This window comes from Streptomyces termitum, from assembly GCF_014650175.1.
Lineage (GTDB): Bacteria > Actinomycetota > Actinomycetes > Streptomycetales > Streptomycetaceae > Streptomyces > Streptomyces termitum.
Genome location: NZ_BMUL01000020.1, coordinates 1 through 57,671, shown reverse-complemented (window position 1 = coordinate 57,671; position 57,671 = coordinate 1). Strand labels below are relative to the sequence as shown.

42 protein-coding genes, 6 tRNA genes, 1 pseudogene and 1 riboswitch (1 of these 50 running past the window's edge) are annotated in these 57,671 nt (G+C 74.4%); of the genes and pseudogenes, 33 read left to right on the top strand and 16 right to left on the bottom strand.

Features of this window, described 5'->3' with window-relative positions:
• The 7 genes and pseudogenes from purL to purM form a co-directional block, all read left to right on the top strand.
• Positions 1-1,646: the 3' portion of a phosphoribosylformylglycinamidine synthase subunit PurL gene (gene purL / locus IE219_RS28025; RefSeq protein WP_189982518.1), read on the top strand. It extends 604 nt beyond the left edge of the window; the window shows 1,646 of its 2,250 coding nt (coding positions 605-2,250); its start codon lies beyond the left edge, outside the window; the stop codon is at positions 1,644-1,646.
• A gap of 103 nt (positions 1,647-1,749) precedes the next feature.
• Positions 1,750-2,274, top strand: a complete 525-nt coding sequence (locus IE219_RS28020) for an ArsR/SmtB family transcription factor (protein ID WP_189982516.1) — start codon at positions 1,750-1,752, stop codon at positions 2,272-2,274.
• A gap of 41 nt (positions 2,275-2,315) precedes the next feature.
• A pseudogene (locus IE219_RS28015) lies at positions 2,316-3,134 on the top strand (M23 family metallopeptidase); the annotation flags it as partial.
• A 333-nt stretch (positions 3,135-3,467) separates the two neighbouring features.
• On the top strand, positions 3,468-4,256 hold the full coding sequence (locus tag IE219_RS28010) for a sterol carrier family protein (protein ID WP_189982514.1): 789 nt from the start codon (positions 3,468-3,470) through the stop codon (positions 4,254-4,256).
• Between the two features lie 56 nt (positions 4,257-4,312).
• Complete coding sequence (locus tag IE219_RS28005) at positions 4,313-5,182, top strand: META domain-containing protein (protein WP_189982512.1); 870 nt, start codon at positions 4,313-4,315, stop codon at positions 5,180-5,182.
• 242 nt (positions 5,183-5,424) lie between these two features.
• Positions 5,425-6,951 carry an amidophosphoribosyltransferase gene (purF, locus tag IE219_RS28000; RefSeq protein WP_189982510.1) on the top strand — a complete coding sequence of 509 codons (1,527 nt, stop codon included), beginning with the start codon at positions 5,425-5,427 and terminating at the stop codon, positions 6,949-6,951.
• A 45-nt stretch (positions 6,952-6,996) separates the two neighbouring features.
• On the top strand, positions 6,997-8,064 hold the full coding sequence (gene purM, locus IE219_RS27995) for a phosphoribosylformylglycinamidine cyclo-ligase (protein WP_189982509.1): 1,068 nt from the start codon (positions 6,997-6,999) through the stop codon (positions 8,062-8,064).
• Positions 8,065-8,232: 168 nt separating this feature from the next.
• Here purM and IE219_RS27990 read toward each other — a convergent pair whose 3' ends face one another.
• Both IE219_RS27990 and IE219_RS27985 read right to left on the bottom strand, forming a co-directional pair.
• Entirely contained in the window at positions 8,233-8,490 is a 258-nt protein-coding gene (locus IE219_RS27990) for a DUF3073 domain-containing protein (protein ID WP_189982506.1), read from the bottom strand.
• 288 nt (positions 8,491-8,778) lie between these two features.
• Positions 8,779-9,861: a Leu/Phe/Val dehydrogenase gene (locus IE219_RS27985; protein ID WP_189982504.1), complete on the bottom strand. Its 1,083-nt coding sequence runs from the start codon at positions 9,859-9,861 to the stop codon at positions 8,779-8,781.
• 155 nt (positions 9,862-10,016) lie between these two features.
• Here IE219_RS27985 and IE219_RS27980 point away from each other — a divergent pair, with 155 nt between their 5' ends.
• Both IE219_RS27980 and bldC read left to right on the top strand, forming a co-directional pair.
• Complete coding sequence (locus tag IE219_RS27980; RefSeq protein WP_189982502.1) at positions 10,017-10,871, top strand: DUF8083 family protein; 855 nt, start codon at positions 10,017-10,019, stop codon at positions 10,869-10,871.
• Between the two features lie 549 nt (positions 10,872-11,420).
• Entirely contained in the window at positions 11,421-11,627 is a 207-nt protein-coding gene (bldC, locus tag IE219_RS27975) for a developmental transcriptional regulator BldC (RefSeq protein ID WP_003949541.1), read from the top strand.
• Positions 11,628-12,082: 455 nt separating this feature from the next.
• On the opposite strand, the gene IE219_RS27970 is transcribed toward bldC, so the two are convergent.
• Both IE219_RS27970 and hrpA read right to left on the bottom strand, forming a co-directional pair.
• A tRNA-Asp gene (locus IE219_RS27970) sits at positions 12,083-12,156 on the bottom strand.
• 120 nt (positions 12,157-12,276) lie between these two features.
• Positions 12,277-16,275 carry an ATP-dependent RNA helicase HrpA gene (gene hrpA / locus IE219_RS27965; RefSeq protein WP_189982500.1) on the bottom strand — a complete coding sequence of 1,333 codons (3,999 nt, stop codon included), beginning with the start codon at positions 16,273-16,275 and terminating at the stop codon, positions 12,277-12,279.
• 128 nt (positions 16,276-16,403) lie between these two features.
• On the opposite strand from hrpA, the gene IE219_RS27960 reads away from it, so the two are divergent.
• Positions 16,404-17,162: a DsbA family protein gene (locus IE219_RS27960; RefSeq protein WP_189982498.1), complete on the top strand. Its 759-nt coding sequence runs from the start codon at positions 16,404-16,406 to the stop codon at positions 17,160-17,162.
• Entirely contained in the window at positions 17,159-18,007 is an 849-nt protein-coding gene (locus IE219_RS27955; RefSeq protein ID WP_189982496.1) for a cytochrome c biogenesis CcdA family protein, read from the top strand. Before IE219_RS27960 ends, IE219_RS27955 begins: the two co-directional genes overlap by 4 nt.
• A gap of 40 nt (positions 18,008-18,047) precedes the next feature.
• Here the strand turns inward: IE219_RS27955 and IE219_RS27950 are convergent.
• The 3 genes from IE219_RS27950 to IE219_RS27940 form a co-directional block, all read right to left on the bottom strand.
• A tRNA-Phe gene (locus IE219_RS27950) sits at positions 18,048-18,121 on the bottom strand.
• A gap of 22 nt (positions 18,122-18,143) precedes the next feature.
• Positions 18,144-18,217 (bottom strand) — tRNA-Asp (locus tag IE219_RS27945).
• A gap of 42 nt (positions 18,218-18,259) precedes the next feature.
• Positions 18,260-18,332 (bottom strand) — tRNA-Glu (locus IE219_RS27940).
• A 105-nt stretch (positions 18,333-18,437) separates the two neighbouring features.
• Between IE219_RS27940 and IE219_RS27935 the strand changes: the two genes are divergently transcribed.
• The 4 genes from IE219_RS27935 to IE219_RS27920 all read left to right on the top strand — a co-directional run bounded on the left by IE219_RS27935 (position 18,438) and on the right by IE219_RS27920 (position 22,400).
• Positions 18,438-18,788 (top strand): metallopeptidase family protein, encoded by a 351-nt coding sequence (locus IE219_RS27935; RefSeq protein WP_030496497.1) that lies wholly within the window; start codon positions 18,438-18,440, stop codon positions 18,786-18,788.
• A 268-nt stretch (positions 18,789-19,056) separates the two neighbouring features.
• Positions 19,057-19,728 (top strand): hypothetical protein, encoded by a 672-nt coding sequence (locus tag IE219_RS27930; RefSeq protein ID WP_229850080.1) that lies wholly within the window; start codon positions 19,057-19,059, stop codon positions 19,726-19,728.
• Between the two features lie 230 nt (positions 19,729-19,958).
• Positions 19,959-22,178, top strand: coding sequence for a DEAD/DEAH box helicase (locus IE219_RS27925; protein WP_373298901.1), 2,220 nt, complete (start codon positions 19,959-19,961; stop codon positions 22,176-22,178).
• 149 nt (positions 22,179-22,327) lie between these two features.
• Positions 22,328-22,400 (top strand) — tRNA-Lys (locus IE219_RS27920).
• Between the two features lie 70 nt (positions 22,401-22,470).
• Here the strand turns inward: IE219_RS27920 and IE219_RS27915 are convergent.
• On the bottom strand, positions 22,471-23,067 hold the full coding sequence (locus IE219_RS27915; protein ID WP_229850078.1) for a TetR/AcrR family transcriptional regulator: 597 nt from the start codon (positions 23,065-23,067) through the stop codon (positions 22,471-22,473).
• A gap of 120 nt (positions 23,068-23,187) precedes the next feature.
• Here IE219_RS27915 and IE219_RS27910 point away from each other — a divergent pair, with 120 nt between their 5' ends.
• From IE219_RS27910 to IE219_RS27900, 3 genes are all read left to right on the top strand, one after another.
• Complete coding sequence (locus tag IE219_RS27910; protein ID WP_189982490.1) at positions 23,188-23,997, top strand: SDR family NAD(P)-dependent oxidoreductase; 810 nt, start codon at positions 23,188-23,190, stop codon at positions 23,995-23,997.
• Between the two features lie 111 nt (positions 23,998-24,108).
• The gene (locus tag IE219_RS27905) at positions 24,109-25,518 is read left to right on the top strand and encodes a diacylglycerol/lipid kinase family protein (protein ID WP_189982488.1); all 1,410 of its coding nucleotides are present in this window, start codon (positions 24,109-24,111) and stop codon (positions 25,516-25,518) included.
• Positions 25,515-26,180 carry a phosphatase PAP2 family protein gene (locus IE219_RS27900; RefSeq protein WP_189982486.1) on the top strand — a complete coding sequence of 222 codons (666 nt, stop codon included), beginning with the start codon at positions 25,515-25,517 and terminating at the stop codon, positions 26,178-26,180. The genes IE219_RS27905 and IE219_RS27900 overlap by 4 nt, the downstream gene beginning before the upstream one ends.
• Positions 26,181-26,223: 43 nt before the next feature.
• Here the strand turns inward: IE219_RS27900 and IE219_RS27895 are convergent, their stop codons facing one another.
• Positions 26,224-27,165 carry a sigma-70 family RNA polymerase sigma factor gene (locus IE219_RS27895; RefSeq protein WP_229850076.1) on the bottom strand — a complete coding sequence of 314 codons (942 nt, stop codon included), beginning with the start codon at positions 27,163-27,165 and terminating at the stop codon, positions 26,224-26,226.
• Between the two features lie 268 nt (positions 27,166-27,433).
• Between IE219_RS27895 and IE219_RS27890 the strand changes: the two genes are divergently transcribed.
• The 9 genes from IE219_RS27890 (at position 27,434) to IE219_RS27850 (ending at position 36,171) form a co-directional block, all read left to right on the top strand.
• Positions 27,434-27,916: a rhodanese-like domain-containing protein gene (locus IE219_RS27890; RefSeq protein WP_189982482.1), complete on the top strand. Its 483-nt coding sequence runs from the start codon at positions 27,434-27,436 to the stop codon at positions 27,914-27,916.
• Between the two features lie 106 nt (positions 27,917-28,022).
• Positions 28,023-28,096: transfer RNA gene (locus IE219_RS27885), tRNA-Met, on the top strand.
• Positions 28,097-28,219: 123 nt separating this feature from the next.
• Positions 28,220-28,960 carry a MerR family transcriptional regulator gene (locus IE219_RS27880; RefSeq protein WP_189982480.1) on the top strand — a complete coding sequence of 247 codons (741 nt, stop codon included), beginning with the start codon at positions 28,220-28,222 and terminating at the stop codon, positions 28,958-28,960.
• A 106-nt stretch (positions 28,961-29,066) separates the two neighbouring features.
• Positions 29,067-29,501: a hypothetical protein gene (locus IE219_RS27875; RefSeq protein WP_189982478.1), complete on the top strand. Its 435-nt coding sequence runs from the start codon at positions 29,067-29,069 to the stop codon at positions 29,499-29,501.
• 73 nt (positions 29,502-29,574) lie between these two features.
• The gene (locus IE219_RS27870; RefSeq protein WP_189982476.1) at positions 29,575-30,669 is read left to right on the top strand and encodes a PLP-dependent cysteine synthase family protein; all 1,095 of its coding nucleotides are present in this window, start codon (positions 29,575-29,577) and stop codon (positions 30,667-30,669) included.
• Positions 30,666-31,895: an MFS transporter gene (locus IE219_RS27865; RefSeq protein ID WP_189982474.1), complete on the top strand. Its 1,230-nt coding sequence runs from the start codon at positions 30,666-30,668 to the stop codon at positions 31,893-31,895. Before IE219_RS27870 ends, IE219_RS27865 begins: the two co-directional genes overlap by 4 nt.
• A gap of 500 nt (positions 31,896-32,395) precedes the next feature.
• Complete coding sequence (locus tag IE219_RS27860) at positions 32,396-33,556, top strand: PP2C family protein-serine/threonine phosphatase (RefSeq protein WP_189982618.1); 1,161 nt, start codon at positions 32,396-32,398, stop codon at positions 33,554-33,556.
• 234 nt (positions 33,557-33,790) lie between these two features.
• Positions 33,791-33,939, top strand: a riboswitch (cyclic di-AMP (ydaO/yuaA leader).
• A gap of 11 nt (positions 33,940-33,950) precedes the next feature.
• A complete protein-coding gene (locus IE219_RS27855) occupies positions 33,951-35,141 on the top strand; it encodes a M23 family metallopeptidase (RefSeq protein WP_189982472.1) in 1,191 nt (396 codons plus the stop codon).
• 79 nt (positions 35,142-35,220) lie between these two features.
• Positions 35,221-36,171 (top strand): aldo/keto reductase, encoded by a 951-nt coding sequence (locus IE219_RS27850; RefSeq protein WP_189982470.1) that lies wholly within the window; start codon positions 35,221-35,223, stop codon positions 36,169-36,171.
• 49 nt (positions 36,172-36,220) lie between these two features.
• On the opposite strand, the gene IE219_RS27845 is transcribed toward IE219_RS27850, so the two are convergent.
• The 4 genes from IE219_RS27845 to IE219_RS27830 form a co-directional block, all read right to left on the bottom strand.
• Positions 36,221-37,675 carry a PrsW family intramembrane metalloprotease gene (locus tag IE219_RS27845; RefSeq protein WP_373298900.1) on the bottom strand — a complete coding sequence of 485 codons (1,455 nt, stop codon included), beginning with the start codon at positions 37,673-37,675 and terminating at the stop codon, positions 36,221-36,223.
• Between the two features lie 73 nt (positions 37,676-37,748).
• On the bottom strand, positions 37,749-38,468 hold the full coding sequence (trmB, locus tag IE219_RS27840; protein ID WP_229850107.1) for a tRNA (guanosine(46)-N7)-methyltransferase TrmB: 720 nt from the start codon (positions 38,466-38,468) through the stop codon (positions 37,749-37,751).
• Between the two features lie 155 nt (positions 38,469-38,623).
• On the bottom strand, positions 38,624-39,808 hold the full coding sequence (gene lhgD / locus IE219_RS27835) for an L-2-hydroxyglutarate dehydrogenase (protein ID WP_189982466.1): 1,185 nt from the start codon (positions 39,806-39,808) through the stop codon (positions 38,624-38,626).
• Positions 39,809-39,982: 174 nt separating this feature from the next.
• Positions 39,983-41,431 (bottom strand): NsdA family TPR-like regulatory protein, encoded by a 1,449-nt coding sequence (locus IE219_RS27830; RefSeq protein ID WP_189982464.1) that lies wholly within the window; start codon positions 41,429-41,431, stop codon positions 39,983-39,985.
• Between the two features lie 823 nt (positions 41,432-42,254).
• Here IE219_RS27830 and IE219_RS27825 point away from each other — a divergent pair.
• From IE219_RS27825 to IE219_RS27815, 3 genes are all read left to right on the top strand, one after another.
• Positions 42,255-44,441, top strand: coding sequence for an asparagine synthase-related protein (locus IE219_RS27825; protein WP_189982462.1), 2,187 nt, complete (start codon positions 42,255-42,257; stop codon positions 44,439-44,441).
• Between the two features lie 116 nt (positions 44,442-44,557).
• Positions 44,558-45,154 (top strand): Uma2 family endonuclease, encoded by a 597-nt coding sequence (locus IE219_RS27820; RefSeq protein WP_373298904.1) that lies wholly within the window; start codon positions 44,558-44,560, stop codon positions 45,152-45,154.
• Between the two features lie 235 nt (positions 45,155-45,389).
• Complete coding sequence (locus tag IE219_RS27815; RefSeq protein WP_189982458.1) at positions 45,390-48,854, top strand: AfsR/SARP family transcriptional regulator; 3,465 nt, start codon at positions 45,390-45,392, stop codon at positions 48,852-48,854.
• On the opposite strand, the gene IE219_RS27810 is transcribed toward IE219_RS27815, so the two are convergent.
• A complete protein-coding gene (locus tag IE219_RS27810; protein WP_189982456.1) occupies positions 48,841-50,838 on the bottom strand; it encodes a sigma-70 family RNA polymerase sigma factor in 1,998 nt (665 codons plus the stop codon). The genes IE219_RS27815 and IE219_RS27810 overlap by 14 nt on opposite strands.
• A gap of 293 nt (positions 50,839-51,131) precedes the next feature.
• A complete protein-coding gene (locus tag IE219_RS27805; RefSeq protein WP_229850074.1) occupies positions 51,132-51,947 on the bottom strand; it encodes a TetR/AcrR family transcriptional regulator in 816 nt (271 codons plus the stop codon).
• Positions 51,948-52,291: 344 nt separating this feature from the next.
• On the opposite strand from IE219_RS27805, the gene IE219_RS27800 reads away from it, so the two are divergent.
• Together IE219_RS27800 and IE219_RS27795 are read left to right on the top strand one after the other, a co-directional pair.
• Entirely contained in the window at positions 52,292-53,671 is a 1,380-nt protein-coding gene (locus IE219_RS27800) for an NAD(P)/FAD-dependent oxidoreductase (RefSeq protein WP_189982452.1), read from the top strand.
• 106 nt (positions 53,672-53,777) lie between these two features.
• A complete protein-coding gene (locus IE219_RS27795; protein ID WP_189982450.1) occupies positions 53,778-55,412 on the top strand; it encodes an ATP-binding SpoIIE family protein phosphatase in 1,635 nt (544 codons plus the stop codon).
• 58 nt (positions 55,413-55,470) lie between these two features.
• Here the strand turns inward: IE219_RS27795 and IE219_RS27790 are convergent, their stop codons facing one another.
• Positions 55,471-56,739: an MFS transporter gene (locus IE219_RS27790; protein ID WP_189982448.1), complete on the bottom strand. Its 1,269-nt coding sequence runs from the start codon at positions 56,737-56,739 to the stop codon at positions 55,471-55,473.
• Between the two features lie 155 nt (positions 56,740-56,894).
• On the opposite strand from IE219_RS27790, the gene IE219_RS27785 reads away from it, so the two are divergent.
• Positions 56,895-57,461, top strand: coding sequence for a MarR family winged helix-turn-helix transcriptional regulator (locus IE219_RS27785; protein ID WP_189982446.1), 567 nt, complete (start codon positions 56,895-56,897; stop codon positions 57,459-57,461).
• The last annotated feature ends 210 nt before the right edge of the window (positions 57,462-57,671 follow it).

Here is a 57,671-nt window from a genome sequence, read left to right as displayed (position 1 = left end):
ACATCCACCTCGCCAAGGCGTCCGGCCCCGGCAACAAGGTCATCCTGTACGGCGCCCGCACCGGCGGCGACGGCATCGGCGGCGTCTCGGTCCTCGCGTCCGAGACCTTCGACGACACCAAGCCGGCCAAGCGCCCGGCCGTCCAGGTCGGCGACCCGTTCCAGGAGAAGCTCCTGATCGAGTGCACCCTGGAGATCTTCCAGGAGAAGCTCGTCGCGGGCATCCAGGACCTCGGCGGCGCCGGTCTCTCCTGCGCCACCTCCGAGCTGGCCTCGGCCGGTTCCGGCGGCATGCGGGTCGACCTGGAGAAGGTCCACCTGCGCGACGCGACGCTCTCGCCCGAGGAGATCCTCATGAGCGAGTCGCAGGAGCGCATGTGCGCGATCGTCGAGCCGCAGTACGTCGACCGCTTCCTGGAGATCTGCGAGAAGTGGGACGTCATCGCCGTCGTCATCGGTGAGGTCACCGAGGGCGAGCGCCTGGAGATCTTCTGGCACGGCGAGCAGATCGTGGACGTGCCGCCGCGCACCGTCGCCCACGAGGGCCCGGTCTACGAGCGCCCGTACGCCCGTCCGGAGTGGCAGGACGCGCTCCAGGCCGACGACGCCGCGAAGCTGCCCCGGCCGCAGACCGGCGCCGAGCTGAAGGACCAGGTCCTGAAGCTCGTCTCCTCCCCGAACCAGGCGTCGAAGTCCTGGATCACCGACCAGTACGACCGCTTCGTGCAGGGCAACACCGTCCTCGCGCAGCCCGAGGACGCGGGCATGGTCCGGATCGACGAGGAGTCGAACCTGGGCGTCGCCATGGCGACCGACGGCAACGGCCGCTACGCGAAGCTCGACCCGTACGCGGGCGCGCAGCTCGCGCTGGCGGAGGCGTACCGGAACGTAGCCGCGACCGGTGCCAAGCCGCTCGCCGTCTCCGACTGCCTGAACTTCGGCTCGCCCGAGGACCCGGCCGTCATGTGGCAGTTCGCCGAGGCCACCCGCGGTCTCGCGGACGCCTGCTTCGAGCTCGGCACCCCGGTCACCGGCGGCAACGTGTCGCTGTACAACCAGACCGGCGACGTGGCGATCCACCCGACGCCCGTCGTGGCCGTCCTCGGTGTGATCGACGACGTGAACCGGCGCACGCCGATCGCCTTCGCGGAAGAGGGCCAGCTCCTCTACCTGCTGGGCGACACGCGAGAGGAGTTCGGCGGTTCGGCCTGGTCCGAGGTGGTCCACCAGCACCTCGGCGGCCTCCCGCCGGCCGTGGACCTCGACCGTGAGCGGCTGCTCGGCGAGATCCTGATCTCGGCCTCCCGCGACGGCATGATCGACGCGGCGCACGACCTGTCCGACGGCGGTCTCGTGCAGGCGGTCGTCGAGTCCTGCCTGCGCGGCGGGAACGGCGCGCGCCTGGTCGTCCCCGACGGCCTGGACGCCTTCACCCTCCTCTTCTCCGAGTCGGCGGGCCGCGCGGTCGTCGCCGTCCCGCGCAGCGAGGAGCTCCGCTTCACCGACATGTGCGGTGCGCGGGGTCTGCCGGTGACCCGCGTCGGCGTCGTCGACGGCGACGCGGTCGAGGTGCAGGGCGAGTTCAGCCTCTCCCTGGAGGAGCTGCGCACCGCCCACGAGACGACGATCCCGGGCCTCCTGGCCTGACGGACCGTCCCTCCCGTCCCACGAGAGAACCCCCGTCCCGAGAGGGCGGGGGTTTTCCCGTACCCCGTTGTACGGATCGGCGTAATAGCGTAATCTCGTGATTATGGAAACGCGTACGGAACGGGACGGGACCGGGCTGGCGGAGCGCCTCACCGCGCTGGAAGCCCGTGTCGCGGCCCTGGAATCCCCCGCGCCCCCGCCTCCGGCCGCGGAGTACGAGGGCGACTTCTGGGCCCTCGACGGCTGGAAGGACCGCCTGGCGGCGAGCGGCGGCCCCGACGGCGGGGTCCTCTACACCGGGGCCGTCCGCCTCCCCACCGGGGAGCGGTACGAGTGGCAGACCGGCGCCCTCACCGCCGACCTCCTCGACGAGGAGGGCCCCGCCGAGTCCCTCGCCGCCCTCGGCCATCCGGTACGGCTCCGGCTGCTGCGCGAGATCCTCGGCGGGCGGCGCACGGCGGCCGAGCTGTCCGGACTCGAGGACCTCGGCACCACCGGGCAGATCTACCACCACCTGCGCCAGCTCACCGCCGCGGGCTGGCTCCGCGCGGCCGGCCGCGCCCACCACGAGGTCCCCCCGGAGAGAGTCGTCCCCCTGCTGGTCGTCCTCGCGGCCGCCCGCCGCTGAACGCGCTCCCCGACCGAGTGGTCCCGACAGAGGAGAAGGTCATGGTCACGTCCCCGCGCAAGGTCTGCTCCGTCCTCCACCGCCTCCTCTGGGCCGTCTTCGTCGCCCAGGCGCTCGCCTCCCTCCTGGTCGACCTCCCGTACTCCTACGCCGCGGGCTGGCTGCCCGCCGTCGCCGCCGTCCTGCTCGGCACGGGCCTGTCGCTGACGGCCCGCCGTGCCGAGGCCGCCGCGGTGGCGCGCGGACCGGTCGAGGTGGCGCCGCCGGTCGCCGGGACCTGGTCCGCGCTGAACAGCCCGGCCGACCGGGTCCCCAGCCACGGCACCCGGGCATACGGGCAGGCGTACGCGATCGACATCACCGCCGAGGACCCGGACCGGCCCCGGCCCGCCTTCGCCTGGTTCGGGCCGCCTGCCCGCCGCCCGGAGGCATACCCGGCCTTCGGCGCGCCGCTGTTCGCGGTGGCGGACGGGACCGTCGTGCGCGCCGAGGACCGCCTGCGCGACCACCGGGCGCGCTCCTCGCTCCCCGGTCTGCTGTACCTCCTGGTCGTGGAGTCCCTGGTGCGCGCGGTCGCGGGAGTGAGCCAGGTGACGGGCAACCACCTGGTCCTCGACCTCGGCGACGGGACGTACGCGCTCTACGCCCACCTGCGGCGCGGCTCGCTGCGGGTCCGGCCCGGGGACCGGGTCGCGGCCGGGCAGCTGCTCGCCGCCTGCGGGAACTCGGGCAACTCCAGCGAGCCCCACGTCCACTTCCAGCTGATGGACGCCCCCGACCCGGACACCGCCTCGGGCATCCCGTTCACCTGGCGCGGCGTCGGCGTCCCGCGCGGCGGCGAGGTCTTCACCGCCCCGCCGCCCCCCACCGAAGACCGGCCCCCGGCGCAGGCCCCGACCCCTACCGAAGACCGGGCCCCGGCCCAGACCTCGACCCTTGCTGAAGACCGGGCCCCGGCCCAGGCGCAGGCCCAGACCTCGACCCCCACCGAAGACCGGCCCCCGGCCTCGTCCCCGCCCCGGACCGAGACCCAGTCCCAGCCCCCGGCCGAGACCCAGTCCCCGACCCCGCCCCAGACCCAGGCCGAGGCCCAGTCCCCGACTCCGGCCCCGGAAGACGCCCGTCCCGCCGGCCGGATCGACCGCCCTCGCCGGCGTCCGGGAGGTGTCGTACCGGAGCGCTAGCCTCGGCGCATGCCTCCTGCCAGGAAACGCGCCCGCAGCTACGACCCCGTGAAGATCCGGACCGCCGTGTCCGCCCAGTTCGGGCACGTGCGGGACGCGGTGCTCGCGCTGCCGCCGGAGGCCCTCGACGCCCCGACCCGGCTCGGCGCCTGGACCGTGCGGGACCTGGCCGGGCACCTGGCCGCGGCCCTCGGCGCGGTCGTCCGGGGGCTGGAGGGCCCCGAGCCCGCCCGCCGCGAGCTGCTCCTGCCCGACTGGCCCGCCGCCACCGCGACCGCCGCCGCCCGCATCGACGAGGACACCCGCGCCGCGGGCCCCGCCGACCTCCCGGCCCTGTACGCGCACACCGCCGGGCGGTACGAGGAGCTGGTCGCCGGCGCGGACGGGGACCGCCTCGTGCCGACCCGCTTCGGCGCCATGACCCTCGCCGACTTCCTCGTCACCCGCACCGTCGAGCTCGTCGTCCACACCGACGACCTGGCCGCCGCCACCGGCACCGCCGTCCCCCACGACCGGCAGGCGCTCGCCGCCGCCACCCGGCTTCTCGCCGACGCCCTCGCGGCCAGGGCCCCCGGCGGCGCGGTGGAGGTCCGCGTCCCCCCGTACGCCGTGGTGCAGTGCGTGGAGGGCCCCCGGCACACCCGGGGCACCCCGCCGAACGTCGTCGAGACCGACCCCCTCACCTGGATCCGCCTCGCCACCGGCCGGACGACCTGGGCCGAGGCCCATGACGCCGCCCGGGTCGCCGCCAGTGGAGAGCGCGCCGACCTCACGGCCTTCCTGCCCGTGATGGGCTGAACGGGGGGATCGTCCGGCGGAGGGAACCCCGCCGTCCCCCGCCGCGTCCCACCGGCATGCCGAAGCCGCGCCGCACCCTCGAAGCCTCCGCCCTGCTGGCGGCCCCGCTCGTCCTCCTGCTGGCCGCCTGCGGCCAGGGCGCGGGCGGGGGCGCGGGCGGCGCCCCCGATCCGGACCTCCCGGTCACCGGCACCCGGTGGACCGTCGGGGCCGTCACCGTCGACGGGACCCGCTCGGCGGCCCCGGAAGGGACGCTGGTCGAGTTCACGGCGGACGGCCGGGTGCGCGGGAGCACGGGGTGCAACGACTTCGGGGCGAAGGCCGGGCTGTCCGGACGGCGGCTGACCGTCGGGCCGGTGGAGGTCACGGAGAAGGGCTGCCCGGCGGACCGGCAGCGGTTCGAGGCCGCCTTCCTGGCGGCGCTCGGCGGCGCTCCGGGGGGCGGACTGGACGGCGAGCTGAAGGACGGCGCCCTGACCCTCGCTTCCCTGGACGGGGCGAAGCGGCTGGAGCTGGCGGCCGCGCCCGCCGTGCCGCCGGCCCCGCTGCGCGGCACGGTCTGGCGGATCGACGGCCTGGTCGCGAAGGAGTCGGTCTCCTCGCTCCCGGCGGGCAGCGGGGAGAAGGCCCGGTTCACGGTGGGCGCGGACGGCCGGACGACCGGCAACCTCGGGTGCAACAACTTCTCGGCGGCGGCCGAGGTCGACGAGCGGGCCCGGACCCTCGTGGTCGAGGGCCCGGCCGCGACCACCCGGATGATGTGCGCGAGCCCCCAGATGGGTCTGGAGACGAAGCTCTACGCGCTCCTCGACGGCCGCCCCCTCACGTACCGGATCGAGGGCCGCGTCCTGACGCTCACCGATGCCTCGGGGGAGGGGCTGACGGCCCGCGCCGAGGGTGCGGAACAGGCCGGTCCACGCGCGTAGTCCACGCGCCGGACACCCTCCGGACAGGGCCCGGGACTGCGTTCTGCGTCACATCGCGGGCGGTCCTGGGGGCTGGTACGGGCGGGTGTCCGGGCCGGCTCCCGGGGCCCGGAGCCCTTATCGCGCCTGGCTTGTAGGCCCCTCCAAGTTCGCGACGATCTTTTGGTGCGAACGTACGAGCGGCGCCTACGCTCCGTATCCCCAATTCGGACCAGTGGTCGAGGTCCCCTAGACTCGAAGACGTGCCACGTGGTGACGGTCGACTCAATCACGACCTGCTCCCCGGCGAGAAAGGCCCCCAGGACGCGTGTGGCGTCTTCGGTGTCTGGGCTCCGGGTGAAGAGGTCGCAAAGCTCACGTACTTCGGGCTCTACGCCCTCCAGCATCGGGGTCAGGAATCCGCGGGAATCGCGGTCAGCAACGGCTCCCAGATCCTCGTCTTCAAGGACATGGGCCTCGTGTCCCAGGTCTTCGACGAGACCTCTCTCGGTTCCCTCCAGGGTCATATCGCGGTCGGTCACGCCCGCTACTCGACCACCGGGGCCTCCGTGTGGGAGAACGCCCAGCCGACCTTCCGGGCCACCGCCCACGGGTCCCTGGCGCTCGGCCACAACGGCAACCTGGTGAACACGGCGCGGCTGGCCGAGATGGTCGCCGCCCTTCCCAAGAAGGACGGCCGCGCCACCCAGGTCGCCGCCACCAACGACACCGACCTGGTCACCGCGCTCCTCGCGGGCCAGGCGGACGAGGACGGCAAGCCGCTCACCATCGAGCAGGCGGCCACGAAGGTCCTCCCCGAGGTCCGGGGCGCCTTCTCCCTCGTCTTCATGGACGAGCACACGCTCTACGCCGCCCGCGACCCGCAGGGCATCCGCCCGCTGGTCCTCGGCCGGCTGGAGCGCGGCTGGGTGGTCGCCTCGGAGACCGCCGCCCTCGACATCTGCGGCGCGACCTTCGTCCGCGAGGTCGAGCCGGGCGAGCTCATCGCGATCGACGAGAACGGCATGCGCACCTCGCGATTCGCGGAAGCGAAGCCCAAGGGCTGTGTCTTCGAGTACGTGTACCTGGCCCGCCCGGACACCGACATCGCCGGCCGGAACGTGTACCTCTCCCGCGTGGAGATGGGCCGCCGCCTCGCGAAGGAGGCGCCCGTCGAGGCCGACCTGGTCATAGCGACGCCGGAGTCCGGCACCCCCGCCGCCATCGGCTACGCGGAGGCGTCCGGCATCCCCTTCGGCGCCGGCCTGGTGAAGAACGCCTATGTGGGCCGCACCTTCATCCAGCCCTCGCAGACCATCCGCCAGCTCGGCATCCGGCTCAAGCTGAACCCCCTCAAGGACGTCATCAAGGGCAAGCGCCTGGTGGTCGTCGACGACTCGATCGTCCGCGGCAACACCCAGCGCGCCCTGGTCAAGATGCTCCGCGAGGCCGGCGCGGCCGAGATCCACATCCGGATCTCCTCGCCGCCGGTCAAGTGGCCCTGCTTCTTCGGCATCGACTTCGCCACCCGCGCGGAGCTGATCGCCAACGGCATGTCCATCGAGGAGATCGGCAAGTCGCTGGGCGCGGACTCGCTCTCGTACATCTCCCTCGACGGGATGATCGAGGCGACCACCATCCAGAAGCCGAACCTCTGCCGTGCCTGCTTCGACGGCGAGTACCCGATGGAGCTGCCCGACCCGGAGCTGCTCGGCAAGCAGCTCCTGGAGACCGAGCTGGCCGCCGGTCCGGCGGCCACCGCGGCCTCCGAGGCACTCCGCCGTCCGTGAGCCCCCGCTGCACCCCCGCAGTGACGACACGAAAGCTCTCACACCATGTCTGAGACCACCGGTGCCAGCTACGCCTCTGCGGGCGTCGACATCGAGGCGGGCGACCGCGCCGTCGAGCTGATGAAGGAGTGGGTGAAGAAGACGCAGCGCCCCGAGGTCCTCGGCGGCCTCGGCGGTTTCGCCGGCCTCTTCGACGCCTCCGCCCTCAAGCGCTATGAGCGTCCGCTGCTCGCCTCGGCCACCGACGGCGTCGGCACGAAGGTCGACATCGCCCGCCAGATGGGCGTGTACGACACCATCGGCCACGACCTGGTCGCCATGGTCATGGACGACATCGTCGTCTGCGGCGCCGAGCCGCTCTTCATGACCGACTACATCTGTGTGGGCAAGGTCCACCCGGAGCGGGTCGCCGCCATCGTCAAGGGCATCGCCGAGGGCTGCGTCCTGGCCGGCTGCGCCCTGGTCGGCGGCGAGACGGCGGAGCACCCGGGCCTCCTCGGCCCGGACGACTTCGACGTCGCCGGCGCGGGCACCGGCGTGGTGGAGCACGACCGCCTGCTGGGCCCCGACCGCATCCGTACGGGGGACGCGGTCATCGCCATGGCCTCCTCGGGTCTTCACTCCAACGGGTACTCGCTCGTCCGGCACGTGGTCTTCGACCGCGCCGGGATGCGCCTCGACCAGCAGGTCGAGGAGCTGGGCCGGACCCTCGGCGAGGAGCTCCTGGAGCCCACCCGGATCTACTCGCTGGACTGCCTGGCGCTCACCCGGACCACCGAGGTGCACGCCTACAGCCACATCACCGGCGGCGGCCTCGCGGCCAACCTCGCCCGGGTCGTCCCGGACGGGCTGCACGCCACCGTGGACCGCTCCACCTGGACCCCGGGCGCGATCTTCGACCTGGTCGGCACCGCCGGCCGGGTGGAGCGCCTGGAGCTGGAGAAGACCCTCAACATGGGCGTCGGCATGATGGCCGTCGTCCCCGCCGAGTCGGTCGACGCGGCCCTGACGACGCTGGCCGACCGGGGGCTCGACGCCTGGGTCGCCGGCGAGATCACCGAGCGCGGCGACAAGCCCTCCGGCGCCGAGCTGGTGGGCGACTACGCGCGGTAGACCGCTCGGAGCACGTACGCAGGAGAGGGGCCCCGGGAAAGCCTCCCGGGGCCCCTCTCCCGCGTCTCTCTCCCGCCGCCGTGCTCCGTGCTCCACGCGCCGTCTCCGCCGCGGCAGCACGAAAACTCGGCCCGGGATGCCCCGGGCCGAGTTCCGGCGTTCAGAAGGTCAAGCGCGACGCCGAGGCGACTGCGGACCGGACTGGTCGTCCTCGTCCTCGTCATCGTCGGTGTTGTAGAGATCCGCGTACTGCGCGTACGGGTCGTCTTCCTCGTCGTCGTCCTCGAACGGCTCGCCATTCGGCGGCTGGCTCGAAGTCGAAGCGCCCAGCTCATTGGCCAGACGCGACAGGTCAGTCCCGCCGCTGCTGTACTTCAGCTGGCGGGCGACCTTGGTCTGCTTGGCCTTTGCCCGGCCGCGCCCCATGGCTCGACCCCCTCGGTGACGGGGCTCTCTGGCCCCAGAGTCTTGACACGCGTTCATGATGCGAAACGGGCTCTCGATGGAGAGACCGGTCCGTAGGGCTTCAACGGTACCTGTTTCCGCGGGTCTACGGTACGCCGTGCGCATCACATACCCCGGTACAGAACCATCGAGGTGCCCTTTCCTCGCTGGTCAGTCGCGATTTTAACCTCTTCTGGGGGTACGACCCGCCGACCGGGGTGAGCGAAGTCTCCCGGACGGCGGGCCGTCGGGGCCCGGGGGCCGCCCGGCTCAGGCGCGCCGGGCCTCCGCCATCCGCTGCTCGGCGATCCGGTCGGCGGCCGCGGCCGGCGGAATGCCGTCCGCCTTCGCACGTGCGAAGATCTCCAGGGTGGTGTCGAAGATCTTCACGGCCTTCGCCTTGCAGCGGTCGAAGTCGAAGCCGTGCAGCTCGTCGGCGACCTGGATCACGCCGCCGGCGTTCACCACGTAGTCCGGCGCGTAGAGGATGCCGCGCTCCACCAGGTCCTTCTCGATGCCCGGGTGGGCGAGCTGGTTGTTGGCCGCGCCGCAGACGATCCGGGCCGTGAGGAACGGCACGGTCTCCTCGTTGAGCGCTCCGCCGAGCGCGCACGGCGCGTAGACGTCGAGGCCCTCGACGCGGATCAGCGCGTCGGTGTCGGCGACCACGGTGACCTGGGGGAACTTCTCGGTGATCCGGCGCACCGACTCCTCGCGGACGTCGGTGACGTAGACCTCGGCCCCGTCGGAGACCAGGTGCTCGACCAGGTAGTGGCCGACCTTGCCGACGCCCGCGACGCCGACCTTCCGGCCGCGCAGGGTCGGGTCGCCCCACAGCTCCTGGGCGGAGGCGCGCATGCCCTGGAAGACGCCGAAGGCGGTGAGGACGGAGGAGTCGCCGGCGCCGCCGTTCTCGGGGGAGCGCCCGGTGGTCCACCGGTTGGTCCGCGCGACGACGTCCATGTCGGCGACGTAGGTGCCGACGTCGCAGGCCGTGACGTACAGGCCGTTGAGGGAGGCGACGAAGCGGCCGTAGGCGAGGAGCAGCTCCTCGCTCTTGATCTGCTCGGGGTCGCCGATGATCACGGCCTTGCCGCCGCCGTGGTCGAGGCCGGCCATGGCGTTCTTGTACGACATCCCGCGGGCCAGGTTGAGGGCGTCGGCGACGGCCTCGGCCTCGGTGGCGTACGGGTAGAAGCGGGTGCCGCCGAGGGCGGGGCCCAGGGCGGTCGAGTGGAGGGCGATGACGGCCTTGAGGCCGGTGGCGCGGTCCTGGCAGAGGACGACCTGCTCGTGTCCCCCCTGCTCCGAGTGGAACAGGGTGTGCAGGACGCCGTCGGATGCAGCGGTCACGGTGGTGACTCCCGGGTACGAAGCGGCGGAAGGTCCGCCCCTGTGGGTGGGGGGAGGACCATTGCGCCATGAGGTTAAGTCCTACCTGGGCGTAAGGGGGGCGGAGTGGGCCGGATCACCCTCTTGTGAGGGAACCGCGTGGAAGGATTCGCGGCATGTCGGTCGACTCCACGCTGCTCGTCCCGTACGCCTCGTATCTGCGTGTCTACGAGCCGCTGGCAGCCTTCCCCGAGCCGGAGCGGACCCACTGGGCGCGGTACGCCCGCCGGGCGGGTGCCCCGGGGGCGCAGGAGGAGCTGCGGCGGTCGCTGGCGGACCTGGTGCCGGTGCCGCCGGTGCCGGTCCCGGTGCACGAGAGCGGCGAGGCGTTCGTGGCGCACCTGGACGGGGTGGTGGTGGTCTGCCCGTGGCGGACCCGGCTGCGCGGCTGGCTGGCGCTGCGGGAGCTGGTGGCGGAGGGCGGGCTGCCGGCGCCGGTCCTGGACGCGATGCTGCCGCCGGTGGTGCGGGCCCAGGTGGAGGCGGACCACGAGCGGTGGCTGGCGCGGAACCCGGACGCGCGGCCGTGGATCCGGACGGCGGTGTGGCAGGTGCCGCTGCGGTGGTTCGCCCTCTTCGGGGACGAGGAGCGGCGGTACGAGGCGGGGGACCGGGCGGCGGGGCGGGCGCCGGTGCTGTGCTACCGGACGACGATGGCGCAGGCCCGGCGGCGGCTCGCGCGGGCGCTGCGGGCGCTGCGGGACTCGGTGGACGAGGGGCCGCTGACGCGGGGTCTGATCGACGTGGGGCGCTGGCTGGAGGAGTTCCATCCGCGGGCGCTGGTGGAGCTGGACTACGGGGGCCTGGTGCACGCGGTGGCCGAGGAGCGGCTGGCGGCGGACCGGTCGGCGGCGGACGTGGCGGCGGGGCTCGCGGCGCTGCGGGCGGGGGACGACGAGGCGGCGGGCGAGGTGTACGCCCGGCTGTCGGAGCGCTGGCGGGCCGTCAGGGACCTGCGCCGTGCGAATTGACATAGGTCGGGCATCTTCGTCAGGTGTGCATGGACAAGACATGTGCCCCGGGGGTAAATGATCATCAGGGGTGGCTGGCCGGAAGGTTCTGGCCGGATCCGGTGGGACGTTGGTCCTGAACCGGGCCTTTGAGTCAAGCGTGACGGACAGCACTAAACGCACCCTTGCGTCGATCACCCTCCCTCGTGCCAAAATAGGACAAGGAGTCCGGGGAGGGTTCCTTCCGCCCAACTTTGGGCGGAACGCTCAGCATTGCACTCTATGGGGGGTCTCTGGGGACTCCTGATCGCCCTGTGACTGATCGTCACAACGGCGTGACTGTCCGCTATGGCATGGTCAGTCGACTTCCGCCACTGATGAACACCTGCGAGGGCAATTCCATCGGTTTGGCCGACGCGGCTGGACGGATGGTGTAGTTGTAGTGCCGAGGACAAGCCGTTCGTCCTATAACCGACTCGGCCCGCTTCTGCCATTTCGGGCAAGGCGGGTCAAGGTGCAGAATTTAGAGGAAAGAACCGAGAAGGTTCGGTTCTCCCGAGGAGGCCGCTCATGACCGCTCGCACCCCTGATGCCGAGCCGCTGCTGACCCCTGCCGAGGTCGCCACCATGTTCCGCGTGGACCCGAAGACGGTGACTCGCTGGGCCAAGGCCGGCAAGCTCACGTCCATCCGCACCCTGGGTGGGCACCGTCGTTACCGCGAGGCCGAGGTCCGCGCCCTGCTTGCGGGCATTCCGCAGCAGCGCAGCGAGGCCTGAGGCAGCAGCAGCACCCCGCACCACCCGTAGTACCGGGCACGTCCGGATCCCCCAATCCGGCGCCCGTCCCACAGCTTTGCCGGCGGTTCCTGCCCCAACAGGCCACCGTCACCGATCGCGCTGGACTCCGCCGGGTCCAGCGCGTTCGTCGTCTCCGGGCCCGGTCCGCGTCCCCCCGGCCGCCGGGGGAGAGTCCGGACGGCGGTGCAATTGCACATATTAAATTGAGTCGTTGTAGGAGACGCGTAAGTGAGGGGGTTTCTGAAACGCCTTCAGTGACTCCCGTCACACTGCTCAAGGCTTGCCACGGACAAGCCTCCCACCCGGGAGGGCGGGCCGGGCGCGCCGATGGTCACGGGCCGGAAGGACTTTCGTCCCCCGTTCGAGTGGAGCCGGACCCTACCGCCGCACGACGAAGAAGGCCCGCATCGACACGATGCGGGCCTTCTCTGAAGCGATCCTGACGGGACTTGAACCCGCGACCTCCACCTTGACAGGGTGGCGAGCTAACCAACTGCTCCACAGGACCTTCGCAACCGTTTGTGCTTGGCTGCGAGGAAAACTGTACAGCAGGTCAGCGGTCTGGTCGAACTCACCGGCGGGGGGTGCCCCGCCACCGCGACACCCCCCGCCGGACCGGCCCCCGCGGCTATCGCACGGCCTGCGGGACCGCCGCGTCGACGGCCTTCACGATGCGCTTGTCCGAGACCGGGTACGCCGTTCCCAGCGCGTGCGCGAAGTAGCTGACGCGCAGCTCCTCGATCATCCAGCGGATGTCCGTGACCTCCGCCGGCACCGGCCGACCCTTCGGGAGCTGCTCCAGGAGCCACGCGTACTCGTCGAGCATCTCGTGGACCTTCTCCATGCGGGTGGTGTCCCGCTGGACGCCGGTGGGCATCTGCTGGAGCCGCCGGTCCACCGCCACCAGGTAGCGCATCAGGTCCGGCAGCCGCTTCAGGCCGGTGCGGGTCACGAAGCCGGCCGGCACCAGCCAGTCCAGCTGCCGGCGCACGTCCTGGAGGTTCGGCAGCAGCGCCGGGCTGCTCGCCGTCTTCAGGCGCCGCTCGCACGCCTGCCAGGCGGCCAGCACCTGCCGCACCTGGTCCACCGTGCGGATCGTCAGCTCGACCAGGTCGGCGCGGACCCTGTCGTACAGCTTCCGGAAGGACGCCTCGTCCCACGCGGGGCCGCCGTGGTCCGCGATCAGCTTGTCGGCGGCGGCGGTCGCGCAGTCCTCGAAGAGGGCCTGGACCGAGCCGTGCGGGTTCGCCGACAGGGCCAGCTTCTGCTGGTTCGTCAGCCGGTCGGAGGCGAACTTCGCCGGGTTCACCGGGATGTTCAGCATGATCAGCTTCCGGGTGCCGCGCCACATCGCCGGCGCCTGCTCGGCCTCCGAGTCGAAGAGCCGTACGGCGACCGAATCGCCCTCGTCGGCCAGCGCCGGATACGCCTTCACCGGCTGGCCGCCGCGCTTGGTCTCGAAGACCCGGGGGAGCGTCCCGATCGTCCAGTCCTTCAGCCCCGTGCGCTCCAGGGAGGGCCCGGAGCCGTCCGGGCCCGCCGTGGCCGCCTGGGCGGCCTTGGAGAGCGCCTGGCGGGCCTTGGGGCGCAGCTTCAGGCGCAGCGTCTCCAGGTCCTTGTCCTCGGCCAGCTTCCGGCGCCGCTCGTCGACGATCCGGAAGGTGATCTTGAGGTGTTCGGGGACCTTCGCCCAGTCGAAGTCCTCGGCCGCGACCGGCACGCCGACCATCCGCTGGAGCTCGCGCGCCAGCGCCGCCGTCAGCGGCTCCTGCACGGGCACGACCGCGTCCAGGAAGCGGCCCGCGAAGTTCGGGGCGGGCACGTAGTGGCGGCGGATCGGCTTCGGCAGCGAGCGGATCAGCTCGGTGACGACCTCCTCGCGCAGGCCGGGGATCTGCCAGTCGAAGCCCTCGTCCGTCACCTGGTTGAGCACCTGGAGCGGCACGTGGACGGTCACGCCGTCCGCGTCCGCGCCCGGCTCGAACTGGTACGTCACCCGGAACTTCAGCGCGCCCTGCCGCCACGAGTCCGGGTAGTCGTCCTTGGTGACGGCCCCGGCCTTCTCGTTGATGAGCATCTCGCGCTCGAAGTCGAGGAACTCCGGCTCCTCGTGCCTCTTGTGCTTCCACCACGAGTCGAAGTGGGCGCCCGACACGACGTGCTCGGGGACCCGCTTGTCGTAGAAGTCGAAGAGGGTCTCGTCGTCGACGAGGATGTCCCGGCGCCGGGCCCGGTGCTCCAGCTCCTCGACCTCGGTGAGCAGCTTGCGGTTGTCGGCGAAGAACTTGTGGTGGGTGCGCCAGTCGCCCTCCACCAGGGCGTTGCGGATGAACAGCTCGCGGGAGACCTCGGGGTCGATCCGCCCGTAGTTGACCTTCCGGTCGGCGACGATCGGGACGCCGTACAGGGTCACCTTCTCGTACGCCATCACGGCCGCCTGGTCCTTCTCCCAGTGCGGTTCGCTGTACGTCTTCTTCACCAGGTGCTGGGCGAGCGGCTCGATCCACTCGGGCTCGATCCGGGCGTTGACCCGCGCCCACAGCCGGGAGGTCTCCACCAGCTCGGCGGACATCACCATCCGCGGCGGCTTCTTGAAGAGGGCGGAGCCCGGGAAGATCGCGAACTTGGCGTTGCGCGCGCCCAGGTACTCGTTCCGGGTGCCCTCGCGCCGGCCGTCCTTCGGGGCGCCCTCCTTGGCGTCCTTCACGTCCTTGAGGCCGATGTGGCTGAGGAGGCCGGAGAGGAGGGAGACGTGGATGGCCTGCTCGGGGAAGGTCTCGTCGTCCCGGGGCTCGGTGAGGTGGATCCCCATCTGCTTGGCGACCGTGCGCAGCTGCGAGTAGATGTCCTGCCACTCGCGGATGCGCAGGAAGTTCAGGTACTCCTGCTTGCACATCCGGCGGAAGGAGCTGGACCCGCGCTCCTTCTGCTGCTCGCGGACGTACCGCCACAGGTTGAGCAGGGAGAGGAAGTCGCTGGTCTCGTCCTTGAAGCGGGCGTGCTGCTGGTCGGCCTGGGCCTGCTTCTCGGAGGGCCGCTCGCGCGGGTCCTGGATGGACAGGGCCGCCGCGATGACCATGACCTCGCGGGCGCAGCCGTTCTTGTCGGCCTCCAGGACCATGCGGGCGAGCCGGGGGTCGACGGGCAGCTGGGCGAGCTTCCGGCCCTGCTGGGTGAGCCGCTTCTTGGGGTCCTTCTCGTGCGGGTCGAGCGCGCCGAGCTCCTGGAGGAGCTGGACGCCGTCCCGGATGTTGCGGTGGTCCGGCGGGTCGATGAAGGGGAACTTCTCGATGTCGCCGAGGCCGGCCGCGGTCATCTGGAGGATGACGGAGGCCAGGTTGGTGCGGAGGATCTCGGCGTCGGTGAACTCCGGCCGGGTGAGGAAGTCGTCCTCGGAGTAGAGCCGGACGCAGATGCCGTCGCTGGTGCGGCCGCAGCGGCCCTTGCGCTGGTTGGCGCTGGCCTGGGAGACGGCCTCGATGGGGAGGCGCTGGACCTTGGTGCGGTGCGAGTAGCGCGAGATGCGGGCGGTGCCCGGGTCGATCACGTACTTGATGCCGGGGACGGTCAGCGAGGTCTCGGCCACGTTGGTCGCGAGGACGACGCGGCGGCCGGAGTGCGCCTGGAAGACGCGGTGCTGCTCGGCGTGGGAGAGCCGGGCGTACAGCGGCAGGATCTCGGTGTCGCGGAGCTTCTTCTTGGTGAGCGCGTCCGCGGTGTCGCGGATCTCCCGCTCGCCGGAGAGGAAGACCAGGATGTCGCCCGGCCCCTCTTTCTGGAGCTCGTCGACGGCGTCGCAGATGGCGGTGATCTGGTCGCGGTCGGCGTCCTCGGAGTCCTCTTCGAGGAGCGGCCGGTAGCGGACCTCGACGGGGTACGTCCGTCCGGAGACCTCGACGATCGGGGCGTCGCCGAAGTGGCGGGAGAAGCGCTCCGGGTCGATGGTCGCCGAGGTGATGACGACCTTGAGGTCGGGGCGCTTCGGCAGGAGCTGGGCGAGGTAGCCGAGCAGGAAGTCGATGTTGAGGGACCGCTCGTGGGCCTCGTCGATGATGATCGTGTCGTAGGCGCGCAGCTCGCGGTCGGTCTGGATCTCGGCGAGCAGGATGCCGTCGGTCATCAGCTTCACGAAGGTCGCGTCGGGGTTCACCTGGTCGGTGAAGCGGACCTTCCAGCCGACGGCCTCGCCCAGCGGGGTCCGCAGCTCCTCGGCGACGCGCTCGGCGACGGTGCGGGCGGCGAGCCGGCGGGGCTGGGTGTGGCCGATCATGCCCCGGACGCCCCGGCCCAGCTCCAGGCAGATCTTGGGGATCTGCGTGGTCTTCCCGGAGCCGGTCTCGCCGGCGACGATCACGACCTGGTGGTCGCGTATCGCCTCCAGGATCTCGTCCTTCTTCTGGGAGACCGGGAGCTGTTCGGGATAGGTGACCGCGGGCACGCGGGCGGCGCGCCCGTCGACGCGCTCCTTGGCCTTCGCGGCCTCGGCGGCGATCTCGTCCAGGACGGCGGCGCGGGCCTCGGGCTTGCGGATGCGGCGGGCGCCTTCGAGACGACGGCCGAGCCGGTGGGAGTCCCGCAGCGAGATCCCGGCCAGGACGGACTGGAGGGCGGCGAAGGAAGTAGACATACGGACCCCAGGATCGCACCTGCGGGCGAGAACCGGCGAACCGATTTACCGGCCGCCCGGGGGCCGTTTCGCGGTGGTCCGACCCCCTTGGGAGCGGAGTGTGACGGGCCCCTGCATAGAGTGCGGTCATGTCCAGCCCTCAGTCCTCGCCCCGGTCCAAGACCCGTCCCGTCCTGATCGTCGCCGGAGTGGCCCTGGCCGCCGCGGTGCTCGGCCTCGCCTCCTACCAGGCGACCAAGCCCGCCGCCCCGTCCGCGGCCGGCTCCTCCTCCGTCGCGGAGGTCTCCGCCGACCCGGCGGTGGGCGCCTACCCGGAGCTGGAGGCGTACGCCCGCCGGGACGCGTCCGACGCGCTCGCCCTGGGCCGGGCCGACGCGCCCGTGGTCCTCATCGAGTACGCCGACTTCAAGTGCGGCTACTGCGGCAAGTTCGCCCGGGAGACCGAGCCGGAGCTGGTGAGGAAGTACGTGGAGGACGGGACGCTGCGGATCGAGTGGCGCAACTTCCCGATCTTCGGCGAGGAGTCGGAGGCCGTCGCCCGCGCCTCCTGGGCGGCCGGCCGGCAGGGCCGCTTCTGGGAGTTCCACCGGGCCGCGTACGCGGAGGGGGCCAAGGAGAAGGGCTTCGGGAAGGAGCGGCTGGCCGCGCTGGCCCGGGAGGCGGGCGTGCCCGACCTCGGCCGCTTCGCGAAGGACGGCGACAGCGCGGAGGCCCGCGCGGCGGTGAAGAAGGACCAGGACCAGGGGTACGCGCTCGGCGCCACCTCCACCCCCTCCTTCCTGGTGAACGGCCGCCCGATCGCGGGCGCCCAGCCGCTGGAGACCTTCACGGAGGCGATCGAGGCGGCGGCGGAGGCGGCCGGGAAGAAGGCGGGGGCCACGCCGTGACGTCGGGGATCGGCTACTTCGCGGCCTTCCTCGGCGGGCTGCTCGCCCTCCTCAGCCCGTGCAGCGCCCTGCTGCTGCCGGCCTTCTTCGCGTACTCGATCGAGACGCGGGCGAAGCTGGTGGCGCGGACCGCGATCCTCTACGCGGGCCTGGCGACGACCCTGGTGCCGCTGGGCGCGGCCGGTTCGCTCGCGGGCCGCTTCTTCTACGGCAACCGGGACCTGCTGGTGGCGGCGGGCGGCTGGCTGATCATCGGCCTCGGCGTGCTCCAGGTCCTGGGCCTGGGCTTCGCCTCCCGGCGGCTGGCGGAGGCGAGCGGCCGCATCCGGCCCACCTCGGCGGTGTCGGTCTACGCCCTCGGCCTGGTCTACGGCCTGGCCGGGTTCTGCGCGGGCCCGATCCTGGGCAGCGTCCTGACGGTGGCGGCGGTGAGCGGCAGCCCGGCGTACGGCGGTCTGCTGCTGGCGGTGTACGCGCTGGGGATGGCGGTGCCGCTGTTCGTGCTGGCGCTGCTGTGGGAGCGGTTCGACCTGGGGCGGCGGCGCTGGCTGCGGGGCCGGCCGCTGCGGCTGGGCCGGTTCGAGCTGCACTCGACCTCGCTGGTCTCGGGCCTCTTCTTCATCGCCCTGGGCACGATGTTCCTGGTCTTCGACGGGACGACCGCGCTGCCGGGGCTGCTGTCGGTGGACGACTCGTTCGAGGTGGAGCGGCGGGTGGCCGAGTGGGGCCGGGCGGTGCCGGACTGGGCGCTGCTGGTCGTGGTGGTGGCGGTCGCGGGGCTGGTGGCGGCGGTGCGGAGCCGGAGCCGGGGCCGTGATCGGAGCCGTACGGAACAGCCGGAATAGCGGAAGGGCCCCGTTCGTGAGAACGGGGCCCTTCCTTTTGTGGCTGGGGCCGGGGTCGAACCGGCGACCTATCGCTTTTCAGGCGATCGCTCGTACCAACTGAGCTACCCAGCCACGAAGCCGTTTCCGGCTTCAGCGACTCTGACGGGACTTGAACCCGCGACCTCCACCTTGACAGGGTGGCGAGCTAACCAACTGCTCCACAGAGCCTTGCTTTGTGTGCGAGAACCAGTCTCGCACACGGGTGTTGCGTGCCCCCAACGGGATTCGAACCCGTGCTACCGCCTTGAAAGGGCGGCGTCCTGGGCCACTAGACGATGAGGGCTAACGGCCCCACCTGGGCGCTTGTCGGCGCCTCGGGGACGTGAGAAGCATATGGGATGGCGGGCGGTATCGCCAAAACGGTTTCCGGGAGGGGGAGAATGGGCCCGTGCTGGAGATGACGCGCGAGGAGTTCGAGGAGCTTGTCGCCGAGGCCCTGGACCGGATCCCGCCGGAGCTGACGCGGCTGATGGACAACGTCGCGGTGTTCGTGGAGGACGAGCCCTCCCCGGACGATCCGGAGCTGCTCGGGCTCTACGAGGGGACGCCGCTGACGGAGCGCGGCGAGTGGTACGCGGGCGTGCTGCCCGACCGGATCACGATCTACCGGGGGCCGACGCTGCGGATGTGCGAATCCCGCGAGGACGTCGTCGCGGAGACCGAGATCACGGTGGTGCACGAGATCGCCCACCACTTCGGCATCGACGACGAGCGGCTGCACGCGCTGGGGTACGGCTGAGCCGGAGCCCGGGGGTGGCCTCGCGCGGGCGCCGACCGGGCACAGCGGCCGGGCGGCGGGCCGTTCGCCGATCCCGCGCGGGGCCGACCTCGCGCGGGCGCGCGCGAGGCCGTGGTTCTGGGCGCGGGCTGCGCGCGGGGGTGATCCCGGCCGTCCGGCCGAAACGGATCGAACAAGGGGCCAGCCGCGCCGTGTCCCTCGCGGCGCCGGGGGAGTTGGGCAGGAGGAAGCGTTCCTTCCCCGCCCGCCGCGTCCTGGAGGTGCCCCCGTGCGCCATTTGCCCACCCGTGTTCGATGGGCGGTCGCCGCGCTCGCGGTCGCCGCGAGCGCCGGCCTGAGCGGTTGCATGAGCGTGGGCGACGAGAGCGCCCGTCCGGCGGCCGGTGCCACCGAGGGGGAGCGGGGCGCGTCGGCCGAGCCGGGCGGCGCCGACGGGGCCCCGGGCGGGGGCGGCGGCTCCGGCGGGCGGGTCGGCCGGGCGGGCGGACCGCATCCGGCCGGTGAGGGCGGCGAGTCCCCCGTGCCGAGCGGTGCGCCGTCCTCCTCCGCGTCGCCCTCGGCGGGCGCCGGGACGCCGGACCCGGACGCCTCCGGGGCCGTACCGCCGCGGCCGCACCCCAGCGGGGGCGGGGAGGCCGGGGGCGCGGGCGGCTCCGGAGGCGAGGCCGGCACCGGGTCCGGGGGCGCCGTGGGCGGGTCCGGCGGCGAGGCCGGCGGGCCGGGCGGCGGGGGCACCCCCTCGCCGGAGCCCACCGCGCAGCCGACCACGAGCCCGGAGCCGACCACACAGCCGACGCCCGAACCCACGCCCGAGCCGACCTCCCACCCGAGCGATCCGCCGAGTGAGGGACCGGGCACCCAGATGGGGGGCCTGCGGGCCGCCGGGGTCGTCGGCGCGGCCACCGAACCGGTCGCATCGCCGCAGGTGAGCCCCGTGTGAGGATGATCGGTTTGCCTTCGGTGGGGGGGAGTGCGTATGGTGGTAGATCGTTTGATCCCATTTGCCCGGCGCCACGACCGAAGAGCGCCGTGACTGGCGCGTACTCTCCCCTAGCCGTGGCTGACCGCATCGAGGCGGTCTTGTGCGAAACACGGAGTTGACGGGCGCGTGCCGAGACTCCGGAAGGTTTCGCATTTCGCATGTCCATTTCCAGTTCTGACCACGCCGTCATGCCCGAGAACGACGAGATCACCGAGATCGTCGAGCTGGCCGACGACGCAGAGATCACCGACGAGCCGACCGACGAGACCGTCGAGCTCACCGACGAGGCCGATGAGGCCGACGACACCGACGAGACCCCCGAGATCACCTTCGGTGACCTGGGCCTCCCCGAGGGCGTCGTGCGCAAGCTCGCCCAGAACGGTGTGACCACCCCCTTCCCGATCCAGGCCGCGACCATCCCGGACGCCCTGGCCGGCAAGGACATCCTGGGCCGCGGTCGCACCGGCTCCGGCAAGACCCTCTCCTTCGGCCTCCCGCTGCTCGCCACCCTGGCCGGCGGCGACACCGAGAAGAAGAAGCCCCGCGGCGTCATCCTGACCCCGACCCGCGAGCTCGCGATGCAGGTCGCGGACGCCCTCCAGCCGTACGGCGACGTGCTCGGCCTGCGCATGAAGGTCGTCTGCGGCGGTACGTCGATGGGCAACCAGATCTACGCCCTGGAGCGCGGCGTCGACATCCTCGTCGCCACCCCGGGCCGCCTGCGCGACATCATCAACCGCGGCGCCTGCTCCCTGGAGCAGGTCCAGATCGCCGTCCTCGACGAGGCCGACCAGATGGCCGACCTGGGCTTCCTGCCCGAGGTCACCGAGCTCCTCGACCAGGTCCCGGCCGGCGGCCAGCGCCTGCTCTTCTCCGCCACCCTGGAGAACGAGATCGACAGCCTGGTCAAGCGCTACCTGGTGAACCCGGTCACCCACGAGGTCGACCCGTCGGCCGGTGCCGTCACCACGATGACCCACCACGTCCTGGTCGTGAAGCCGAAGGACAAGGCGCCGGTCACCGCCGCCATCGCCGCCCGCAAGGGCCGCACCATCATCTTCGTCCGCACCCAGCTCGGTGCCGACCGCGTCGCCGAGCAGCTGCGCGAGTCCGGCGTGAAGGCGGACGCGCTGCACGGCGGCATGACCCAGGGCGCCCGTACCCGTACGCTCGCCGACTTCAAGGACGGTTACGTCAACGTCCTCGTCGCCACCGACGTCGCCGCGCGCGGCATCCACGTCGACGGCATCGACCTGGTCCTCAACGTGGACCCGGCCGGCGACCACAAGGACTACCTGCACCGCTCGGGCCGCACCGCCCGCGCCGGCCGCTCCGGCGTCGTGGTCTCCCTGGCCCTGCCGCACCAGCGCCGCCAGATCTTCCGCCTCATGGAGGACGCGGGCGTCGACGCCTCCCGCCACATCGTGGGCGGCGCCGGGGCCTTCGACCCGGAGGTCGCCGAGATCACCGGCGCCCGTTCGCTCACCGAGGTCCAGGCCGACTCGGCCAACAACTCGGCCAAGCAGGCCGAGCGCGAGGTCGTCGACCTGACCAAGCAGCTGGAGCGCCTCCAGCGCCGTGCCGTCGAGCTCCGCGAGGAGGCCGACCGCCTCGTCGCCCAGGCCGCCCGCGAGCGCGGTGAGGACCCGGAGACCGCCGTGGCCGCCGTCGCCGAGGCCGCCGAGGCCGAGGTCACCGCCGCCGCTGCCGCCGCCGAGCGCGCGGAGGAGCGCCGCGAGGAGCGTTCCTTCAACCGCGACCGCCGCGACGACCGCCGTGACGACCGGGGCGGTGACCGCGGTGGCTTCCGCCGCGACGACCGTCCGTCCGGCGGCTTCCGCCGGGACAACGACCGTCCGTCCTTCCGGGACCGCGACCGTGACGACCGTCCGTCGGGCGGCTTCCGCCGGGACAACGACCGTCCGTCCGGTGGTTTCCGCCGTGACAACGACCGTCCGTCGGGCGGTTTCCGTCGCGACGACCGTCCGTCCGGTGGTTTCCGCCGTGACAACGACCGTCCCTCGGGCGGCTTCCGCCGGGACAACGACCGTCCGTCCTTCCGGGACCGTGACGACCGTCCGTCGGGCGGCTTCCGCCGCGACAACGACCGTGACGACCGCGGTGGCTTCCGTCGCGACAACGACCGTCCGTCCGGCGGCTTCCGCCGCGACGAGCGCCGCGACGACCGTCCGTCGGGCGGCTTCCGCCGGGACAACGACCGTCCGTCCGGTGGTTTCCGCCGCGACAACGACCGTCCGTTCAACCGCGACCGTCGTGACGACCGTCCCTCCGGCGGCTTCCGCCGCGACGACCGTCCCTTCGGCCGCCGCGACGACCACCGCCCGTCCGGCCCGTCGTCCTCCTTCGGCCGCCGCGACGACAAGCCGCGCTGGAAGCGCAACGGCTGACCCCGCCTGACCTCCTGACACAGGGCCCGTACGAGCACCGCCGTACGGGCCCTGTGCCGTACCCGGCCCGACCCGCGCCACGGCGGGAAGCGGATACCCGATCGGTTCGCGGGGCCCGTCGGGCTATGCTGCTCGATGTGCTCGCACACGGGCCGTTAGCTCAATTGGCAGAGCAGTGGACTTTTAATCCATTGGTTGTGGGTTCGAGTCCCACACGGCCTACCGGCGCACCGAGCGCCCCGACCGGTCTTCTCCGGTCGGGGCGCTTCGTCGTTTCCGGGGGCGGGCGGGGTCAGGTGTGGGGGCCCGTGCCGTGGAGGAGGGTGTCGATGATCCGGGCGGCGAGGGTGTCGGGGTCGGTGGGGGCGTCGGTGCCGTGGAGGGACTCGCCGATGAGGGCGTAGTAGACGCGGCGGACCCAGTCGAGGTCGGCGTCCGGGGCGATGAGGCCGGCGTCCTGGGCGCGCTTCAGGACGGCGACGCAGCGGACGGCGATGTCCCGCTGGAGGGCGGCCGCCTCGCTGTCCGGGTCCTGGGCCACGCCCAGGGCGAAGGCCCAGGCGCCCTTGACCTGGAGCACGTTGGCGGTGATCCGGTGCATGGCGACCAGGGGCGGCGCGGTGTCCGGCCTGCCGTCGTCCACCGCGCGGGCGAGCCGGCGGGCCGCGGAGGAGGCCAGGGCCTCGATCAGCGCCTGCCGGCTGGCGAAGCGCCGGTGGATCGTGGTGCGGGCGACGCCCGCGGCGGCGGCGATCTGCTCCATGGAGGCGCCGGGGTCCTCGGCGAGGACCCGTTCCGCCGCCTCCAGGATCGCGCGCACACTGCGCTCCGCGTCCGCCCGCAGCGGTTGTGCCGCCGTCTCGCCCACATCGCCTCCCAGGTAGGCCACTTGTCCGAAAACAAGGTACAGCAGCGTTGCGGTCTCGGAATGAAGTGCAACATGAGTGTTGCATGTTGATGGGAAACCGCTACGCTCCATGCCAGTTGCTTCCGACTGGAGGAGAGACGCATGCACCGCACCGCCCTCGTCACCGGGGCCTCGTCCGGCCTCGGCGCGGAGTTCGCCGACCAGCTCGCCGCCCAGGGCCACGACCTCGTCCTGGTGGCCCGCTCCGGCGACCGCCTCGCCGCGCTCGCCGAACGCCTGACCTCCCGGTACGGCGTCCGCGCCCACGTCCTCGTCCAGGACCTCGCCGAGCCGGACGCCGCCCGCCGCGTCGTCGGCCGGCTCGCGGAACGCGGCCTGGGCGTCGACCTGCTGGTCAACAACGCGGGCTTCGGCACCTGCGGCCGCTTCGAGGAGATCGACGCCGGGCGCGACCACGAGCAGCTGATGGTCAACGTCGTCGCCCTCGTCGGCCTCACCCACGCGCTGCTGCCCGGCATGCTGGAGCGCGGCCGGGGCGCGGTCCTCAACGTCGCCTCCAACGCGGGCTTCCAGCCCTCCCCGTACTTCGCCGTCTACGGCGCGGCCAAGAGCTTCGTCCTCAACTTCGGCCTCGCCCTGCGCCAGGAGTGCCGGGGGCGCGGCGTCCGCGTCCTCACCCTGTGCCCCGGCCCGGTCGAGACCGCCTTCTTCGACGTCATCGGCACCCGGAAGGCGGCCGTCACCGGCTCCATGACCACTCCGGAACCCGTCGTCCGCGCCGCGCTGCGCGCCCTGGAGCGCGACCGCGGCTACCTCGCCCCCGGCCTCGGCAACGCCCTGGCCGCGCACCTGACGCCCCGCCGCCCCCGGACCCTGGTCGCCGCCGTCGCCGAGCGCGTCACCCGCAAGGTCCTGGCCCCCGGGCCCGTCCCGGCCGGGACCCGCATCTGACGGTTCGGGGACAGGGTTGAGACACGGGTCTGGGAGGGTTCCGTCGAACGGGTGTCTCCAGGCGGTGTGCCGCGGAGCGCCGGGGGAAGCTGGAGCGTGGAGGTGGAGTCGGTGACGGGGTCGACGCGGTGGCGTGAGCACGGGGACGCCGGGCAGGTGGCGCGCGGGCTGGCGCGCGGGGCGCTCGCGGCGGCGGCCGCGGCGGTCGTGGTGCTGCTCACGGCGCTCGGCGGCGGCGGGCTCCTGGTGCTGCTCACCGGGCTGGTGGGGCTGGCGGCGGCGGCCGTGGGGCTGTGGTGGTTCCTGGCGCACCGGGGGCCGGTGCGGGTGCTCGGCGGGGTGCTGCTGTTCGGGGCTCCGGTGGCGGTGCTGGTGCTGTACGTCGTCGGGGGGCTGTGGCTGTTCGCGCTGCTCGCGGTCGCGCTGTGGGCCGTCGCGCTGGGCTGCGCGCGGGCGGCGCTGCGGCGGCCGGGCGAGGAGGAGTCCGGGCCCGCCGAGGCCCGGCCCGCCGCCCGGCCCCGCCGGGCCGTGCTGATCATGAACCCGAAGTCCGGCGGCGGGAAGGTGGAGCGGTTCGGCCTGGTGGAGAAGGCGGAGCGGCTCGGCGCCCGGGTCGAGCTGCTCGACCCGGAGCGGGAGACCGACGTCACCGCGCTCGCCCGGCGGGCCGTCGAGGACGGCGCCGACCTGCTCGGGGTGGCGGGCGGCGACGGCACGCAGGCCCTGGTGGCCGCGGTGGCCGCCGAGCACGACCTGCCGTTCCTGGTGATCTCGGCCGGTACCCGCAACCACTTCGCCATGGACCTGGGCCTCGACCGGGAGGACCCGTCGGCCTGCCTGGACGCGCTGACCGACGGCGAGGAGCTCCGCGTCGACCTCGGCTCGGTCTCCGGCCGCCCCTTCGTCAACACGGTCTCCTTCGGCGTGTACGCGGACGTCGTGCAGCGTCCCGAGTACCGCGACGCCAAGGCCGGGACCGCCCTGGAGGCGCTGCCGGACCTGCTCCAGGGCGGGCAGGGCGACCGGCTCGACGCGACCGCCGACACGACCCGGCTCCCGGGCCAGCAGGCGATCCTGGTCAGCAACAACCCGTACGCCACCCCCGACCCGCTCAGCGCGGGCGCGGGGCGCCGGGCCCGGCTCGACGGCGGCCGGCTCGGCGTGATCGGCATCCGGGTGGACGGCGCGGCGCACGCCGCCGAACTGGCCGTCCTCGGCACCCAGTCCGCCGCGCTCAACGTGCTGGCCGCCCGCCGCGTCGAGGTCCACGGCGGGGTCACCACCGACGGCGTGCCGACGGAGGAGGACACCCTCCCGGTGGCCGTGGACGGGGAGGCCCTCGTCCTGCCCACCCCGGTGGTCTGCGAGATCCGGCCGCGCGCGCTGCGCGTCCTGGTGCCGAAGGACCGGCCGGGGACGGTCCCGGTGCCTCCGCCGTTGGACTGGCGGCGGATCATCCGGCTCGCCTTCCCCGACCACCACCCTCACCACGGGGACGATTCCCACAGGAGCGGCGCATGAGCGACGAGCACACCGAGCACGGAGAGCACACCGGGACCGACGGGGCGGCCCAGGGGCGGGTACGGCTCCGGGACCGGCCGCGGTCCGCGGCGGCCGCCGCCCGCGCCGTGCTGCACGACCTGCGGGCGGTGGACGGCGCCGTGTACGGGGCGGTGGCCGCCACCCCGACGCCCGCGCTGGACGCCGGGCTGCGGCGGCTGTCGCACACCGCCGACCACTCCAAGATCTCCTTCGCGGTCGCCGCCGGGCTCGCCCTCTTCCCGGGGCGGCCGCGCCGGGCGGCCCTCGCGGGCGTCGGCGCCATCGCGATCGCCTCGGCCTCGGCGAACCTCCTCGGCAAGCGGCTGGTGCGCCGGCCGCGCCCGGACCGGGAGGCGGCCCGGGTGGTGGTGGGCCGGCACGTGCCGATGCCGGAGTCGGCGTCGTTCCCGTCCGGGCACACCGCCTCGGCGGTCGCCTTCGCCACCGCCGCGGGCGTCGTGCTGCCGCCGGTGGCGGTGCCGCTGGGGCTGCTGGCCTGGGCGGTCGGCTACTCCCGCGTCCACACCGGCGTGCACTACCCCGGCGACGTGGCCGCGGGCGCCGTCCTGGGCCTGGCGAGCGGCGCCGCGTCCCTCGCCGTCGGCGCCTCCCTCACCCACCGCCGTACGCCCGCCTCCTGAGGGGACGGGCGTACGGCTCGCGACGGCCCCGGTCCGGCCGGGGTCAGGCGGAGCCGATCGCGCCGGCGAGGGCCTCCTGAGGGATGCCGAGGGCGGCGACGCGCTCCGGGTCCGCCAGGACGTGCAGTTCGACGATCCGGTCGCCGACGATCGTGAAGACCATGAGGGAGCCGGGCTTCCCGTCGACGACGGAGAGGAGCGCCGGCTGCCCGTTGGCGACGACCGGCAGGGACGCGTGGCCGAAGGACGCGTACATGAGGGCCTGGCGGGTGATCGTCTCGGCGCCCCGGACGACCCGGGAGGTGCCCGCGAGGAGCGTGCCGCCGTCGGCGCGCAGCACGGCGTCCGGGTCGAGGACGGCGAGAAGGCCCTCGAAGTCGCCGCCCCGGGAGGCGGCGAGGAAGGCGTCGGCGATCTCCCGCTGGCGGCGGGCGTCGGGCCCGGGGCCCAGGGTGGCGTCCTGGACGCGGCGGCGGGCCCGGCTGGCGAGCTGGCGGGTCGCGGCGGCGGAGCGGTCCACGACGGGCGCGATCTCGTCGAAGGGGACGGCGAACATGTCGTGCAGCACGAAGGCGAGCCGTTCGGCCGGGGCGAGGGTCTCCAGGACGACGAGGAGCGCCAGGCCGACGGATTCGGTGAGTTCGGCGGCGTGCGCCGGGTCGCCCGCGCCGGGGACGTGCACGACCGGGTCGGGGACGTAGTACTCCAGCGGGTCCTCGCGCCGGGAGCCGCGCGAGCGCAGCATGTCCAGGCAGACCCGGCCGATGACGGTGGTGAGCCAGCCGGTGAGGTTGGCGACGCCGCTCACGTCGGTGCGGCCGAGCTTGATCCAGGTCTCCTGGACGGCGTCCTCGGCCTCGCCGAGGGAGCCGAGCATGCGGTAGGCGACGGCCCGCAGGTGGCCCCGGTCGGCCTCGAAGCGGCGGGCCAGCGCCTCCGCGTCGCCCCCGGTGCGGTCCGGTGCGCCGGTCCTGGTGTCTTCCATCCTTCGTTCTCCCCCTTCGTGTTCCGTCATGGCTCCATGACGGATCGGAACGCGCGGATGTGACGGCGGGCCCCCGGAAAGGGGTGCCGGAGCCGTCAACGGGCCCGAGCCTAGGAGTAGTCGGCGGACCGGTGGGTGCCGGAGTGCCGGACCGGAGCGTGAGATCCACGGCGGGGGCGGCTCCGTGCCGTGGCTTTCCCGGCGGGGTGGCCTTTGCGCCGTGGAACGCCCCTTCAAGGGCGGGGTCATCCTCCGTAGGTTGATGGTCATGACGACGACATCGACGCAGGTCAACCCGGTCCTCCGCACCCCGCCGGCCACACCCGCCGCCGCGGCCGCGTACTTCTCCGCGAGCCTCGCCTTCCACGCCGACGTCTCCGACGTGGCCGCCGCGCTGGCCGCCGGGGGAGACCCGGGCTTCGTGGTGCTCGACTCCCGCTCCACCGCCGCCTGGGACCAGGGGCACGTGCCCGGCGCGGTGCACCTGCCGACGGCGCTCGTCCCCGAGCAGGCCGACCGGCTCCTGGACCGGTCGGTGCCGGTCGTCACCTACTGCTGGGGGCCGGGCTGCAACGGCGCCACGCGCGCGGCGCTCGCCCTCGCCGAGCGGGGCTTCCGGGTGAAGGAGATGCTCGGCGGCTTCGAGTACTGGGTGCGGGAGGGCTTCGCGTACGAGACCTGGGAGGGCCCGGCGCGGCGGACCCCGGACCCGCTGACGGCACCCGCCGAGGGCGGGGACTGCGGCTGCTGACGACCGGGGGCGGGGGCGCCTCCAGGAGCGGCCGGGGGGTGGCCCGGGGCCCCGGGGAAACGGATTTCGGTTTTCGCCGACCATCGCGTAGAGTCGTATTCACCGACGCGGGGTGGAGCAGCTCGGTAGCTCGCTGGGCTCATAACCCAGAGGTCGCAGGTTCAAATCCTGTCCCCGCTACTCAGTAGCCCGAAGGCCCGGATCGTCTCAGGACGGTCCGGGCCTTCGGCGTTCCCGGGGTCCGGCCCCGGGGCATCGAGCGCGCTTGACCTTTACGCAGCGTCAAGTTCTACCGTTCTCGGCATGGAGTGGTCGATCCAGGAGATCGCCAGGAAGGCCGGCACCACCAGCCGCACGCTCCGCCACTACGGCGAGCTGGGACTGCTGGAGCCGAGCCGGACCGGCGCGAACGGTTACCGGTACTACGACCAGGCGGCGCTCGTCCGGCTGCAGCGCATCCTGCTGCTGCGCGAGCTCGGGCTCTCGCTGCCCGCGATCGCCGAGGTCCTCGAAGGCCAGCGGGACACCTCGGCCGCCCTGCGCACGCATCTGGCCCTCCTGGAACAGGAGCGCGAGCGCATCGGGCGGCGGATCGAAGCCGTACGGACCACTCTCCACAAGACCGAGAGAGGAGAACAGCTCATGGCCGACGAAGTCCTCGACGGATTCGACCACACCCGCTACGAGGCCGAGGTCACCGAACGGTGGGGCCGCGAGGCGTACGAGAGCGGGGACCGCTGGTGGCGCTCGCTGGGCGAGGCCGAGAGGCGGGAGTTCCTGGAGACCCAGAAGGGCATCGCCCGCGACTTCGGCGCCGCCGCCGCGGCCGGGCTCGCCCCGGACGCCCCGGAGGTGCAGGAGCTCGCCCGCCGCCAGTACGACTGGCTGTCCCTGACGACGAGCCCGACGAAGGAGTACGTGATCGGGCTCGGCCAGATGTACGTGGACGATCCGAGGTTCGCCGAGAACTACGACCGGCACGGCGAGGGCACCGCGATCCTGGTGCGCGACGCCCTCGCGGTCTTCGCCGAGCGGAACCTGTAGCCCGCCCGGCGGCGACCCGCCCGAAGTAAACGCTGGCCGAAACACCGCCGGTCCCCGCCCGTCCCTTTGCGCACGGACGAACGCGGAACGTAACGTCACGAGTGCGATGCGTGAGCGAACGGGGCCGGCGGTGACGGCCGGACGAGGAGGAGCAGGAGGACGGGCGCCCGTCCTCCTGCTCCTCCTCGCGCTGGTCGCGCTCTTCGCCGGCCTCTGCCACGGGACCCCCGCGCACGCGGCCCCCGCCTCCGGCCCCGTCGGGCACGCGGCCACCGGCGCGGCCGTCGCCGTCGCCAGTCCCGTCCACGGACCCGTGCCGCACGGCTGCGGCGAGGGCGGCGAGGGCCACGTCGTGGACCTGCCCGTCTCCGCCGCGACCGCCGCCGCCCCGCAGCTCGACCCGCCGGGGCCCTCCGCCGCCGCCGACGCCGGGGACACCCCGCCGCCGCCGGGCGCCGTGCCCCCGGGCGGCCGCACCCGCGCCGGGCCCCGCCCCGCGCCCGGAAGACTGCTCATCGCCCTCGGGGTGGACCGGAACTGAGCCGGCCGCCGCGGCGCCCCGCCGCGACCGCCCGCACCTTCCCGCGCACCACCCCATCTTGAGGACGTACCCCATGCACGCCCCCACGCGCACCCCCCTGCCCGCGTACCCGACCGTCGGCAACACCCCCGTCCTGTGGACCGACGACGGCTACTGGGCCAAGCTCGAAGGCTTCAACTCCGGCGGCATCAAGGACCGGGCCGCGCTCCACATGGTCGAGCAGGCCCGCCGCCGGGGCGACCTGCGGCCCGGCGCCCCCATCGTCGAGTCCACCTCCGGCACCCTCGGCCTCGGCCTCGCCCTCGCCGGGGTGGTCCACGGCCACCCCGTGCACGTCGTCACCGACCCCGGCCTGGAGCCGATCGTCGAGCGGCTGCTCACCGCCCACGGCGCCACCGTCCACCTGGTCACCGAGCCCAGCCCGCACGGCGGCTGGCAGCAGGCCCGCAAGGACCGGGTCGCCGAACTCCTCGCCCGCCTCGACGGCGCCTGGTGGCCCGACCAGTACGGGAACCCCGACAACCCGGCCGCCTACACCGGGCTCGCCGCCGAACTCTCCGGACAGCTCGACCGGATCGACGTCCTCGTCTGCGCCGTCGGCACCGGCGGCCACTCGGCCGGCGTCGCCCGCGCGCTGCGCGCCACCAGCAGCCCCGCCCTGGAGCTCGTCGGCGTCGACTCGATCCGCTCCACCGTCTTCGGACTGCCCGCCGGGGAGCGGCTGATGCGCGGGCTCGGCTCCTCCATCCACCCGGCCAACGTCGACCACGCGGCCTTCGACGAGGTCCACTGGGTGGCGCCCGCCGAGGCGGTCCGCTCGGCCCGCCGGCTCGCCGCCCGCCAGTTCGCCACCGGCGGCTGGAGCGTCGGCGCGGTCGCCCTCGTCGCCGGCTGGCTCGCCCGGACCCGCCCGCGCGGCACCCGCATCGCGGCCGTCTTCCCGGACGGGCCGCAGCGCTACTTCGACACCGTCTTCAACGACGAGTACTGCGCCGCGCACGGCCTCCTCGACGGCCCCGTCCGCGACGAACCCGCCCCCTACACGGGCCCGGAGGGCATCGAGAGCTGGACCCGCAGGGTCCTGGACCGGGCGGCGGCGGGGCCGGGGGTCGCGGCGGGACCGGTCGCGGAGGCCGGTCCCGAGGTGCGGGCGGGGGCGGCGCGTTGAGCACCACGACCACCCCCACGCCCGCCCCGCCGCAGGGCGGGATCTGGAAGCGGAGCCGTACCTTCACCCCGGCGGTCCGGCTCCTCTTCCTCAACCAGCTCACCATCAACCTCGGCTTCTACATGCTGATGCCCTACCTGGCCGCCCACCTGGCCGACGGGCTCGGCATGGCGGCCTGGGCGGTCGGGCTCGTCCTCGGCGTCCGCAACCTCTCCCAGCAGGGCATGTTCCTCGTCGGCGGCGCGCTCGCCGACCGGCTCGGCTTCAAGCCGCTCATCGTGGCCGGCTGCGCGCTGCGGACCGCGGGCTTCGGCGCGCTCGCCTTCGCGCAGTCGCTGCCCGTCCTGATCGCCGCCTCGCTCGCCACCGGCCTCGCCGGCGCCCTCTTCAACCCGGCCGTCCGCGCCTGCCTGGCGGCGGAGGCCGGGGAGGAGCGCCGGGTGGAGGCATTCGCCCTGTTCAACACGTACTACCAGGCGGGCATCCTGCTCGGCCCGCTGCTCGGGGTGGCGCTCACCGGGGTCTCCTTCCGGCTGACCTGCGTGGTCGCGGCGCTCCTCTTCCTCGCCCTGACCCTGGTACAGCTGCGCCACCTGCCGGTCTCGGCGGGCGGCGGGCGCCCCGAGCCGGGGAGGGCCGGGGCCCGGGGGCAGTTCCGCACCGTCCTCGGCAACCGGCTCTTCTGGCTCTTCTCGCTCGCCATGACCGGCTCGTACGTGCTCTCCTTCCAGGTCTACCTGGCGCTGCCGCTCGCGGCGGGCGGCACCGGGACGACGACCGCGCTGTTCGTCGTCTCCGCGCTCGTCGCGCTCGCCGGGCAGCTGCGGATCACCGCCTGGTGCGCGGCCCGGCTCTCCCGCGAGCGGTGCCTCGTCCTGGGGCTCGCCCTGATGGGCGGCGCCTTCCTGCTGCCCGCCGCCCTCGGCCGGGGCGCCCCGGCGCTGCTGCTGTGCGCGGCGGTGCTGGCGGTGGCGAACGCGGTGCTCTACCCGTACGAGATGGACACCGTCGTCGCCCTCTCCCGGGGGCGCTGGATCGCCACCCACTACGGGCTCTACAACACGGTCTGCGGCATCGGCATCACCCTGGGGAACCTGGGCACGGGCGTCCTCCTCGACGTCACCGGCTGGACGCCGCTGCCCTGGCTGGCCCTCGCCTCGGTGGGGCTGGCCTGCGCGGCGGCGGTGGCGGCCCTGGCCCGGGGCGGCCGGCTCCGCGCCGCCTAGGCTGTGTCCGGCGGATCTTCGTGGATCAGCCCGCGGCGTCTGGTGCGTTCTCTCGGCGTGCGCCCGGGTCGCCCTCGTACTGGACGTACTCGGGCGATCCGGGCGTGCGGCGAGAGGGCGTGCCAGGCGTCGCGGGCCCGCGAAGATCCGCCGGACACGGCCTAGGGCCTGTCCCGCGAAGATCCGCCGGGCGGGCCCGGGGGCGCGCGCCGGTTCTCGGGGGCGCTCGGGCCGGGGCCGTACGCCGGTCGGACCCGCGCCGGTCGCCCTCCGGGGGCGGGCGGGTGACCCTGGAAGGTGTGCGGTGGCGGGCCCGGCCCGGCCCGCACGGCCCGGGGACGGGCCACGGACCGGTCAGGAGTGCACAGGTGGCGGACGCTCGGGCAGCGGCGGGCGGAGAGCGGCGGGAGCGGTCCGGCCGCCGTGCCGCCGGTTCCGGCCGGGGGCGCGGCCCCGCCCGGCCCGGCGCGGGCCGCCGGGACCCCGCGCCCGGGGCGCCCCTGGGCCCGTACGGGGGTGCGCCGGATCCCCCGCCGCTCCCCTACGGCCTGACCCGGAGGTTCCTGCGGGCGCTGCCGCCGCTGATCATCGTGGGCGGGGTGGTGTACGACGTGGCGACGCCCTCCCCGTACACCGCTTCGCCCCTCTTCGCCGCCGCCCCGCTCATCGCCGCGCCCTTCTTCTCGCGGCTCACCACCCTGCTGACCGGGATCGCGGCGATCCTCGCCTCGGCCGGTCTGCACTCCTACAACGAGTCGATCTACGACGTGCCCTCGCTGACCGAGACGCTCACCGTGGTCACCGTCTCGGCGCTCGCCATGCTCATCAACCTGGTGGTGCGGCGCAGCGGGGAGCGGCTCGCCTCGGCCCGGGTGATCGCGGAGGCGGCGCAGCGGGCGGTGCTGCCCGCGCCGCCGCCCCGGATCGCGGGGCTCCAGTGCGCGGCCCGGTACGAGGCGGCGCAGGCGGACGCGTTCATCGGCGGCGACCTGTTCGCGGTGCAGGACACCCCGCACGGGGTGCGGCTGGTGGTCGGGGACGTACGGGGGAAGGGGATGGACGCGGTGGAGGCGGTCGCCGTCGTCATCGGCGCCTTCCGGGAGGCGGCCGAGCAGGAGGCGGACCTGGCGGGGGTGGCGCGGCGGCTGGACCGGGCGCTCACCCGGGAGGGCGCCCGGCGCGAAGGGCTGGACGCCTTCGAGGGGTTCACCACGGCGGTGCTGGCCGAGGTCCCGCACGGCGGCGGGACCGTGCGGATCGTGAACCGGGGGCATCCGCCGCCGCTGCTGCTGTGCGGGGACGGGCGGCTGGAGGCGGTGGAGCCGGCCGAGGCGGCGCTGCCGCTCGGCATGGGCGAGCTGTCGGTGGCGCCGGACCGGGCCGACGAGCGGCCCTATCCGCCGGGCGCGACGCTCCTCTTCTACACCGACGGGCTCTCGGAGGCGCGGGACCGGCACGGCCTCTTCTACGATCCGGCGGCCCGGCTGGCGGGGGCCGTCTTCCCGGGTCCTGAGGAGCTGCTCGACGCGCTCGTGGACGACGTGCGCCGGCACACCGGCGGCGGGTCGACGGACGACATGGCGCTGCTCGCGGTGGCCCGGCCGGCGCGGGGCGCGCCGGAGCGGCGGCGGACGATGCCGGTGGTGCCGACCGGCGGGTGAGCGGGCCCCGGAGCGGGGTGTGACGGTGCGTGGTCGGGGGGTCTCACAGAGATAACAATTGACATAACGTCAGATGTGAAGAGTGTGGCGATCGCTCGCCACGGGGCGGTCAACTCGGGCGATTACCTGCCAATTCAATGAATGATCAAGGGGGACGGCTTGGAATCGGAGCGCCGTGTCTATTAACGTTCGATAACGCAGCGCGGTCGTCCCAGCCGTCGCAAGAGGCGGCTCCGTGCGCGTGTGCCGAATCCCGCAAGGGAACCGGGGAACCAACCCTTGGGGTGAATCGGGCCCCTCGCACCCCCGTGCGAGAACGCCCGTAGGAGACCTTCCTGCTCCGAACCCGTCAGCTAACCCGGTAGGCGAGAAGGAAGGAAAGGAGCACGCCTCCGTGGCGTCCAACACCCCTGCACCCGGAGCCCCGTTCGACCCCTTCGGCGGCCAGGGTGCCGTCGGGACGGAGGACCCCGCCGGCTCCGTGCCGGGTGGCTACGAGCCCGCCTCCTTCACCCCCTCCCCCGGGGAGTGGAACCCGACCGAGGGCTCACTGCGCGCCGAGGCCCGCTCCGGCGGCCGGCACCGCGTCGCCAAGCAGCGCTCGAACTTCGCCCGCTCCTCCACCGTCCTCGGCGTCGGCGTCATCGCCGCCGTCGGCGCGGGCGGCATCGCCACCGCGCAGGACAAGCCCCCGGTCGCGATCTCCCTCCCGGACCTCCCCGACCTCGGCCTGCCGGACGCCCACGACCTGCCGGGCATCGGCTCCCTCCTCCCCGGCGGCGACAAGACCCGGACCGACGACAACGCCCCGGTCGCCACCGGCGGCGCCGCCGCGGCCCCCCTCACCTCGATCACCTACGCGGCCCCCGCCGACGCCCCCGCGGGCAGCGTCGCCGAGGAGCGCTCCGCCACCGCCGCCGACGCGGGCGAGGCCCTGCGCACCCGCATCCTCCAGCAGGCCGAACAGCAGCAGCAGGCCGCCGCCGACGCCGAGAAGGAGGCGGCCGAGAAGGCCGCCGCCGAGAAGGCCGCGGCGGACGCCAAGGCCAAGGCCGACGCCGCCGCGAAGGCCGAGGCCGACGCCAAGGCCAAGGCGGAGGCGGAGCGGATCGCCAAGGAGAAGGCCGAGGCCGAGCGGATAGCCGCCGAGAAGGCGGAGGCCGAGCGCCTCGCCAAGCTCGCGGCGAGCTACTCGATGCCGCTCTCCTCGTACACCCTCACCTCGACCTACATGCAGTCCGGCTCCATGTGGTCCTCCGGCTACCACACCGGCCTCGACTTCGCGGCCCCCACCGGCACCCCGCTCAAGGCCGTGCACACCGGCACCGTGAAGTCCGCGGGCTGGTCCGGCTCGTACGGCTACCGGGTCGTCCTGGAGCTCGCGGACGGCACCGAGGTCTGGTACTGCCACATGTCCTCCATGACGGTCTCCGCCGGCCAGTCCGTCTCCACCGGCGAGACCATCGGCCGCGTCGGCGCCACCGGCAACGTCACCGGACCCCACCTCCACCTGGAGGTCCACACCGCCTCCGGCGCGGGCATCGACCCGGCCGAGTGGCTGCGCTCCAAGGGCCTGACGGTCTGACCCGGAGGACGAGTCTTCCGGCCGGGGTTCAGGCTCCCCTACCGGAATAGGCCCGGCGGCGCAGACGGTTGGACTCTCCATGACGTCACCTCTGCGCCCGCTGGGCTCCTCCGACCTCCGCGTCTTCCCGCTCGCCCTCGGCGGCAACGTCTTCGGCTGGAGCGCCGACGAGCGGCAGTCCTTCGCCGTCCTCGACGCCTACGCGGCGGCCGGCGGCAACTTCCTGGACACCGCCGACGTCTACTCGGAATGGGCCGAGGGCAACGAGGGCGGCGAGTCCGAGACGATCATCGGCCGCTGGCTGGCCTCCCGGGGCAACCGCTCCGACATCGTCGTCGCCACCAAGGTCGGCGGCCACTCCCGCTTCAAGGGCCTCTCCGCCCCCGTCATCAAGGCGGGCGCCGAGGAGTCGCTGCGCCGGCTCGGCACCGACCACATCGACCTCTACTACAGCCACTTCGACGACGAGTCGGTGCCCGTGGAGGAGATCGTCACCGCCCTCGACCAGCTGGTGAAGGAGGGCAAGGTGCGCGCCGTCGCCGCCTCCAACATCTCCCCCGAGCGGCTGCGGGCCTCCCTCGACTTCGCCGAGGCCGAGGGCCTCGCCCGCTACGTGGCGCTCCAGCCGCACTACAACCTGGTCTCCCGCGACACCTACGAGGGCCCGCTCCTCGACACCGCCGCCGACACCGGTCTCGCCGCCGTCCCGTACTTCGGCCTCGCCGCCGGTTTCCTCACCGGCAAGTACCGGCCCGGCCGGACCGTCGAGAGCGTCCGCGCCCAGGGGGCCGCCGCCCTCGCCGGGACCGCGCGCGGGCAGGCCGTGCTGGCCGCCCTCGACGAGGTCGCCGGGGAGCGGGGCGCCGAGCCCGCCACCGTCGCCCTCGCCTGGCTCGCCTCCCGGCCGACCGTCGTCGCCCCGATCGCCTCGGCCCGTACGGTCGAGCAGCTCCCGGCCCTGCTCGCGGTCGCCGGCCTGACGCTGACGGACGGCGAGCTGGCCCGCCTCACGGCGGCCTCGGAGGTCTGATCCGCCGCGCCCCGGGGAGGCCCGCCCCTCCCCGGGGCGCCGGGGGAGGTCACCCCTTGTACGGGTTGTAGCCCGCGTAGTCCAGGTACTGCGGCGGCACCCACACCCGGCCGGTCGACCGGGCCGCGTACGACAGCGCGGGCGAGGCCACCGGCCGGCGCTGCCACAGGTGGTGCAGCAGCTCCTGCTCGCGGGCGGCGAAGTCCGGCACCGGGACGGTGCCCCGGCGGGCCCGCTCGCGCAGGAAGGCGAGCGTCGTGGCGAAGGACTCGTACTCGCCGACTGCCCGCGCCCCCGTCTTCCCGTACGCCCTCCGGGCCGCCGCGCGCGCGGCGCGCCGGGCGCCCATCGAGGAGAGCGCCAGCGGCTCCTCGGGGGAGAGCCAGCCGGCCGCCGCGTACTCCGGGAGCGCCGCGGCGATCGTGCGCAGCTCGCGCTGCCGGCTCCAGATCGCGAGCCAGGTCAGCAGGCCGAAGGCCGGCACCATGATGATCCCGTACATGGCGAGGAAGCCGAGCGGGCCGCCGAAGGCGACCGAGCCGTTCCACAGCCCGTGGACGACCATGGCGAGCAGCAGTCCGGCGAGCGGCAGCAGCACCCGGCGCAGCCGCTTGCCGCGCGGGGCGACCGCGGCCAGGCCGAAGCCGACGCCGGTGCAGACGGTGAACAGCGGGTGGGCGAACGGGGACATCACCGCGCGCGCGACGAAGGTGCCGACGGTGGCGTCGAGGCCGCCGCCGAGGTCCTGGTCCTCGCCGAAGGCGTTGCCCAGGTAGAGGATGTTCTCGGTGAAGGCGAAGCCCGCGGCGGTGAACCCGGCGATCACCACCCCGTCGACCAGACTGCGGAAGTCCCGCCTCCGGAAGAGGAAGAGGAGCAGGATCGCGGCGGCCTTCGCGCTCTCCTCGACCACCGGCGCGACCAGGGTGGCGCCCAGGGCGTCGGCGGAGTCCGGGTCGGCGGTCGCGGTGGCGATCCACCGGATGGCGAAGGTGTTCGTCAGGATCGCGATCAGGGCGGCGGCGAACGCGCCCCACGCGAAGGCGAACAGCAGGTTCCGCCACGGCCCCGGCTCCACCCGGTCCAGCCAGCGGAAGGCCGTCAGGAGCAGCGGTACGGGGAGGACGGCGAGGCCCAGGCCGACGAGGAAGCCCTCGGTGCCGGTCTCCTCCCGGACCATCGCCAGGATCGCCAGGGCGCAGACCAGCAGCGCGACGACCACGACGACGGCCCACAGGATCCGGCTCCGCCAGAACGCCCGGCGCGGCCGGTACCGCCACTGTTCGCGGTCGGCGGCCACGTCGAAGGAGGGCGCGTCGCCCTCCCGGGTGGGGACGGCGGTGCCGGTGCCTTCGGCGGCGGCAGCGGCGGTGGTCTCGGCGGCCGGGGGGCCGGGCTGGGCGGGCAGCGCCGGGCGCCCGGGGTCCGCGGGGGACCCGGCGGGCGGTGCGGCGAGCGGCACGGCGGGCGGCTCCGGCTGGGGTGGCGGCATGGGGTGCGTCACCCCACGACCCTAACCATCGGCGCCGACAGGGGCGACGGAGTTGCCGGAGGCCGCCGGGGGAGGCCCCCGGCGGTCACTTCCGGCGAAAGAGGAGGTCGTGCACGGCGTGGCCCTTGTCGAGGCCCTGGCCCTCGAAGCGGGTCAGGGGCCGGAAGCCGGGGCGCGGGGCGTAGCCGCCGCCGGGGGCCGTGTTCTCGTAGTCGGGGTGCGCGGAGAGCACCTCCAGCATCTGCTCCGCGTACGGCTCCCAGTCCGTCGCGCAGTGCAGGACGCCGCCCGGCTTCAGCCGGGTCGCCAGCAGGGTGAGGAACTCCGGCTGGATCAGCCGCCTCTTGTGGTGGCGCTTCTTGGGCCACGGGTCCGGGAAGTAGACGCGGCAGCCGTCCAGTGCGGCCGGGTCGAGCATCTCGCGCAGCAGGATGATCGCGTCCCCGTTGGCGACCCGGACGTTGTCCAGGCCGTTGCGGTCGGCGAGCCCGAGGAGGTTGCCCTGGCCGGGGGTGTGCACGTCGACGGCGAGGATGCCGGTGCCGGGGTCGGCGGCGGCCATCTGCGCGGTCGCCTCGCCCATCCCGAAGCCGATCTCCAGGACCACCGGCAGGCCGCCGAACATCTCCCGCAGGTCGAGGACCCGCTTGCCGTCGATGTCGAGGCCCCAGTCGGGCCAGCGCTTCAGCATGGCCTCGGCCTGCCCGGCCGTCACCCGGCTCCGGCGCGGCTGGAAGCTCCGGATCCGCCGCTCGAAGTGGGACCCGGCGGGATCGGGCGACGGGCCCTCGCCGGGCGCGAACATGCGGCTGCCCCGGCGGGCGACGGGCTGGGCGCTGTTCTCAGACTCATCAGACACAATGCGCCCATGGTACGGCGGCCGGAGCGCCCGGCCCCGCCGCGGCCGGGGTCCCCCGGGGGGTTCTCGCCGGGTTTCCTCCCGGGCCTTCCCGGCCGGTCCTACAGCCGGGCCAGGGCCCGGCCCGCGATCTCGCGGCCGATCGGCAGGGACGCGGTCGCCGCGGGCGAGGGCGCGTTCAGCACGTGGACCGTGCGGGGCGCCTCGCGGATGAGGAAGTCGTCGACGAGGGTCCCGTCCCGCAGCACCGCCTGCGCCCGCACCCCGGCCGCCGTCGGCCGCAGTCCGGACGCCTCCACGGGCGGCAGCAGGCGCCGCACCGCGTCGGTGAAGGCCCGCTTCGACAGGGAGCGGCGCAGCTCGCCCGCGCCGTACCGCCAGTGGCGGCGGGCGATGGACCAGGAGCCGGGCCAGGCGAGCGTGCCGGCCAGCTCGCGCGGGCGGACGACGCCCCAGTCGTACCCCTCGCGGGCGAGCGCGGGCACCGCGTTGGGCCCGACGTGCACGCCGCCGTCGACGCCCCGGGTCAGGTGGACGCCGAGGAAGGGGAAGGCGGGGTCGGGGACGGGATAGACGAGCCCCCGGACGAGGGAGGTGTCGACGAGCTCGTAGTACTCCCCCCGGAAGGGCACGATCCGCATGCCGGGGTCGTCCCCGGCCAGCCGCGCGACCCGGTCGCAGTGCAGCCCCGCGCAGTTCACCAGCACGCGCCCGCGTGCGACGCGCCCGTCGGCGGTGCGCACGGCGACGCCCCAGGGGCGCCGGTCGACGGCGGCGGCCTCGGCGCCGTACAGGATCGTGGCGCCGGACTCCTCGGCGAGCCGGCGGGTGACGGCCCCGTAGTCGCAGATGCCGGTGGTGCCGACGTGGATGGCGGCGAGGCCCCGCACGTGCGGCTCGTACTCGCTGATCTGGGCGGGGCCCAGCTCGCGCACGGGGATGCCGTTCTCCCGGCCGCGCTGCACGAGGGCGTGCAGCCGGGGCAGCTCCTCGCGCGCGGTGGCGACGACGAGCTTGCCCGTCACCTCGTGCGGGATGTCCCGCTCCGCGCAGAACGTGACCATCTCGGCCGCGCCCTCGACGGCGAACCGCGCCTTCAGGGAGCCGGGACGGTAGTAGAGGCCGCTGTGGATGACGCCGCTGTTGCGCCCGGTCTGGTGGCGGGCGGGGCCGGGCTCCTTCTCCAGGACGGTCACGCGCAGGCCGGGGTCGGCGCGCCGGAGGGCGTACGCCGTCGACAGACCGACGATCCCGCCACCGATCACCAGCACGTCACAGTCGAACACGGCGCCACCTCCCACCCCTGATAGTGCACTGGCCCGCCGGTGCCCCGGTCAAACGCCCCCGCGATGGGACGCGCGTCACGCTCTCCTCCTGGTCTCTTCCGAGGGCCGGGGTCCCCGCCCCGGCCGTGCTCCTCCCCGGCCGCGGTCTCCCTCCGGCCGGGGTCCCCGCTCCGGTCACGCCGGGGTGACGAGGAGGGGCCGGGCCCGCTCCCGCAGTTCCCTGACGCGGGGCTCGTGCCCGTACGGCTCCAGGCGGTGCAGCAGGTCCCGTACGTACTCGGTGGTCCGGGCCGAGGAGATCCGCCCGGCCACCTCCACCGCGCGCGTGCCTGCCGCGCAGGCCGCGTCCAGGTTCCCCGACTCCAGCTCGGCGACGGCCGAGACGACCAGCCGCAGCCCGTGCGAGCGGACGAACTCCTCGGTCGGCCGGGACAGCGCCTGCTCGGTGAAGCGCCGCACCTCGCGCGGCATCCGGAGGTCCCGGTAGCACTCGGCGGCGTCCGCGCAGAACCGGTCGTACGAGTAGAAGCCCAGCCACGTCGGGTCGGCGTCGCCCTCCCGGGAGCGCTCCAGCCACCCCTCGGCGGACTTGAGCGCCCCGGCGGCGGCCGGTCCGTCGCCCGCCTTGGCGTGGGCGCGGGCCTCCACCAGCCGGAAGAAGGACATGGTGCGGGCGGTGGCGAGGCCCCGGTTCCGCTCCAGCGCGGCCTGCGCCAGGTCGACGCCCTCGTCGGCGAAGCCCCGGTAGGTGGCCTGGAGCGACATGGAGGCCAGCACGTAGCCGCCCAGGGGCACATCGGCGGCGGCGCGGGCCAGCCTGAGGGCCTGGATGTAGTACCGCTGGGCGGCCTCCTGCTGGCCGGTGTCGAAGGCCATCCAGCCGGCCAGCCGGGTCAGTTCGGAGGTCGCCCCGAAGAGGGCCCGGCCGACCTCGTCCGAGTACGAGCCGAGCAGCAGCGGCGCCGCGTCCACCCGCAGGCACTCCGGGACCATCGAGGAGCGCCAGTCGCCGCCGCCGTACTTGGAGTCCCACTTGCGGGCGTCCTCGGCGGCCTCGCGGAGCTTCGCGACGTCGCTGTGGCCCACGCGCGCGTGCTCCCCGGGTTCGGCCGCGACCGTCCCCGGCGCACCGGCCGCGCGCGGGGCGTCCCGCTCCACCGACGGGTCGGCGGGCGTGATCAGCCACCGGGAGGCCGGGGTGGCGTAGGCGCTGACGGAGAAGGAGCCCGCGAGCGACTGCCAGATGCCGCCCCCGCCGGCCCGGCGGCCGGCGAGGTCGAGCCGGTAGAGGTCGGTGGCGGCGCGGACCGCCTCGCCGACGTCCCGGGGGAAGGCGAGGCCGACCTCCGGCGCCGGGTCGGCGTCCGCGAGCCCGATCTCGTGCAGCGGGACGGGCCGGCCGAGCTTCTGTCCGATCGCGGCGGCGATCAGGTGCGGCGCGGCGCCCTGCGGCACCATCCCCTTGGAGACCCAGCGGGCCACCGAGGTCTTGTCGTAACGAAGCGTCAGACCGCGCTGTGCGCCGAGGTCGTTGACGCGCCGGGCGAGGCCGGCGTTGCTGATTCCCGCGAGGGCGAGAACGGCGCCGAGCTTCTCGTTCGGCCCGCGTTGCTCCCTGGACATGACGCCACCCCTCGACATCCAGACGGCCGCCGCGACGCCGGGCATAGGCGTGCGGCATTCGTAAACACAGCGTAGTTCGCCGCATCCCCACCGTTAAGGGGCAGAGTTCCGTATGGCGAGAATGTTGTGTGACCAGCCGACCGGAGGTGCGGACCGGTCCCCGCGTGCTCCGCCCGTGTGGCCGTGCGCCCGGCCGTGCGCTCTCGTCGCCGAGGGCCGGGGCGACTTGCATGGGTCCCGCGTGGGTCGGCCCGTCCGGCCGGGAGGCGGAGCACCTGATGGCTCCGGGTCCCGCACCGGTGGGCTGGGGGATACCGCCGTCCACTCCCCGCGGACGGCGGCCGGCGCCGGGGGGCGGGTCGCCTCCCGGACTGCCGGAGCACCGGGCCGCCGGGCGGCGCCCGGCGCCGCGCTCACCCCGCCCCCGCTCGCCCGGACGGAGTGCTTCCGGTGCGCCCTGTGAGTGACTGACTATCGATCAAACCTGTTGGCGACGGCGATATTCGGCCGAAAACGCCCCCTTCCGGAGGCTCCGAGGGGCCGGTCCGCACCGCCACACGCCCCTCCGGTGCTCCGTGACGGGGCCGTGGAGGGGGCGTGAAGGGGCTGATCCGCCTCCGTGCCGGATCCGGCACGCCGTCGCGGACGGCCCTCGCCCGCCCCCGCCCCCGGTGCGTCACCCCTCCGTCCGGAGCCCGCCACCGGCCGGCCAACTGGTGCATGCCAGGGGCGCATTCGGCTTTCGGGCGCGTGCCCCCGGACTCCGCCCCGTGCGCCGTTGTCATGGCAGCATGTCCCCACCGAAACGGACGTGGAGGCGCCGATGCGATGGCTGGTGGGCTGGAGCAGTTCCTCCTCGGGCTACGCCGCGACGGCCGGCGCCCGTCCCGGAGCGGCCGGCGCCGTCCACGGGGCGTACGGCTCCGGCGACGCGCTCCCGCCCCCGCCCTTCGCCGAGAGCGGCGGGCACGTCGGGGGGCGCACGGTGCAACCGGTGGGCGCACAGCTCCTGTGGGGCGACCCCGACCCGCTGTGGGCCGTCGGCGACTGGCGCCCCGACGAGGTCCGGGTGGTCGCCCTCGACGACGGGACCCGGCTCGCCGTCCTCGGCTGCTGCGCCGCGGGCGACGACGAACTCCGCCGCGGCCTCGTCACCGCGCGCGGCGGCGCCCTGCGCCACCTCACCGCCTGGCCCGGCAGCTACACCGCCGTCGTGAAGGCCGGCCGCCGGGTCACCGTCACCGGCGACCTCGCGGGCGCCCGGCCCGTCTTCCACACCCCCTGGGAGGGCGGCACCGCCTACGCCACCGCCGCCCTGCCGCTCGCCGACCTCGTCGAGGCCCAGCTCGACATCGGCCACCTCGCCGCCCTCCTCGCCTGCCCCGAGTCCCCCGAGGCGCTGCGCGACTCGACCCCGTACGAGGGCGTGCGGCGGGTCCCGCCCGGCCACGCCCTCGTGCTGCGCGAGGGCTCCCGCGAGATCGCCGGGTACGAGACGGTCGCCTCGCTCGCCGTCGCCGCGCCCGAGGCCGACCCCCGGCAGGCCGTCGAAGCCGTCCGGGACGCGCTGGTGGAGTCCGTACGGGCCCGGCTCACCGCCCCCCGGCACGCGGCCGAGGCGCCGCCCGACCCCGGACCGGTCCCCGGCATGGGGCCCGCGGACCGGCGGGCCGCCCGCGGCGCGGGCCCGGTGCCCGGCATCGGCGCCGACCTGTCCGGCGGCAGCGCCTCCGCCACCCTCGCCCTGCTCGCCGCCGGACTGCCCGGCGTGCCCGGCACGATCCTCGGCCACGGCGCGGGCGCGGGGGAGCGGCTGCTCGCCGTCACCTTCACCGACCTGGCCGCCAAGCCCGGCCCGGGGCGCTCCGCCGAGCTGGAGCGGGCCCGCGAGCTGGCCGCCGACCCCCGGCTGCGGCACGTCGTCGTCACCGCGGGCGAGGAGGCCCTGCCGTACGCCGCCCTCGACGGGCCGCTCACCGACGAGCCCGGCCCCGCCCTGGTCACCGCCGAACGCCACCGCAGGCGGCTCGCCGGCGGCAGCGCCGACCACTTCACCGGCCTCGGCGCCAAACAGGTCCTCGACGCCCACCCGGCCCGGCTCGCCGACCTCCTGATGGACCGCAGGCGCCGCTCCCTGCTCCGCCCGGTGACGGCCCTCGCCAAGGCGACCGGCCCCTCGGCGGGCGCCTTCCTGGTGCCGGTCACCGTCTACCGCGCGGCCCGCCGCCTCGCCCGCACCCCCTACCGGACCGGCCTGGAGACCGCCGCCCGGCACGTCCTCGACGCCAACCGCAGCCCCGCCGACACCCACGGGCCGCTCGCCGCCTCGCTGTCCGCCCTCGCCTGGTCCCGGCCCGGCCCGGCGGCCCGCTGGCTGACCGGCGAGGCGCTGGCCGAGGTGTCGGTCCGCCTCAACCGGGCGGCCACCCTCCCGCCGACCGTCCAGCGCCCCGGCGAGGCACGCGCGCGTGCCGCCCTCGCCCGCGCCGCCGCCGACCACCGGGTCCTGGAGCAGGCCGCCGAGATCCGGGGCCAGCGCCTGCACGCCCCCTTCCTCGACAACCAGGTCGTACGGGCCTGCCGGGACCTCCCCGAATCGCTCCGGGTCCAGCCCGACGCGCGCGCGGGCGTGCTGCGCACGGTCCTCGCCGACACCGGCATCCGCGACCTGCCCCCCGGCTGGGGCGCCCCCTACCCCGCCGTCCCCGCCGGGACCGCCCGCGCCGGGCTGCGCGCCGCCCTTCCCGACCTGCTGGCCCTCTTCGAGGCCCCGCTCCTCGCCGACGCGGGCCTCGTCGAGGCGGGCACCGTCCGGACCGCCCTCCAGGCCGCCGCCGACGGCGTCCGCGTCCCCCTCGACGGCCTCGCCGACCTGGTCTCCACCGAACTCTGGCTCCGCCGCCTCCTCGCCCGCCGGGGCTCCTGCTGGACCGACACGGCCACCCCCCGGGCCCCCCGCGCCGTCCAGGGCCCCCTCATCCCCGCCTCCCGCTCCCTCACGACCGGCTGACGCCTCCGGGTGGAACGTCACAGCACACCCGTGCGAGTGAACGCGTCTCCGACACCGTCTTCCGGCCCGTCCTAAGCTGAGAACGTCGCACCGAGCGAAGGAGGCCCAGCATGGCGATGCCGCTGCCGGCACCGGATGAGGCGGCCCCGGGGGGACCGCCCGACCACGAGGGCGCGACGGTGCAGGAGACCTTCGAGCTGTTCAGTGCGTCGGCCCCCAAGGGCTGGCGCGTGGAGCTGATCGAAGAGGAGATCTGCGTGGTACCACCGGCCAACGGCGAGCACGAGGAGATCGTCACCGAGGTGGTGGAGCAGGTCATCGCACGCAGGACCGACCAGCGGCTCCGCAGCTTCACCGGCATCGGCCTCAGCCTGCCCGGAGCGGGCGACGCGGTCCGTGTCATCCCCGACCTCGTGATCGCTCCGAAGGGGAGCTTCGACGACAGGGAGGAGTGGCACGCGCCCGCCCCCGTCCGCCTCGTCGCCGAGGTCACCTCCACCTCCACCGCGAGCCGCGACCGCCTCCAGAAGATCCGCGCCTACGCGCGCGCGGAGATCCCCGTGTACCTGCTCGTCGACCGGGAGACCGCCGAGGCCGTCGTCTGCTCCGACCCCGTCGCGGACGATTACGCCCACAAGTCCGTCCACAAGTTGGGGACGGCGGTTCCGCTCCCCGCGCCGCTCGGCTTCGTCCTGGACACCTCCGCCTTCTGAGCCGCTCCGGTCCGGGAGACGGACCGGAAGACGGGCCGGGGGCGGGCCGGGTCCGGAGGCGGACCGAGCCGGGACCAGGGGCCGGGACCAGGGGCCGGGACCGGGGTCGGGCTCGGGGTCGGGGCTCGGGGTCGGCGACCGGGCTCGGGACCGGCGACCGGGATCAGGGCCGGATCGGGGGGCCGCCCGGGGAAACCCCGAGGCGTCCGTCGTGCTCCGTGACGAGAATGGGGCGGTGCGGTATCTCCTCCTCGGCAGCACCGAGGCCCTCGGCCCCGACGGCACCCCCCTGCCCCTCGGCGGGGCGCGGCTGCGCGCGCTGCTCGCCGCGCTCGCCCTGCGCGCGGGCCGGGCCGTGTCCGTCGGAGAGCTGGTCGAGGACGTGTACGGGGACGAGCCGCCGCTCGACGCGCCCGCCGCGCTCCAGGCCCTCGTCGCCCGGCTGCGCCGGATCCTCGGCCGGGAGGCCGTCGCCGCCACCCCGGGGCCCGGGTACCGGCTCGCCGCGACCGCCGAGGACGTCGACCTGTACGTGTTCGAGCGCCGCGCCGCCGAGGCCGCCGCCCGTCTCGACGCGGGCGACCCGGAGACCGCCGCCGCCCTCCTCCGGGAGGCCCTCGGGCTGTTCCGGGGACCGGCCCTCGCCGACCTCCCCGGCCTGGCGGGCCTCCGCCCCGAGGCCCAGCGGCTGGCCGCCCTGCGCCGTCGGATCGAGGCCGACCTGCGGCGCGGCGCCACCGACGGACTCGTCCCCGAACTCACCGAGCTCACCGCCGTCCACCCGTACGACGAGGGCTTCCGCGCCCAGCTCGTCCGCGCCCTGCGCGCCGAGGGCCGGCACGCGGACGCGCTCGCCGCGTACGAGACGGCCCGCCGCACCCTCGCGGACGCCCTCGGCACCGACCCCGGCCCCGAACTGACCGCGCTCCACAGGGAACTCCTCACCGGAGCCCCGGCCCCCGGCCCCACTCCGGCACGCCCTACTCCGGCACGTCCCGCGCCGGATCGGATCCAGTCTCCGGATCGGATCCAATTCCCAGACCGGATCCAGCCCTCGGATCGGATCCAACTCCCAGACCGGATCCAATCTCCGGATCCCGGCCTCGGCCCCGACCCCGGTCCCCTCCCCGAAGGGGGCAACATCCGTCCCCGGCTCACCTCCTTCGTCGGCCGCGAGCCGGATCTCGCCGCGCTCCGGGAGGACCTCGGCCGCTCCCGGCTCGTCACGCTCACCGGCCCCGGGGGCTCCGGGAAGACCCGGCTTGCCGAGGAGACCGCCCGCCGGGTCGCCGGCCCCGACGCGTGGATCGCCGAACTCGCCCCGCTCGACGACCCCGGGGCGCTGCCCGGCGCCGTCCTCTCCGCGCTCCGCCTCCGCGAGACCAACCTGATCACCCGGGAGGGCGCCCTCCTTCCCGACGACCCCACCGCCCTCCTCGTCGAGCAACTGTCCCGCCGCCCCGGCCTCCTCCTGGTCCTCGACAACTGCGAGCACCTGATCGGCGCCGCCGCCGGTCTGGCCGAGACCCTGCTCGCCCACTGCCCCGGCCTCCGGGTCCTCGCCACCAGCCGCGAGCCCCTCGGCGTCCCCGGCGAGACCGTCCGCCCGGTCGAGCCGCTGCCGCCCGCCCCCGCCCACCGCCTCTTCACCGAGCGGGCCCGCGCCGTCCGCCCCGACGTGGACCGGGACTTCGCGCGGGACGCGGACGCGGCCGGTGCCGTCGCCGAGATCTGCCGCCGCCTCGACGGCCTCCCCCTCGCCATCGAACTGGCCGCCGCCCGGCTGCGGCTGCTCACCCCGCGCCAGATCGCCGACCGGCTCGACGACCGCTTTCGGCTGCTCACCTCCGGAGCCCGCACCCTCCTGCCCCGCCAGCAGACCCTCCGCGCGGTCGTCGACTGGTCCTGGGACCTGCTCGAACCGGCCGAACGCACCCTGCTCCGCCAGGTCTCCGTCTTCACCGGCGGCTGGGACCTCCCGGCCGCCGAAGCCGTCCACGCCCCGGACACGGGCACGGGCAGGGGTATGGGCAGGGGCACGCGCGCGGGCGCGCGGGACGACACCCTCGCGGTCCTCGGCGCCCTCGTCGACAAGTCCCTCGTCGTGGCCGCCCCCACCGACGGCGGCGAGATGCGCTACCGCCTCCTGGAGACCATCCACGAGTACGCCGCCGAGCGCGCCGCCGAGACCCCGGAGTCGCGCGCCGTCGCCGAGGCCGCCCACACCGCGTACTTCACGGCCTTCGTCGAGGAGGCCGAGCCCAAGCTCCGCTCCGGTGAGCAACTGCCCTGGATCGACCGGATGGAGCGGGACCTCGACAACGTGCGGGCCGCCCTCCACCGCGCCCTCGTCACCGCCCCCGCGCGCGCCGCGCGGGGCGGACCCCCGCCCGACGAGGCGGCCGCGATCCGGCTGGTCCTCGCCACCGGCTGGTTCTGGTGGCTGCGCAACCACCGGGCGGAGGGCCTGGCCTGGACCCGGCGCGCCCTCGCCCTCGGCGAGGACCCCGAGGACCCGGCCGACCCGCGCCACTGGCCCCGGATGCACCTGCGGATGCTGTTCTTCTTCCTCGGCATGGAGGACTCCCCCATGCACACCGGGGACTCCCCGGAGGGCCGGGAGGAACTGGCCCTTCTGCGCCGCGTCCGGGACGCCTTCGGTACGGATCCCGGCCCCGAGTCCGCCCGCTTCCCCGGCCTGCTCTGGCCGTTCACCGCCTACCTGACCGAGAAGCCGGACACGGTCCGCGCCTTTCTCGACGCGGGCATCGCCGCCTGCCGCCGTCACGGCGGCCCCTGGGAGCTGGGCGTCAGCCTGATGTTCCGCACCCACATGATCGTGGACATGCCCGGCGGCATGGCGGGCGTCGACGACGACCTCGCCGAACTCCGCGCCCTCTGCCGCCGGGTCGGCGACCGCTGGATGGGCGCCCAGGTCGCCTCGGCCGCCGCGGAGGCGTACCTGATGCGGGGCCGCCTGGCGGAGGCGCGGCAGGCGTACGAGGAGTCGCTCGCCCTCGCCCGGGAGGTCGGCGCCCACGCGGAGACCCCGTTCCTGATGGCCCGGCTCGCCGAGGTGACCTACCGCGAGGGCGACACGGCCACCGCCGAGCGGGACCTCGCCGAGGCCGCCCGGGAGGCCGCCCGGCTCCGCCTCCAGGACGCCCTCGCCTACGTCGACTTCCTGCACGCCGTCCTCGCCCTCGACCAGAACGATCCGGTACGCGCGCGGGCGCTGATCACCTCGGCCGGCGCCCATGTGCGGGCCTCCGCCCCGCCGCCGCACTTCGTCATCGCCCTGGAGGGCTTCGTCGCCCGGATCGACGCGGCCGAGGGCGCGGGCCGCCCCGCCGTCGCCGCGGCCGCCGCCTCGCTGCGCGCCGCCCTCGACGGCCGGTGCGCCGACCTCGTCGTGACCGGCCTCGGGGAGGGGACCGTCTTCGCCCTGCACCGGGCGGGCGCGGCGGAGCTCTGCGCGCGGGTGGCCGCCGCCGTGGACGGCTGGCGGCGGGACATCCCCCGTTCGGTGCCCGAGCGGCGCGAGGCCGACCTGGTCCGCGCCGCCTGCCGGACCGCGCTCGGCGCCGACGGGCTGGCCGCCGCCCGCGCCGCCGGGACCGGGCTCGGCCCCGGGGACGTCCTCGCGCTGCTGGAGCCGTACCTCTCCGGAGCCGGGGAGGAGCCGGTCAGACGCAGCTGATCCGGGACTCCGCCCAGTCGGCGACGGCGGCCCGCCCGAACGGCGTGTGCTCCTCGACGACCAGCCGGATCGTGGAGCGGCCGGTGATGTCCAGGTGGACGGGGATCGCCGGGTCGCCGGGCCGGACCACGGGCGAGCGCCAGAGCCGCTGTCCGTCGCCGTACACCGAGAAGCGGACCCCGCCGGGGCCGAGCGGCGCGCTCAGGTCGTCGACGCCGACGACCGCGTCGTAGCGGGTGCACTGCCGGTTGAGCCGGATGAGCAGTGAGGACGGGGCGTGCACGCTGACGCCGTACGCGTACGAGGTGTCGCCGATGGACAGGCCGCGGCGCGCCCACATCCAGCTGCCGTCCTCCATGACGACCTCGGGCTTGGTGCCGTCGCCGAAGGCCTCGTAGTCCAGCTCGTCCACCTGGTAGACGGCGGGCGGCGGCGGGGGAGGCGGCGGCGTCGTGGGCGGGGGCGTCGGCTTCGGGGTGGGCGTCGGGCTCGGCGGCGGTGTCGTCGGCCGGGGCGTCGGCTTCGGGGACGGCTTCACCACCGGCTTCGGCTTCGGCGGCGGGGTGGGTGTCGGCTTCGGCGGGGGCGGCGGGGGCGTCGTCGGCTTCGGGGCGGGCTTCGCCACCGGCTTCGGCGAAGGCGAGGGCGCGGGCGGCGGCGGGGGAGGGGCCGGTGCGGCGGGGGTGGTGACCTGCGGGGCCGGGCGGGGCGCGGCGACCGGCTGCGGGTCGCCGGTCATCGCCCAGACGAGCCCCGCGGCGGCGGCGACGGCCGCGGCGGCGGCGATGCCGACCTTGGCGGGCGCGCCGAGCCCCTCGGCGGCGGCCCCGCCCGAGGCCGCGCCGCCCGTCGTCCCGCCGGTCGCGGCGGCGGCCGCCCCGGCCCCGGCCGCCGCGACGGTGCCGCCCGCGACGACCCCGGCGGCCTTGAGGGCGTACCCGGCGGCGAACCAGCCGATGACGGCGATCGGGAGCAGCGCCGGGATCCCGGCGTTGACGTGGGCGAGTTCACCGGCGGCGAGCCGGCACTTGGCGCACTCGTCCAGGTGCTTGCGCAGGCCGCGCTCGGCCCGCATGCGCAGTCCGCCGCGCGCGTAGGCGCCGAGCCGGTCGGCGTACCGGGCGCAGTCCCCGCCGGCCGTGAGGGACTGGCTGACGTGCGCCTGGAGGTACGCCTGCTTGAGGCCCTCGCGGGCGCGGCTGGCGAGGACGGCGGTGGCGTTGGCGGTCAGGCCGAAGAGGGGGGCGACCTCGCTGGGCGACTCCTCCTCGACGGTGGTGTGCCACAGGACGGCCTGCCAGCGCTCGGGCAGCGAGCGGAACGCCTGCATGGCCAGCGACTGTTCCGCCTCCTGCATGGCCCGGACCTCGGCGCCGAGGTCCATGGTGTCCTGGTCGGACACCTCGGAGGAGCGGGCGGCGTCGGCGGCGAAGACGGCGAAGTCCTCGACGAGGTGCTCGCGCTTCTGGGTCTTGGTCCAGCCCGCGCCGACCCGGCGGACGGTGGTCATCAGGTAGGCGCGGACGGCCTGTTCGGGTCCGGCGCCGCCGCGGACGGCCTGGAGGGTGCGGGCGAAGACCTCGGCGGTGAGGTCGTCGGCGGTGTGGGCGTCCCGGCAGCAGGTGCGGGCGTAGCGGCGGACGGCCTCCGAGTGGCGGCGGAACAGCTCCTCGTAGGCGCTGTCGTCGCCGTCCCGCATGAGCTGGATCAGGTCGGCGTCGGACGGCGGCAGTTCGCGCGGCGGCGGCAGCACCCCCTCGCCGGCCGGGTCGGCCCCGCCGCCCGGCGCGGCGGCGGTGCTGCGGGCGGCCTGGGCCGACAGGGACTCGCGCTGCTGCGGCACGCTCGCTTCGAAGGGTTCCCGCGGCGGATGCGGCGGCGCCCCGGCGGGACCCCCCTGGCTGGGCACCTGGCGGGCGGGCAGGCCCTCGGCCTCGGTGCCGCCGCCCCCGCCCAGCGGATCGTCCCGACCGTCACGGCTCATCGCGGAAGCCCCCGTACGCCTGCCCAGACCCGAACACCGGCCAAGCGTGCCACACCGTGCGGGCAGGCCGAAGCGCCGTGTCCACATACCACCCGTCCGGGGCGACTTCCCGCACCCGGGCGTGACCGCTCACACACGCGTGTCATGCCGTCGGCCCGAACGGACGAACCGGGAGACTCCCGCCGCCCGGCCCGTACCGGCCGGAAAGCACCCCTGCCCGTGCCGACTCCCTGAAGAAGAGCCCGAGCGGGACGGCGGGACCCCGTGCGGGAGCCGCGAAGGCCCCCGTCACGTCACCGGGAGCGCAGGCCCTCCAGGAGGATGTCGAGGAGCCGGGCCGAGGCCGCCGCCTGCTGGGCGGCGTCCGGCAGCGCGGGCGCCGCGGTCGCGATGACCAGCAGCACGTCGGCCACGGTCACGTCCGTCCGCAGCTCGCCCGCCTCCCGGGCCCGGTCGACCAGCCGGCCGACGACCTCCAGGAGCTCTCCGGCCCCCGCGTCGTCCCGCTCGTCCACGGGCACCGCGCGGGGCGCCACCACGCGCGCGTCCGCCTGCTCGGCCAGCCCGCGCTGGTACGGCACCCGGGCCGCGCCCTCGCCGTCCTCCTCCGCCACGGCCGGGGTCTCGTCGACACCGACCCGCAGCACCTGCGGCGGCAGCAGCCGCCCGGCGCCCGAGGCGACGGAGGTGCGCAGGAAGCGGGAGAGCGCCGACCACGGCTCGTCCTCCTGGCCGAGGGCGGCCCGCGCCTGCTCGGTGAGGCGCGCGGTCTCCTCCTCGGCTATCCGCCGGACCAGCACGTCCTTGCTGGGGAACCGCCGGTAGACCGTGCCGACGCCGACGCGCGCCCGCCGGGCCACGTCCTCCATCGGCGCGCCGTACCCGAGTTCGCCGAAGACCTCGCGCGCGGCGCGGAGCACGTGCTCCAGGTTCCGCTGCGCGTCGACCCGCAGCGGGGCCGCGCGGCCGCCCGCCACCGGGCCGGTCACGACCGTGCCCGTGCCGGAGACGGTCCCGCCGAGCGTGCCCACGGCCGACGCGGGGGCCGTGCCCCGGTCGTCCTGGGGCACTCCGACGACGGACTGCCACCGAGAATCCTGAATCTGCATAAGCGTTCCCCCGCTCATGATCGTCTCCCCCCGGAGACTCCCCGCCCTGACACGGGATCCTCGTCCGGCTGTGCGCGATCGGTCCGCGCGCACGCCGGAACCGGCACCCCGACGAACTACGAACATAGTTGAGTCGGAGTCAATTCAGAAGGGGGAGTTCCGTACGGTGCGCCCCCCGATCGGAGCAAGGCGCCGAAGCCACCGGTTTCCCACCCCCTGCCCCGTCGGCCCCGCCCGCCGTGACCTGCGCCGTTGCGCGCGCCCGTGCCGCGCGCGCCGCCCCGCGCCTCCACACCCCTCCGGTCACACAATTCGCCGGGCCTGTGGACAAACACCGGACGGCGATGCCTCATGGGACGGTGACCGAACCTGCGCGCATTCTCGTGGTCGGCGGTGGATACGTCGGCATGTACACCGCGCTGCGCCTCCAGCGGCAGCTCAGGGCGGAACTCGACGCGGGCACCGTCGAGATCGTGGTGGTCACCCCCGACCCGTACATGACGTACCGGCCGTTCCTGCCGGAGGCCGCCGCCGGATCGCTCTCGCCGCGCCACGTCGTCGTCCCGCTCCGCCGCGTACTGGGCCGCTGCCGGCTGCTCATCGGCGCGGTCGAGTCGGTGGACCACGCCCGGCGCACCGCGCTCCTCACCACCCTCGCCACCGACGAGGAGGGCTCGGGCCCGGCCGCCCTCGCCTACGACGAACTGGTCCTCGCCCCCGGCTCGGTCTCGCGCACCCTCCCGGTCCCCGGCCTCGCCGAGCACGGCATCGGCTTCAGGACCGTCGAGGAGGCCATCGGGCTGCGCAACCACGTCCTGGAGCAGATGGACATCGCCTCCTCCACCCGCGACCCCGCCCTCCGCGACGCGGCCCTCACCTTCGTCTTCGTCGGCGGCGGGTACGCGGGCGTGGAGGCGCTCGCCGAACTGGAGGACATGGCCCGGTACGCCACCCGCTACCACCAGAACATCCGCCCCGAGGACCTGCGCTGGGTCCTCGTCGAGGCGGCCGGCCGGATCCTCCCCGAGGTCGGCGACGAGATGGGCCGGTACGCGATCCGCGAACTGCGCGGCCGGAACGTCGACGTCCGCCTGGAGACCCGGCTCGACGGCTGCGAGGACCGGATCGCGGTCCTCAGCGACGGCACCCGGCTGCCGACCCGCACCGTCGTGTGGACGGCCGGGGTGAGACCGGCGCCGCTGCTCGCCGCGACCGACCTGCCGCTCGACGAGCGCGGCCGGGTCCGGTGCACCGCCCACCTGACGGTGGAGGGCACGGCGCACGCGTGGGCCGCCGGGGACGCCGCCGCCGTTCCCGACACCACCGCCGAGAAGCCCGGCACCCCCTGCGCGCCCAACGCCCAGCACGCCGTCCGGCAGGCGAAGGTCCTCGCCGAGAACATCGCCGCCTCCCTCCGGGGGCGCCCGCTCAAGGAGTACGCGCACGCGTACGCGGGCTCCGTCGCCTCCCTCGGCCTCCACAAGGGGGTCGCCCATGTGTACGGGCGCAAGATCAAGGGGTATCCGGCCTGGCTGATGCACCGCGCCTACCACCTCAGCCGGATGCCCACGGCCAACCGGAAGGCCCGCGTCCTGGCCGAGTGGACCCTGTCCGGCCTGTTCAAACGGGAGATCGTCTCCCTCGGATCCCTCGAACACCCCCGGGCCGAGTTCGAACTCGCGGCCTCCCCGCCCCCCGACCCCGACCCCGAACAGTCCTCCTGACATCACTGTCAGTGCACTCGTCCACACTGGACGTGTGACCATAGGTGGGCTCACACCTGCACAGCGTGACTCCGCACGGCACCGACACCCCGAGGCATACAGATCCGTGAACTTCACCCGTTGGAGCGCCCGGCTCCCCGGCACGCAGCGCCGCGCGGCGCGGGACGGCGACGGCTCCGTGCCCGCCGCCCGCGGTGAGTACGGTCCGCGGCAGGAGCACCCCGCCGAGGACGGCGGCCCCGGCGAGGTCCCGGCCCTGGAGGACTTTCCCGTCCGGGAGCTCCTCGGCCGCCTCCCCGGCCTCGTCGCCCTCGTGTACGGCCCCGAGCACCGCATCGCGTACGTGAACGAGGCGTACGTGTCCGCGTTTGGCCCCCGTCCCGCCGGGGCCACCGTCGCCGCCACCTGCCCGGAGGCCGAGGAGCTGGGCCTGCTGCCGCTCCTGGACCAGGTCCTGCGCAGCGGCAGGACCCGCACGGTGAAGTCCCGCCGCACCGCCGACGGCGGCTCGTACACGGTCACCTGCCTGCCGGTCGACGGCCCGCGCCCCGACGGCGCCGTCCTCGTCCACGCGGCCGACGTCACCGACCACGCGGACGCCGCCGAGAGGCTGCGGGCGAGCGAGCGCCGGCACCGCGAGACCGCCGTCACCCTCCAGCGCTCGCTGCTGCCGCAGGAGCTGGAGCAGCCCGACGACCTGCGGATCGCCGCCACCTACCAGCCCGGCGTCGCCGACGCGGCCGTGGGCGGCGACTGGTACGACGTGATCACCCTGGGCGCGGGCCGCACCGCGCTCGTCATCGGCGACGTGATGGGCCGGGGCGTGCGGGCCGCCGCCGTGATGGGCCAGCTCCGCACGGCCGTACGCGCGTACGCGCGCCTGGACCTGCCGCCGCACGAGGTGCTCCAGCTGCTCGACGGCCTCGCCGCCGAGATCGACGCCAGCCAGATCGCCACCTGCGTCTACGCGGTCCACGATCCCAACGAGGGCAAGCTCGTCTACGCCTCCGCCGGTCACCTGCCGATCCTCGTCCGGGACCAGGACGGCACGGTCCGCAAGGCCGACGGCGCCACCGGCCCGCCGCTGGGCACCGGCGGCTGGCTGCACTCGTCGGGTTCGGTCGCGCTGCCGCCCGGTTCCACCGCCGTCTTCTACACCGACGGCCTGGTGGAGCGCCGCCGGGAGGACATCGACGAGGGCGTCGACGCGCTGGCCCGCGCCCTCTCGGGCGCGACCGGCACGCCGCAGGTGGTCTGCGACCGGCTGTTGCGCGCCCTGGGGGTGACCGCCGAGCACGACGACGACGTCGCCGTCCTCGTGGTCCAGCATCCGGCGCGCGACGGCGCCGACGCGGAGCTCTTCCACAACGCGGCCCTGGAGCTGCTCGGGGGCGTGGAGGCGGCGCCACGCGCGCGTGCCTTCGCCTCCGGGGTCCTCTCCTCCTGGCGCTTCCCGGTGGAGCTGCGCGATCTGGGCGTCCTGGCCACCAGTGAGCTGGTGGGCAACAGCCTCCAGCACGGCACCCCTCCGATGCGGCTGCGGCTGCGCCGTACCGACCGCCGTCTGATCATCGAGGTCACCGACGGGGACGACCACCTGCCGCGCCGCCGGAGGGCGGAGACGGAGGACGAGGCGGGCCGCGGGATCTCGATCATCGCGACGATCGCCTCGTCCTGGGGGAGCCGCCGCACTCCGGGCGGCGGCAAAGCGGTGTGGTGCGAATTCGCGCTCCGCGACTAGCGCGCGAAAAGGGCGCCTCTTTTTAAAGAGGCGCCCTTGAGGACGTGAAGAGGTGTCCTTATACGGCGGCGGTCTCCTGCGCGGGCTGGTGCTGGGCGACCACCCGCGAGGGCCGCACGGCCAGCGAGGGCTGGTTCTGCACCGGCGTGAGCTGCTTGCCCAGCCGCACCGCGAGCACGGTGACGAGCAGCGAGAACAGTACGAAGGTCACGATGTACGGCCCGTGCAGCGAGGCGCCCATCGGCCCGCCGACGGCCGGCCCGACCGCCAGGGCGAGCTGCTTCACCAGGGCGAAGGCCGAGTTGTACGAGCCCACCATCGACTCCGGCGCCAGGTCGGCGACCAGCGGCGCGACGGTCGGCGACAGCATCGCCTCGCCGAGCCCGAAGAGGGCGTACGTGGAGACGAACGCGGCGGTCGCCATCGCCTGGCTGCCGTGTCCGAGGCCCGCGTACCCGGCGATGATCCACGCCAGGGCCCAGATCAGGCCGACGGCGGCGATGACCCGGGTGCGCTTGCGGCGCTCGACGAACTTGAGCACCAGGAACTGGGCCAGGACGATGACCGCGGTGTTCGCGGCCAGGGCCACGCCGAGCGTCGACGGCGCGATACCGGCGGCCTCGGTGCCGTACGCGGCCAGTCCCGATTCGAACTGTCCGTAGCAGGCGAAGAAGAGGACGAAGCCGAGGACGCAGAGCTGGACCATCGCCTTGTGGGAGAGGAGCGCCCGGATTCCGCCGCCTTTGCCGGCCGCGGCGGGCCGGGTGTCCTGGAGCGCGGCCGAGCCGGCGGTCCGCACGGTGCCGACGACCGCGGCGAGGACCAGGAACATGGCCGCCTCGATCGAGAACAGCAGCAGGAAGCTGCCGGGCCGGTTCACGTCGACGAGCTGGCCGCCGATGAGTCCGCCGACGCCCAGGCCGAGGTTCTGGAGGAAGAACTGGAGCGCGAAGGCCCGGGTCCGCCCGGCGGGCTCGGAGCACCAGACGATCATCGTGGCCAGGGCGGGCTGGAGCACGGCGGTGCCCGCGCCGAGCAGCGCGGCGGCGCCCACCGCCGCCGGGACGCTCGACGCGAGCCCCATGCCGACGGCTCCGACCGCGGCCACCGCGGAGGCGGCCAGCAGCACCGGGACGGGCCCGCGCCGGTCGATCGCCCGCCCGCTGAACGGCAGCACCACGAGCGCGGCCATGGCGAAGACGGCCAGCACCACGCCCGCGGTCGTCGCGCCCAGCCCCCGCACCTGTGCCACGTACACATAGAGGTACGGCACGGTGAAACCGAGTCCGAACGCGCTCAGCGCGCTGCCTGCCTGGATCCGGCGCATCGCAGCGCCCCTCGCCTTGGTCACACTCACCCACTTCGGTCGCGGGTTCAGCCTTGTATGCCTGAACCCTCAAGACTTCAACCCTAAAGTTCGATCCTTAACAGTACACATAGAAGGACTTCAACGCCAACGGATACCGTGGGATACTCGCCCGCATGTCCGACACCCCCGAGCGGTCCGCCTCGCAAGAGCCGCAGGAGCCGACCCTCGATGAGCAGATCGCGGCCTATCAGCGGGAGTACCGAGACCTGGACCCCCAGGTGGAGAAGGTGGTCTCGGCACTCGGCCGGCTGAACCGCCGGATGAACGTGGCGTACGGCCGCCAGCTCGCCGACCTCGGCATCAGCAACGCCGAGTGGGAGGTCCTCAAGACCCTCGTCCTCTCCGGCGCCCCCTACCGGCTGGGTCCGGGGGAGCTGGCGAAGCGCCTCGGCCTCACCCCGGCCGCGATGACGCACCGCATCGACCGCATGGCCGGCGAGGGCCTGGTCACCCGCGACCGCGACGAGAACAACCGTGTCCGCGTGATCGTCGAGCTGACCGACGAGGGCCGTACGAAGTGGCTGGAGGCGATGCGCATGGCCACCGGCTTCGAGGAGGAGCTCCTCCAGGACCTCTCCTCCGAGGAGCGCGGCGCCCTGGGCGACGCCCTGATCCGCCTCCTGCGCCGGGTGGAACTGACCCAGCCCGACGCCGGCGGCCGGCTCACGGACCTCGACTGAGATGTCTCCCAGGAGGGGGTTGACGCTCCCCCTGGGAGACGCGTAGTGTTCTCCGAGTTGTCACGGAGCCGGAACGGTTCTGCGGCAGCCACTCCGCCGCGTCAGCGGCACCTCAATCCAGCACGGTCTCCCTCCCGGGATGAATTTCGGCATGCCGAAATTCAATTCGAAAGGCTCGATTATGAGCCGGTCGGGGAATCCGCTAAGGTT

Excerpts from the sequence above, each read along its gene's own strand:
- IE219_RS28020 (WP_189982516.1), top strand. The coding sequence starts at position 1,750 with ATGGAAACGCGTACGGAACGGGACGGGACCGGGCTGGCGGAGCGCCTC.
- IE219_RS28010 (WP_189982514.1), top strand. The coding sequence starts at position 3,468 with ATGCCTCCTGCCAGGAAACGCGCCCGCAGCTACGACCCCGTGAAGATC.
- IE219_RS28005 (WP_189982512.1), top strand. The coding sequence starts at position 4,313 with ATGCCGAAGCCGCGCCGCACCCTCGAAGCCTCCGCCCTGCTGGCGGCC.
- purM (WP_189982509.1), top strand. The coding sequence starts at position 6,997 with ATGTCTGAGACCACCGGTGCCAGCTACGCCTCTGCGGGCGTCGACATC.
- IE219_RS27990 (WP_189982506.1), bottom strand. The coding sequence starts at position 8,490 with ATGGGGCGCGGCCGGGCAAAGGCCAAGCAGACCAAGGTCGCCCGCCAG.
- IE219_RS27980 (WP_189982502.1), top strand. The coding sequence starts at position 10,017 with ATGTCGGTCGACTCCACGCTGCTCGTCCCGTACGCCTCGTATCTGCGT.
- bldC (WP_003949541.1), top strand. The coding sequence starts at position 11,421 with ATGACCGCTCGCACCCCTGATGCCGAGCCGCTGCTGACCCCTGCCGAG.
- hrpA (WP_189982500.1), bottom strand. The coding sequence starts at position 16,275 with ATGTCTACTTCCTTCGCCGCCCTCCAGTCCGTCCTGGCCGGGATCTCG.
- IE219_RS27960 (WP_189982498.1), top strand. The coding sequence starts at position 16,404 with ATGTCCAGCCCTCAGTCCTCGCCCCGGTCCAAGACCCGTCCCGTCCTG.
- IE219_RS27925 (WP_373298901.1), top strand. The coding sequence starts at position 19,959 with ATGCCCGAGAACGACGAGATCACCGAGATCGTCGAGCTGGCCGACGAC.
- IE219_RS27910 (WP_189982490.1), top strand. The coding sequence starts at position 23,188 with ATGCACCGCACCGCCCTCGTCACCGGGGCCTCGTCCGGCCTCGGCGCG.
- IE219_RS27900 (WP_189982486.1), top strand. The coding sequence starts at position 25,515 with ATGAGCGACGAGCACACCGAGCACGGAGAGCACACCGGGACCGACGGG.
- IE219_RS27895 (WP_229850076.1), bottom strand. The coding sequence starts at position 27,165 with ATGGAAGACACCAGGACCGGCGCACCGGACCGCACCGGGGGCGACGCG.
- IE219_RS27890 (WP_189982482.1), top strand. The coding sequence starts at position 27,434 with ATGACGACGACATCGACGCAGGTCAACCCGGTCCTCCGCACCCCGCCG.
- IE219_RS27880 (WP_189982480.1), top strand. The coding sequence starts at position 28,220 with ATGGAGTGGTCGATCCAGGAGATCGCCAGGAAGGCCGGCACCACCAGC.
- IE219_RS27875 (WP_189982478.1), top strand. The coding sequence starts at position 29,067 with ATGCGTGAGCGAACGGGGCCGGCGGTGACGGCCGGACGAGGAGGAGCA.
- IE219_RS27870 (WP_189982476.1), top strand. The coding sequence starts at position 29,575 with ATGCACGCCCCCACGCGCACCCCCCTGCCCGCGTACCCGACCGTCGGC.
- IE219_RS27850 (WP_189982470.1), top strand. The coding sequence starts at position 35,221 with ATGACGTCACCTCTGCGCCCGCTGGGCTCCTCCGACCTCCGCGTCTTC.
- trmB (WP_229850107.1), bottom strand. The coding sequence starts at position 38,468 with ATGTTCGCGCCCGGCGAGGGCCCGTCGCCCGATCCCGCCGGGTCCCAC.
- IE219_RS27830 (WP_189982464.1), bottom strand. The coding sequence starts at position 41,431 with ATGTCCAGGGAGCAACGCGGGCCGAACGAGAAGCTCGGCGCCGTTCTC.
- IE219_RS27825 (WP_189982462.1), top strand. The coding sequence starts at position 42,255 with ATGCGATGGCTGGTGGGCTGGAGCAGTTCCTCCTCGGGCTACGCCGCG.
- IE219_RS27820 (WP_373298904.1), top strand. The coding sequence starts at position 44,558 with ATGCCGCTGCCGGCACCGGATGAGGCGGCCCCGGGGGGACCGCCCGAC.
- IE219_RS27810 (WP_189982456.1), bottom strand. The coding sequence starts at position 50,838 with ATGAGCCGTGACGGTCGGGACGATCCGCTGGGCGGGGGCGGCGGCACC.
- IE219_RS27805 (WP_229850074.1), bottom strand. The coding sequence starts at position 51,947 with ATGCAGATTCAGGATTCTCGGTGGCAGTCCGTCGTCGGAGTGCCCCAG.
- IE219_RS27800 (WP_189982452.1), top strand. The coding sequence starts at position 52,292 with ATGCCTCATGGGACGGTGACCGAACCTGCGCGCATTCTCGTGGTCGGC.
- IE219_RS27790 (WP_189982448.1), bottom strand. The coding sequence starts at position 56,739 with ATGCGCCGGATCCAGGCAGGCAGCGCGCTGAGCGCGTTCGGACTCGGT.
- IE219_RS27785 (WP_189982446.1), top strand. The coding sequence starts at position 56,895 with ATGTCCGACACCCCCGAGCGGTCCGCCTCGCAAGAGCCGCAGGAGCCG.